The organism is Enterobacter sp. BNK-14 (assembly GCF_047456095.1).
In the GTDB taxonomy this organism is placed as follows: domain Bacteria; phylum Pseudomonadota; class Gammaproteobacteria; order Enterobacterales; family Enterobacteriaceae; genus Enterobacter; species Enterobacter kobei.
This window is the reverse complement of sequence record NZ_CP179897.1, coordinates 3839626-3896316: the sequence shown is the minus strand read 5'-3', so window position 1 is coordinate 3896316 and position 56691 is coordinate 3839626. Positions and strand designations below refer to the sequence as shown.

The 56691-nt window shown below is 54.9% G+C and carries 57 protein-coding genes and 1 other RNA gene (1 of these 58 only partly in view); 27 read left to right on the top strand and 31 right to left on the bottom strand.

Annotated elements, in window-relative coordinates:
• The first annotated feature begins 23 nt into the window (after positions 1-23).
• The 4 genes from tomB to ACMGGM_RS18445 all read left to right on the top strand — a co-directional run bounded on the left by tomB (position 24) and on the right by ACMGGM_RS18445 (position 1991).
• Positions 24-398, top strand: a complete 375-nt coding sequence (gene tomB / locus ACMGGM_RS18460) for an Hha toxicity modulator TomB (RefSeq protein ID WP_008499288.1) — start codon at positions 24-26, stop codon at positions 396-398.
• A 27-nt stretch (positions 399-425) separates the two neighbouring features.
• Entirely contained in the window at positions 426-644 is a 219-nt protein-coding gene (locus ACMGGM_RS18455) for an HHA domain-containing protein (RefSeq protein ID WP_014882802.1), read from the top strand.
• Positions 645-853: 209 nt separating this feature from the next.
• Complete coding sequence (maa, locus tag ACMGGM_RS18450) at positions 854-1405, top strand: maltose O-acetyltransferase (protein WP_014882801.1); 552 nt, start codon at positions 854-856, stop codon at positions 1403-1405.
• A gap of 118 nt (positions 1406-1523) precedes the next feature.
• Positions 1524-1991: a YlaC family protein gene (locus ACMGGM_RS18445; RefSeq protein WP_014882800.1), complete on the top strand. Its 468-nt coding sequence runs from the start codon at positions 1524-1526 to the stop codon at positions 1989-1991.
• On the opposite strand, the gene ACMGGM_RS18440 is transcribed toward ACMGGM_RS18445, so the two are convergent.
• On the bottom strand, positions 1963-3423 hold the full coding sequence (locus ACMGGM_RS18440; protein WP_059372407.1) for a PLP-dependent aminotransferase family protein: 1461 nt from the start codon (positions 3421-3423) through the stop codon (positions 1963-1965). The two genes, ACMGGM_RS18445 and ACMGGM_RS18440, sit on opposite strands and share 29 nt — an antisense overlap.
• Positions 3424-3524: 101 nt before the next feature.
• Between ACMGGM_RS18440 and ACMGGM_RS18435 the strand changes: the two genes are divergently transcribed.
• The gene (locus ACMGGM_RS18435; protein ID WP_032637309.1) at positions 3525-4235 is read left to right on the top strand and encodes a GNAT family N-acetyltransferase; all 711 of its coding nucleotides are present in this window, start codon (positions 3525-3527) and stop codon (positions 4233-4235) included.
• Here ACMGGM_RS18435 and ykgO read toward each other — a convergent pair.
• Positions 4232-4372 carry a type B 50S ribosomal protein L36 gene (gene ykgO, locus ACMGGM_RS18430; RefSeq protein ID WP_003859006.1) on the bottom strand — a complete coding sequence of 47 codons (141 nt, stop codon included), beginning with the start codon at positions 4370-4372 and terminating at the stop codon, positions 4232-4234. The two genes, ACMGGM_RS18435 and ykgO, sit on opposite strands and share 4 nt — an antisense overlap.
• A gap of 2 nt (positions 4373-4374) precedes the next feature.
• Positions 4375-4635, bottom strand: coding sequence for a type B 50S ribosomal protein L31 (locus ACMGGM_RS18425; protein ID WP_010428154.1), 261 nt, complete (start codon positions 4633-4635; stop codon positions 4375-4377).
• Between the two features lie 221 nt (positions 4636-4856).
• Here ACMGGM_RS18425 and ACMGGM_RS18420 point away from each other — a divergent pair, with 221 nt between their 5' ends.
• Positions 4857-6422, top strand: a complete 1566-nt coding sequence (locus tag ACMGGM_RS18420) for an EAL domain-containing protein (protein WP_045134725.1) — start codon at positions 4857-4859, stop codon at positions 6420-6422.
• On the opposite strand, the gene ACMGGM_RS18415 is transcribed toward ACMGGM_RS18420, so the two are convergent.
• Positions 6415-6687: a metal-sensing transcriptional repressor gene (locus ACMGGM_RS18415; protein WP_045134724.1), complete on the bottom strand. Its 273-nt coding sequence runs from the start codon at positions 6685-6687 to the stop codon at positions 6415-6417. The genes ACMGGM_RS18420 and ACMGGM_RS18415 overlap by 8 nt on opposite strands.
• 134 nt (positions 6688-6821) lie before the next feature.
• On the opposite strand from ACMGGM_RS18415, the gene ACMGGM_RS18410 reads away from it, so the two are divergent.
• The gene (locus ACMGGM_RS18410; protein ID WP_250127185.1) at positions 6822-7667 is read left to right on the top strand and encodes a nickel/cobalt efflux protein RcnA; all 846 of its coding nucleotides are present in this window, start codon (positions 6822-6824) and stop codon (positions 7665-7667) included.
• Between the two features lie 35 nt (positions 7668-7702).
• Here the strand turns inward: ACMGGM_RS18410 and ACMGGM_RS18405 are convergent, their stop codons facing one another.
• The 3 genes from ACMGGM_RS18405 to ACMGGM_RS18395 form a co-directional block, all read right to left on the bottom strand.
• On the bottom strand, positions 7703-10795 hold the full coding sequence (locus tag ACMGGM_RS18405; protein ID WP_045134722.1) for a beta-galactosidase: 3093 nt from the start codon (positions 10793-10795) through the stop codon (positions 7703-7705).
• 102 nt (positions 10796-10897) lie between these two features.
• A complete protein-coding gene (locus ACMGGM_RS18400; RefSeq protein ID WP_063943353.1) occupies positions 10898-11968 on the bottom strand; it encodes a LacI family DNA-binding transcriptional regulator in 1071 nt (356 codons plus the stop codon).
• 76 nt (positions 11969-12044) lie between these two features.
• On the bottom strand, positions 12045-12656 hold the full coding sequence (locus ACMGGM_RS18395; RefSeq protein ID WP_014882793.1) for a YczE/YyaS/YitT family protein: 612 nt from the start codon (positions 12654-12656) through the stop codon (positions 12045-12047).
• A gap of 87 nt (positions 12657-12743) precedes the next feature.
• Here ACMGGM_RS18395 and ACMGGM_RS18390 point away from each other — a divergent pair, with 87 nt between their 5' ends.
• Positions 12744-14165: a PLP-dependent aminotransferase family protein gene (locus ACMGGM_RS18390; RefSeq protein ID WP_045134721.1), complete on the top strand. Its 1422-nt coding sequence runs from the start codon at positions 12744-12746 to the stop codon at positions 14163-14165.
• Between the two features lie 81 nt (positions 14166-14246).
• Here the strand turns inward: ACMGGM_RS18390 and ACMGGM_RS18385 are convergent, their stop codons facing one another.
• From ACMGGM_RS18385 to ffs, 3 genes are all read right to left on the bottom strand, one after another.
• Complete coding sequence (locus tag ACMGGM_RS18385; RefSeq protein ID WP_023310588.1) at positions 14247-14462, bottom strand: hypothetical protein; 216 nt, start codon at positions 14460-14462, stop codon at positions 14247-14249.
• The gene (locus ACMGGM_RS18380; RefSeq protein ID WP_023310587.1) at positions 14459-14710 is read right to left on the bottom strand and encodes a hypothetical protein; all 252 of its coding nucleotides are present in this window, start codon (positions 14708-14710) and stop codon (positions 14459-14461) included. Before ACMGGM_RS18380 ends, ACMGGM_RS18385 begins: the two co-directional genes overlap by 4 nt.
• Before the next feature lie 261 nt (positions 14711-14971).
• An RNA gene (ffs, locus tag ACMGGM_RS18375) (signal recognition particle sRNA small type) lies at positions 14972-15068 on the bottom strand.
• A gap of 170 nt (positions 15069-15238) precedes the next feature.
• On the opposite strand from ffs, the gene ACMGGM_RS18370 reads away from it, so the two are divergent.
• On the top strand, positions 15239-15550 hold the full coding sequence (locus tag ACMGGM_RS18370) for an MGMT family protein (RefSeq protein WP_014882790.1): 312 nt from the start codon (positions 15239-15241) through the stop codon (positions 15548-15550).
• A gap of 33 nt (positions 15551-15583) precedes the next feature.
• On the opposite strand, the gene ACMGGM_RS18365 is transcribed toward ACMGGM_RS18370, so the two are convergent.
• The gene (locus tag ACMGGM_RS18365) at positions 15584-16111 is read right to left on the bottom strand and encodes a YbaY family lipoprotein (RefSeq protein ID WP_014882789.1); all 528 of its coding nucleotides are present in this window, start codon (positions 16109-16111) and stop codon (positions 15584-15586) included.
• 203 nt (positions 16112-16314) lie between these two features.
• On the opposite strand from ACMGGM_RS18365, the gene tesB reads away from it, so the two are divergent.
• Entirely contained in the window at positions 16315-17175 is an 861-nt protein-coding gene (tesB, locus tag ACMGGM_RS18360) for an acyl-CoA thioesterase II (protein ID WP_014882788.1), read from the top strand.
• Positions 17176-17271: 96 nt separating this feature from the next.
• On the opposite strand, the gene amtB is transcribed toward tesB, so the two are convergent.
• The 5 genes from amtB to ACMGGM_RS18335 form a co-directional block, all read right to left on the bottom strand.
• Positions 17272-18558, bottom strand: a complete 1287-nt coding sequence (gene amtB / locus ACMGGM_RS18355) for an ammonium transporter AmtB (RefSeq protein ID WP_014882787.1) — start codon at positions 18556-18558, stop codon at positions 17272-17274.
• Positions 18559-18593: 35 nt separating this feature from the next.
• Positions 18594-18932, bottom strand: a complete 339-nt coding sequence (gene glnK / locus ACMGGM_RS18350) for a P-II family nitrogen regulator (RefSeq protein WP_008503304.1) — start codon at positions 18930-18932, stop codon at positions 18594-18596.
• Positions 18933-19152: 220 nt separating this feature from the next.
• Positions 19153-20934: a SmdB family multidrug efflux ABC transporter permease/ATP-binding protein gene (locus tag ACMGGM_RS18345; protein ID WP_014882786.1), complete on the bottom strand. Its 1782-nt coding sequence runs from the start codon at positions 20932-20934 to the stop codon at positions 19153-19155.
• Entirely contained in the window at positions 20927-22699 is a 1773-nt protein-coding gene (locus ACMGGM_RS18340) for a SmdA family multidrug ABC transporter permease/ATP-binding protein (protein WP_045134720.1), read from the bottom strand. The genes ACMGGM_RS18345 and ACMGGM_RS18340 overlap by 8 nt, the downstream gene beginning before the upstream one ends.
• 30 nt (positions 22700-22729) lie before the next feature.
• Positions 22730-23188, bottom strand: coding sequence for an Lrp/AsnC family transcriptional regulator (locus tag ACMGGM_RS18335; RefSeq protein ID WP_008503307.1), 459 nt, complete (start codon positions 23186-23188; stop codon positions 22730-22732).
• Positions 23189-23303: 115 nt separating this feature from the next.
• On the opposite strand from ACMGGM_RS18335, the gene ACMGGM_RS18330 reads away from it, so the two are divergent.
• Positions 23304-24350 (top strand): PLP-dependent cysteine synthase family protein, encoded by a 1047-nt coding sequence (locus ACMGGM_RS18330; RefSeq protein WP_045134719.1) that lies wholly within the window; start codon positions 23304-23306, stop codon positions 24348-24350.
• A 41-nt stretch (positions 24351-24391) separates the two neighbouring features.
• Here ACMGGM_RS18330 and cof read toward each other — a convergent pair whose 3' ends face one another.
• On the bottom strand, positions 24392-25210 hold the full coding sequence (gene cof / locus ACMGGM_RS18325) for an HMP-PP phosphatase (RefSeq protein ID WP_014882783.1): 819 nt from the start codon (positions 25208-25210) through the stop codon (positions 24392-24394).
• A 100-nt stretch (positions 25211-25310) separates the two neighbouring features.
• Between cof and ACMGGM_RS18320 the strand changes: the two genes are divergently transcribed.
• Positions 25311-27011: an SgrR family transcriptional regulator gene (locus ACMGGM_RS18320; RefSeq protein WP_045134718.1), complete on the top strand. Its 1701-nt coding sequence runs from the start codon at positions 25311-25313 to the stop codon at positions 27009-27011.
• Between the two features lie 66 nt (positions 27012-27077).
• Positions 27078-27773: a 7-cyano-7-deazaguanine synthase QueC gene (queC, locus tag ACMGGM_RS18315; RefSeq protein WP_023332238.1), complete on the top strand. Its 696-nt coding sequence runs from the start codon at positions 27078-27080 to the stop codon at positions 27771-27773.
• A 2-nt stretch (positions 27774-27775) separates the two neighbouring features.
• On the opposite strand, the gene ACMGGM_RS18310 is transcribed toward queC, so the two are convergent.
• The 11 genes from ACMGGM_RS18310 to bolA all read right to left on the bottom strand — a co-directional run bounded on the left by ACMGGM_RS18310 (position 27776) and on the right by bolA (position 38854).
• A complete protein-coding gene (locus ACMGGM_RS18310; RefSeq protein ID WP_014882780.1) occupies positions 27776-28105 on the bottom strand; it encodes an addiction module antidote protein in 330 nt (109 codons plus the stop codon).
• Positions 28077-28442 (bottom strand): type II toxin-antitoxin system RelE/ParE family toxin, encoded by a 366-nt coding sequence (locus tag ACMGGM_RS18305; protein ID WP_023336820.1) that lies wholly within the window; start codon positions 28440-28442, stop codon positions 28077-28079. Before ACMGGM_RS18305 ends, ACMGGM_RS18310 begins: the two co-directional genes overlap by 29 nt.
• Positions 28443-28490: 48 nt before the next feature.
• Positions 28491-28889: a YbgC/FadM family acyl-CoA thioesterase gene (locus tag ACMGGM_RS18300; protein ID WP_023336819.1), complete on the bottom strand. Its 399-nt coding sequence runs from the start codon at positions 28887-28889 to the stop codon at positions 28491-28493.
• A gap of 99 nt (positions 28890-28988) precedes the next feature.
• Positions 28989-29369 carry a helix-hairpin-helix domain-containing protein gene (locus ACMGGM_RS18295; RefSeq protein ID WP_014882777.1) on the bottom strand — a complete coding sequence of 127 codons (381 nt, stop codon included), beginning with the start codon at positions 29367-29369 and terminating at the stop codon, positions 28989-28991.
• Between the two features lie 148 nt (positions 29370-29517).
• Positions 29518-31389: a peptidylprolyl isomerase gene (gene ppiD / locus ACMGGM_RS18290; RefSeq protein WP_023332234.1), complete on the bottom strand. Its 1872-nt coding sequence runs from the start codon at positions 31387-31389 to the stop codon at positions 29518-29520.
• A gap of 212 nt (positions 31390-31601) precedes the next feature.
• A complete protein-coding gene (hupB, locus tag ACMGGM_RS18285; protein WP_002444653.1) occupies positions 31602-31874 on the bottom strand; it encodes a nucleoid-associated protein HU-beta in 273 nt (90 codons plus the stop codon).
• A 210-nt stretch (positions 31875-32084) separates the two neighbouring features.
• On the bottom strand, positions 32085-34439 hold the full coding sequence (gene lon / locus ACMGGM_RS18280) for an endopeptidase La (protein WP_014882775.1): 2355 nt from the start codon (positions 34437-34439) through the stop codon (positions 32085-32087).
• 183 nt (positions 34440-34622) lie between these two features.
• On the bottom strand, positions 34623-35897 hold the full coding sequence (gene clpX, locus ACMGGM_RS18275; protein ID WP_014882774.1) for an ATP-dependent protease ATP-binding subunit ClpX: 1275 nt from the start codon (positions 35895-35897) through the stop codon (positions 34623-34625).
• Positions 35898-36023: 126 nt separating this feature from the next.
• Positions 36024-36647, bottom strand: a complete 624-nt coding sequence (gene clpP, locus ACMGGM_RS18270; protein ID WP_014069126.1) for an ATP-dependent Clp endopeptidase proteolytic subunit ClpP — start codon at positions 36645-36647, stop codon at positions 36024-36026.
• 260 nt (positions 36648-36907) lie between these two features.
• The gene (gene tig, locus ACMGGM_RS18265; RefSeq protein ID WP_014882773.1) at positions 36908-38206 is read right to left on the bottom strand and encodes a trigger factor; all 1299 of its coding nucleotides are present in this window, start codon (positions 38204-38206) and stop codon (positions 36908-36910) included.
• A gap of 330 nt (positions 38207-38536) precedes the next feature.
• Entirely contained in the window at positions 38537-38854 is a 318-nt protein-coding gene (gene bolA / locus ACMGGM_RS18260; RefSeq protein WP_013095855.1) for a transcriptional regulator BolA, read from the bottom strand.
• Positions 38855-39159: 305 nt separating this feature from the next.
• Between bolA and ACMGGM_RS18255 the strand changes: the two genes are divergently transcribed.
• The 8 genes from ACMGGM_RS18255 (at position 39160) to ACMGGM_RS18220 (ending at position 48033) form a co-directional block, all read left to right on the top strand.
• Complete coding sequence (locus ACMGGM_RS18255; protein WP_014882772.1) at positions 39160-39738, top strand: lipoprotein; 579 nt, start codon at positions 39160-39162, stop codon at positions 39736-39738.
• Between the two features lie 45 nt (positions 39739-39783).
• Positions 39784-41259, top strand: coding sequence for a muropeptide MFS transporter AmpG (gene ampG, locus ACMGGM_RS18250; protein ID WP_023332233.1), 1476 nt, complete (start codon positions 39784-39786; stop codon positions 41257-41259).
• Positions 41260-41737: 478 nt separating this feature from the next.
• Entirely contained in the window at positions 41738-42685 is a 948-nt protein-coding gene (cyoA, locus tag ACMGGM_RS18245; RefSeq protein ID WP_014882770.1) for a cytochrome o ubiquinol oxidase subunit II, read from the top strand.
• Positions 42686-42701: 16 nt separating this feature from the next.
• On the top strand, positions 42702-44693 hold the full coding sequence (gene cyoB, locus ACMGGM_RS18240) for a cytochrome o ubiquinol oxidase subunit I (RefSeq protein WP_014168864.1): 1992 nt from the start codon (positions 42702-42704) through the stop codon (positions 44691-44693).
• A complete protein-coding gene (locus tag ACMGGM_RS18235; RefSeq protein ID WP_008503324.1) occupies positions 44683-45297 on the top strand; it encodes a cytochrome o ubiquinol oxidase subunit III in 615 nt (204 codons plus the stop codon). The genes cyoB and ACMGGM_RS18235 overlap by 11 nt, the downstream gene beginning before the upstream one ends.
• Positions 45297-45623: a cytochrome o ubiquinol oxidase subunit IV gene (locus ACMGGM_RS18230; RefSeq protein WP_006176899.1), complete on the top strand. Its 327-nt coding sequence runs from the start codon at positions 45297-45299 to the stop codon at positions 45621-45623. Before ACMGGM_RS18235 ends, ACMGGM_RS18230 begins: the two co-directional genes overlap by 1 nt.
• Positions 45624-45634: 11 nt before the next feature.
• Positions 45635-46522 carry a heme o synthase gene (gene cyoE, locus ACMGGM_RS18225; RefSeq protein WP_014882769.1) on the top strand — a complete coding sequence of 296 codons (888 nt, stop codon included), beginning with the start codon at positions 45635-45637 and terminating at the stop codon, positions 46520-46522.
• Between the two features lie 149 nt (positions 46523-46671).
• Positions 46672-48033, top strand: coding sequence for an MFS transporter (locus ACMGGM_RS18220; RefSeq protein ID WP_023332232.1), 1362 nt, complete (start codon positions 46672-46674; stop codon positions 48031-48033).
• Positions 48034-48064: 31 nt separating this feature from the next.
• Here ACMGGM_RS18220 and ACMGGM_RS18215 read toward each other — a convergent pair whose 3' ends face one another.
• Positions 48065-48556 carry a YajQ family cyclic di-GMP-binding protein gene (locus ACMGGM_RS18215; RefSeq protein ID WP_023332231.1) on the bottom strand — a complete coding sequence of 164 codons (492 nt, stop codon included), beginning with the start codon at positions 48554-48556 and terminating at the stop codon, positions 48065-48067.
• Positions 48557-48677: 121 nt separating this feature from the next.
• Here ACMGGM_RS18215 and panE point away from each other — a divergent pair, with 121 nt between their 5' ends.
• Both panE and yajL read left to right on the top strand, forming a co-directional pair.
• Positions 48678-49589, top strand: coding sequence for a 2-dehydropantoate 2-reductase (gene panE, locus ACMGGM_RS18210; protein WP_023332230.1), 912 nt, complete (start codon positions 48678-48680; stop codon positions 49587-49589).
• Positions 49552-50145 (top strand): protein deglycase YajL, encoded by a 594-nt coding sequence (gene yajL / locus ACMGGM_RS18205; protein ID WP_014882765.1) that lies wholly within the window; start codon positions 49552-49554, stop codon positions 50143-50145. The genes panE and yajL overlap by 38 nt, the downstream gene beginning before the upstream one ends.
• 132 nt (positions 50146-50277) lie before the next feature.
• On the opposite strand, the gene thiI is transcribed toward yajL, so the two are convergent.
• On the bottom strand, positions 50278-51726 hold the full coding sequence (gene thiI / locus ACMGGM_RS18200; RefSeq protein ID WP_014882764.1) for a tRNA uracil 4-sulfurtransferase ThiI: 1449 nt from the start codon (positions 51724-51726) through the stop codon (positions 50278-50280).
• A gap of 191 nt (positions 51727-51917) precedes the next feature.
• Between thiI and xseB the strand changes: the two genes are divergently transcribed.
• The 4 genes from xseB (at position 51918) to ACMGGM_RS18180 (ending at position 55984) form a co-directional block, all read left to right on the top strand.
• Positions 51918-52160 carry an exodeoxyribonuclease VII small subunit gene (gene xseB / locus ACMGGM_RS18195; protein ID WP_008503331.1) on the top strand — a complete coding sequence of 81 codons (243 nt, stop codon included), beginning with the start codon at positions 51918-51920 and terminating at the stop codon, positions 52158-52160.
• Entirely contained in the window at positions 52161-53060 is a 900-nt protein-coding gene (gene ispA, locus ACMGGM_RS18190) for a (2E,6E)-farnesyl diphosphate synthase (protein WP_014882763.1), read from the top strand. It begins immediately after the preceding gene.
• 24 nt (positions 53061-53084) lie between these two features.
• Positions 53085-54947, top strand: coding sequence for a 1-deoxy-D-xylulose-5-phosphate synthase (gene dxs / locus ACMGGM_RS18185; protein ID WP_023332229.1), 1863 nt, complete (start codon positions 53085-53087; stop codon positions 54945-54947).
• A 62-nt stretch (positions 54948-55009) separates the two neighbouring features.
• Positions 55010-55984 carry an aldo/keto reductase gene (locus ACMGGM_RS18180; protein ID WP_014882761.1) on the top strand — a complete coding sequence of 325 codons (975 nt, stop codon included), beginning with the start codon at positions 55010-55012 and terminating at the stop codon, positions 55982-55984.
• Between the two features lie 441 nt (positions 55985-56425).
• Here the strand turns inward: ACMGGM_RS18180 and thiL are convergent, their stop codons facing one another.
• Positions 56426-56691 carry the 3' end of a thiamine-phosphate kinase gene (thiL, locus tag ACMGGM_RS18175; RefSeq protein ID WP_045134716.1) on the bottom strand. The gene runs 706 nt beyond the window's last position, so only the last 266 of its 972 coding nucleotides appear in the window; its start codon lies beyond the right edge, outside the window — the gene reads right to left on this strand; its stop codon occupies positions 56426-56428.

Here is a 56691-nt window from a genome sequence, read left to right as displayed (position 1 = left end):
AATCACTCAGAAGGGGATGCGCTATGGACGAGTACTCGCCAAAACGGCATGATATCGCGCAGTTGAAATTTCTCTGCGAATCCTTGTACCATGACTGCCTTGCCAATCTTGATGAAAGTAACCATGGCTGGGTAAACGATCCAACGTCTGCCATCAATTTACAGTTGAACGAGCTTATAGAGCATATCGCTACCTTCGCACTTAATTATAAAATTAAGTACAATGAAGATAATAAGCTCATTGAGCAAATTGATGAATACCTGGACGACACCTTTATGTTGTTCAGTAGTTACGGCATTAACGCGCAAGATTTGCAAAAATGGCGCAAATCGGGAAACCGACTATTCCGCTGTTTCGTCAACGTGAGCAGAGCTAACCCCGTTAGCCTTTCCTGTTAAAATTATTACAATTACTAAGGTGAATTTATGTCTGAAAAACCACTCACAAAGGTCGATTATTTGATGCGCTTACGCCGTTGTCAGTCAATTGACACCCTCGAACGCGTCATTGAAAAGAATAAATACGAGCTTTCTGATAATGAACTGGCGGTATTTTATTCAGCTGCTGACCATCGCCTCGCTGAGCTAACGATGAATAAGTTATATGACAAAATTCCCACATCCGTGTGGAAATTTGTACGTTGATCTTTGAAGTGTGTCTGTAGAGGTTCTACGCCACGTTCTAAGCTGTATTCACCTGTCCCGTTATGCTCCCTGTGCGAAAGCCAGGTCTCCGTGTTAAACGCGCTCATCAGCAACAATGTTGTGACTCTGCTCACATCGGCTTTTCGGGAACGTTCCCCTCCTGGCCAGTTGCGATTACCCTTCAGGAATCACATCCAGAGAGGTTTACGATGAGCATTGAAAAACAGAAGATGATTTCAGGTGAACATTACCGCCCGGGTGATGAGACACTACGCGCCGACAGACTGCGGGCACGCCATCTCATCCATCGCTATAACCACACTGCGCCTGATGAAAAAACAGAACGCCAGACCATTCTGGCGGAACTGCTGGGGCAAAGTGAAGGGGCTTATATTGAGCCGAGTTTCCGCTGTGACTATGGATATAACATTTATCTGGGCAAAAACTTTTACGCGAACTTCGATTGCGTGATGCTGGATGTGTGTCCTGTTCATATCGGCGATAACTGTATGCTCGCGCCGGGTGTTCATATTTATACAGCAACCCATCCCCTGGATGCGGAGGAACGTAATAGCGGCGTCGAGTTTGGTAAGCCCGTCACTATTGGCAATAATGTCTGGATTGGCGGACGGGCGGTCATTAACCCAGGCGTTACCCTGGGTGACAACGTGGTCGTCGCTTCCGGTGCCGTCGTGACGAAAGACGTCCCGTCTAATGTCGTCGTTGGGGGTAACCCGGCGAAGATCATCAAAACGCTGTAAGATCCCGGGGGAGTCAACTGTTATGGTCTTTTAGCGCCTGACTGTTACTTTTTTCAGCGGGATGGCTCCCCTAAAATTGGCAGACACCCTGTATTGTCTACACGCATAAAGGCAAAAAATGACCGAGATACAGCGCCTGCTTACCGCCACCATCGACGATCTTAACCTCCGCGAAAAGCGCGATAATCGCCCGCGCTTTAGCATCAGCTTTATCCGCAAACATCCCGGACTGTTTGTCGCAATGTATGCCGCCTGGCTGGCAACGCTTATTGTGATGCTGAAGTCCGAAACGCTGGTGGACTCCGTCTGGCTACTGGTTGTGTTATTTGTCGTCTTTAACGCTTTTTTCTTTTTCGACGTGAATCCCCGCTACCGTTACGAAGATATCGACGTGCTCGATTTCCGGGTCTGCTACAACGGTGAATGGTACAACACGCGTTTCGTGCCTGCGGAGCTTATCGAGAGCATCATGCACTCTCCGGCCGTTGAAACCGTGCAAAAAGAGAAGCTGCAAAAAATGGTTTCCACCAAAGGTCAGCTCTCTTTCTATGATGTCTTTACTCTTTCCCGCCCTGCTGCTGCGTAATTAACGCCTGCAGGCGTCGGATACCCGGCACAAACTGCGAAGCAGAGGTATTGCCATAGCCTAAAACCAGACCGGTTTGCCCCTGCTTCGCCTCCAGGTAGTACCCGCTCAGCGCAGCGGGTGCCAGCTGAAATGCCCTCGCCTTCTCCACCAGCCTCTGGTCATCAATACCGTTAATCGTCACCGTCAGGTGCATCCCGCCCTCTCCGGCAAGAATACGGTGAGGGGTGTGAAGCGCTGTGCTCAGCGCCTCGCGCAGCTGGCGGTAACGTTTACGATAAAGCCGCCGCATGGCAGCAAGATGACGGGCATAGTGACCTTCTTCAATGAACAGCGCGAGGGTGCGCTGCTCCGCACGATGCCCGCCGCGCAGCAGCGAGCCAATGGCAGCGCGCGACGCCTTCGCCAGTGCGGGCGGCAGCACCATAAACCCCATTCTGAGTGACGGAAACAACGTTTTGCTGAAGGTTCCGAGATACACAACAGGGGCGTTATTCACCATTCCCAGCATGGCCGGTACGGGCTCACCGGCATAACGGAACTCGCTGTCGTAATCATCTTCAATGATCCATGCGTTGTGCTGTCGGGCCAGCTCCAGCAACGCCAGCCTCCGCCGAGCGCTGAGCACGCTTCCGTAAGGGAACTGATGCGAGGGCGAAGTGAAAATCAGCGTGGGGGAAGGCGCATTCCGCCCTTCCCAGCACATTCCCTCATCATCCACCGGCATTCCCGTCATTGTCAGGCCGGTTTTGACAAAGGCACTTTTGGCTCCGGCATAGCCGGGGTTTTCTACCCAGGCAACATCGCCTGGTTCGCTCAACAGTATCGTGCACAGATTAACCCCTTCAAGCGCCCCTTCGGTTATCACTATCTGGCTGGCGTCGCAGTCAATGCCCCGGGAGAGCGCGAGGTGGCGAGCAATCGCCGCACGAAGCGACGGCTCTCCGGCCGGATCGCCATACCCAAGCAGAGCGTTCCCCTCCTCGCGCAAGACGCGATCGTACAATCGCCGCCACAGCGGCAACGGGAAATAGTTGATGGCGGGCGTTCCCGGCGTAAATGCCATGACCGGAGTATCACGCTGCACCGGCGCAGGCAGATGAGTGACCCGTTTTGCCAGCACAACCTCAGGCGCCGACAATGTCCGGACGCGTGCGCGATGCGCAAATTGAGCAACCTTTGTCCCCTGCCGGTTACGCAGCAAATAGCCTTCAAGCGTAAGCTGGTCCAGCGCCGCGTTAACGGTGTTCCGGGAAACCGCAAGCTGCTGCGCCAGCGTGCGCGAGCCGGATAGCTGGCTACCAGACTGAAGTTTCCCGCTGAGGATGGCCTCTCGCAAAGCCAGATAGAGTGCCCGCTGGAGTGTCTCATCCCCACGCTTTTTCAGTGCAGCATGGAGCAAGGTATAAAATTCATCACCCGGTATATTCATCCCATCTCCTTGTGGTACCAACAAAACATAGTCGAGTGGTGCTTTTTAAGGAACCAGCAATTCACTAGTCTGAAGCTCTTTTCAACGTCACGGAAATGAAGATGAAGACATTCAATGAGTTTGGACAACCCGTGGGCGACGCCCTTATCGACTGGCAGCCTCGACCACATCCGTCCCGGGTGGTGCTGCAGGGGCGTTTTTGTCGGCTTGAACCGCTGCGCGTGGTGCATGCCGAGGCGCTCTTCTCCGCCTATTCCCTGGCCGAAGACACCCGTAGCTGGACGTGGCTGCTGCGCGAACCTGATGCCACTGCCGCCGAGTATGCCGAATGGGTGGCGAGCGTGAGTGATTTATCTGACCCGATGCACTTTGCCGTCATTGATAATCAGACCCAGTCTCCGGTCGGAACGCTGGCCCTGATGCGGATCGATCCGAAAAACGGCGTCGTGGAGGTAGGTCACGTTCATTTCTCACCACTGTTGAGCCGCACGCCAATGTCGACAGAAGCGCAATACCTGCTGATGCGGTACGTATTTGATACCCTGGGCTATCGGCGATACGAATGGAAGTGCAACAGCCTGAACGCACCTTCACGCAAAGCCGCACTGCGCCTGGGTTTTCAGTTTGAAGGGCGGTTTCGCCAGGCGCTGGTCATAAAAGGCCGTAACCGGGATACCGACTGGTTTTCGATTCTCGACAAAGAGTGGCCGGCGCTGGCGAGCGCCTTTGAAGGCTGGCTTGCCACCGACAATTTTACCGCCGATGGCAAACAGAAAAGATCCCTGGAAAGCTGGCGAGAAATACGCGCCTAGCGTCTTTTCTTACGCCCCTGAACCGCCTTAAAGCGCGGATTGGATTTGCAAATCACGTATAAGCGTCCCTTGCGTTTGACTATCTGGCAATCCGGGTGACGCTGTTTCGCACTGCGCAATGAGTTAAGCACCTGCATCATTACCCCCGCTTCGCATTAAGAAAACCGCCAAAACGCTTACGGAAGCGCGCCGCGCTGCCATCCGTGGAGAACGTTTTTTGCTTACCGGTATAAAACGGGTGCGATTTCGAAGAAACCTCGATGGTGATGTATGGATACGTTTCACCGTCGAGTTCAATTTCGCGGTCAGTTTTAATGGTTGAGCCGACTTTAAAGTATTCATTGGCACTGGTGTCGTGGAATACCACAGTGCGATACGCTGGATGGATATCGGGTTTCATCATCAATCTCTCATGTTTTGTTATAACATAACAAAATAATATCCAGCCCTTGTTGAAAAAACAACCCCCCTTTTGCCACTGATATTTTACAGGTTTACCTGAGATAAAATAAAAACCAGGCCGCCCACGTGCTATAACTGTATCATTTCGCGGTAAAATCTTTCTCTTCAGGCAGGGAACTCAGCGTCCGGATTTCGACATATGAGAAAGGAAACGACAGCATGAATACCCGACATCTGGTCAGTCTGGTGACTGGCATACTTATCTTTTCTGTGCTGGTTCCCATTTGCCTGAGCATCTGGCTGGCGCATCGCCAGGCGGAAGAGAAATTTGTCGATGCGCTGGATAACTATGCTTCTCGTGTGCTGATACGAACCGACAGGGTCCTGGCTCAGGCAAAAGATGCGCTTAATCATCTGCAAACGTATGACGGCGTGCCGTGCAGCCCTTCGCATTTAAAAGAGATGAGCCGGGCCGCGTTTTCCTGGCGATATGTCCAGGAAGCGATCTATACCGACAACCTGAAACCACGCTGCTCCTCGCTGGAGCAATCCAGCCATGCCTCCCCCTTCCCCCCACCAACGCGCATTACCCGGGATGGTTACAGCGCATGGCTGACGGCGCAAAACGATCTGGGATTTCACCGCTACATGGTTGTACTGGGCAAAGGCCACTACCTTGTCATGATCGATCCTGCCTCGCTGGTAGATGTGATCCCTTTTGGGGAGATAGCCATCGATGCCGCCCTGGTCGGAACCGCAACACACCGCATTTTTGCCAGCAGTAATCCACTCGCGCCGCATATCCGCGAGATGATTCAGGAACGAGAGGGAGACCGCGTCCAGTACAACGGTTCAATGTACGTGATGAAGCCTGTCCCTGAGTTGGGCTTTACCGTCGTGACCTGGGCTCCGCTCAAACCTTTGGCTGATACCTGGCACAGGCAACTCCTTTTCTGGTTACCGTTTGGCATGTTGATAAGCTTGCTCGCCGCACTGTTTGTCTTGCGGATACTGCGTCGCATCCAGTCGCCCCGCAATCGCCTGCTTGACGCCATTAACAGCCGGGATTTTGTGGTTCACTATCAGCCCATCGTGGCGCTCTGTAGCGGGAAAGTGGTGGGGGCAGAGGCGCTGGCGCGCTGGCCTCAGCCAGATGGCAGCAGCCTCTCGCCGGATATTTTTGTTCCCCTTGCTGAACAAACCGGGCTCATCTCGCAGCTCACGCAGTTAGTCATTGAAAAAGTGTTTGAAGATATGGGCCACTGGTTGCAACACCACCCCGATCAGCATATCTCCATTAATCTCGCCCCTGCCGATTTGACCTCCGGCAAACTGCCACCGTTGCTGAGTCAGTTAATGAATAAATGGCAAATTCATCCCCGACAAATCGCTCTTGAGCTCACCGAACGCGGTTTTGCCGACCCTAAAATCAGCGCCCCGGCTATCGCCGCGCTACGCCATTCCGGTCACCCTGTCTATATTGATGACTTTGGCACGGGCTACTCCAGCCTGAGCTATCTGCAGGATCTCGACGTGGATACGCTCAAAATTGATAAATCGTTCGTGGATGCGCTGGAGTACAAAAACGTCACGCCGCACATTATTGAAATGGCGAAATCGCTGAAGCTGGCGATGGTAGCGGAGGGTGTCGAGACCGAAGGGCAGCTCGCGTGGCTGCACCGTCATGGGGTGCAGTATGGGCAAGGGTGGTTCTACAGTAAGGCGCTGCCAAAGACGGAATTTATTCTGTGGGCTGAAAATAACCTCGGCAGGCACGTTACTTGAGGTAGGATTTGATCACCTGCAACACCACGCCAAGATCGGCTTCACGCTGCGCCTCTTCAGGCTCTTTCACGACATGATCGGTGAGATGCCCTTCAATCACCTGCATCATCATGCCATTCACCGCCCCACGGATCGCCGCCAGCTGCTGTAGCACCTCGGCGCATTCGTGATCGCGGTTAAGCATTTTTTCGAGGGCAGTGTTCTGCCCCTGAATTTTCTTCAGGCGAGTCAATAACATTTTCTTGTCGCGAACGGTATGTGACATCTCTGTCTCCCTCAGTTTATGGCGTTTAAAGCATATCACGCTCTACTCCCCCTGAGTATTTTTCTACTGGGGGGTAGTATATTACTACTGGGGGGGAGTAGTATTTGCACACGCTTTCCACCCTGGAACATTCAATGACCGATTTTGCTTCACTTCTGCAGCAGGGTAATGCCTGGCTGTTTGTTCCCAGCGCTATCCTGCTCGGCGCGTTACATGGTCTGGAACCGGGCCATTCCAAAACCATGATGGCTGCCTTTATCGTGGCCATCCGCGGCACGCTGAAGCAGGCTGTACTGCTGGGTCTGGCGGCAACGCTATCCCATACGGCGGTGGTCTGGATCATTGCCATGGCAGGGTTATGGTTTGGTCGGGGCTGGGATGCTCATACGTCCGAGCCCTGGTTCCAGCTGTTCTCCGGGGTGTTGATCGTTTTGATCGCCCTGTGGATGGCATGGCGAACCTGGAAAGAGAGCCAGCCGCACGATCATCACCACCACCATCATGAACATGGACATGAACATGAACATGAACATGAACATGACCATGACCATGACCATGACCATCATCATGATCACCACCACCCGCTTGTTGAAGAGGAGTGGCAGGACGCCCACCAGCGCGCCCATGCGCAGGATATTAACCGGCGTTTTAATGGACAACATGTGACCACGGGACAGATCGTGATGTTTGGCCTGACAGGCGGGCTTATTCCCTGCCCGGCCTCCATCACGGTTCTGCTGATCTGCCTTCAGTTAAAGCATTTTGCGCTCGGCGCGACGCTGGTATTCAGCTTCAGTATCGGTCTGGCGTTGACGCTGGTCGCGTCCGGGGCGATTGCCGCCCTTAGCCTCAAACACGCGACCAAACGCTGGCCTGGCTTTAGCGAACTGTCCCGCAAAGCACCGTGGATTTCCGCTGCGCTGATTACCGTGGTAGGGATTTACATGAGCCTGCACGGCCTGAGCGGCATCCTGGCATAAGCCTGCGGCCACGGCAGGTGGCCGCATCTCAAGGGTCAACTGAGGTTCTGCTGCCAGCTGAAGCGATAACGAAGCTGGCGCGTCTGCAGGAGAAATTCCGGCGAGACGCTGGGGCTCCAGGAGTCATCGCCGCCCACGCCCATGTGAAACGCGTCGAGGTTGAGCCAACACCCCGGCTCTTCGCGCAACAGGTGATGATGGGTTGTCTCGCGCAACTGCTGCTGGCTGTAGCGGCTTATTGAGAAGTGGAACTGACCATTCAGCAGATGCGTTCCTGCCACAAGTTCGCGGGTATCGCAGCGCAAACCATTTTCCGTCGGGAAGATATACGGCGTGTGCATCGCCTCCAGGGGCAATGTCCAGCGCCCCTGCTGTGCCGCCAGCTTTCTGTCCGGGTAATTTTCGTGCGGCCCCAGCCCCAGCCAGTGAACGTTTTCCGGCGCTTCGGCGAGATGAACGCTCAGGCCAATCCGCGCGGGTTCCGGGATATCAGACGCCATATCGACCTGAATATCACCATGCAGAACGCCCTGCTCGTCCACCCGCCAGGTTTTACGGCTCAGGAACAGCGCTTTGCCGTGGTACTCCCAGACATGCAGGGTATTGACCACCACCTCGCGAGCATGCTGCTCTGCATCACAGGACAGTACGCGGGAGGTGAGATCGTACATACCCGCTGCTTTCCAGCGTTCAACCCACGCGTTCGGATCGATTTTCGTCGCTTCGCTCACGCCAATGTCATTATCCAACGGCGCGCGGCTAAAGCTATCCGTCACGGGTGAAATCAACAGTGCCACGCCATCTCGCCACCATTGGGTGAGGTTTCCGGAAGTGCAATCGAACTGCCAACGCTGCTGCTGATGCGTTATCTCCAGCATGAGGTCATGTTGCGTCAACACGGGAGGTTCGCCCGCAGACACTGTCGGCGCAATAAAGAGAGGAACCGGGAGCGGCCACTGCTCCCACGCGCAGCGATGGCCAGCCGGTGACCACGGCGTTGCCCGCGGCTGGCGAACCTCAACATTCAGCCAAACCTCTCCCGGCCCGGCCTTCAGCGCCGGCAGATCGAGCTCCAGACGCTGGGTGCCCTCGGGAGCCATCGCGAGCGTGACCTCGCTCGCGGCCAGCACCTCTCCATCACGTGCAATCGTCCAGCTCAGCACCTCGTTATCGGTGTGGCGGAACAGGTAGCCACTTTGCACCTCAATCACCAGCGGAGCAGTGCTCACCAGCGTAAAGGTAAAAAACTGCTGGGCGCGCTGCGCTTCGTACAGCGCCGGATGCGGGGTTCGGTCGGGGAATACCAGACCATTGAGGCAGAACTGCCGATCGTTCGGCTTATCGCCAAAGTCTCCGCCGTACGCCCAGAACGCGTTACCCTTTTCGTCTTGCTTCGTCAGGGCCTGATCGACCCAGTCCCAGACAAACCCGCCCTGCAGGCGAGGATGATTGCGAAACGCCTGCCAGTATTTCGCAAACCCACCAAAGCTGTTGCCCATCGCGTGGGCGTATTCGCAGAGGATCAGCGGACGCGTTTCATCCGGCATGCCGATCCATTTCTTGATTGACCATTTAGGTACTGCCGGGAAAGGCTGATCCTGATCGACCCGGGCGTACATCGGGCAGACAATATCGGTCGCTGCCGTATTCGCCCCGCCGCCTTCATACTGCACCGGGCGCGTCGGGTCGGTGGTTTTCAGCCAGCGGTACAGCGCATCGTGGTTCGCACCGTGGCCGGATTCATTGCCCAGCGACCAGATAATAATCGAAGGATGATTTCGGTCGCGCTGCACCATGCGGGTCACGCGCTCGCTCATGGCAGGTAGCCAGCGCGGATCGTCAGCGAGGCGGCTCATCGGCACCATACCGTGCGTTTCGATATTCGCTTCGTCAACGACGTACAGCCCATAACGATCGCAAAGCCGGTACCACAGCGGATGATTAGGATAGTGCGAGCAGCGCACGGCGTTGAAGTTGTGCTGCTTCATGATTTCGATATCGCGACGCATGGTTGCTTCATCCATCACCTGGCCGTTTTCAGGGTGGTGCTCATGTCGGTTAACGCCGCGGATCAGCAGCGGTTTACCGTTGAGCTTGAGCAGGCCATTGCTGACGTCAACGCGGCGGAAGCCAACGTCGCATGCCTCGACCTCGACCACCTCACCCTGCGAGTTGAGAAGCGCAATCGTCAGGCGATACAGTTCCGGCGTTTCAGCACTCCACAGCGCAGGGTGCTCGACGGGGATCGCCACCGTTAACCGCTCAGCCCAGCCGCCGCGCTCGTCCACAATGGCAGAGCCTGGCCGCTGGGTCGCGCTGGCACAGCGTTCACCGTTGCGCCACAGCGTTATCGTGACATCGCACTCCGCGTAGCAAGTGCCTGTCAGCGCGACCGCCACTTTCAGCACCGCGCGGTCAAGCTCAGCGTTCAGGTCCGTCAACACATGGTAATCGGCGATCTGCGTTTCGGGTTTATGCAGCAAAGTGACGTCGCGGAAAATGCCGCTCATCCGCCACATGTCCTGGTCTTCAAGATAACTGCCGTCGCACCAGCGCAGTACCATGACCGCCAGGCGGTTCTCCCCGGCGCGCAGCGCCGCCGAGAGATCGAATTCGGCGGGCAAGCGGCTGTCCTGGGAATAGCCTATCCACTGTCCGTTGCACCAAAGATGAAACGCCGAGTTCACGCCGTCAAAGATAATGCGGGTTTGCCCGCCGTGGAGCCAGGCGTCATCCACCTCAAATGTGAGCGAGTAACATCCGGTTGGGTTCTCTTGCGGAACAAAAGGCGGCGTGACGGGAATGGGATAGGTGACGTTGGTGTAGATGGGCGTGTCAAACCCCTGCATTTGCCAGTTAGACGGCACGGGCATCGCAACGGCGTCCGCGCAATCTTCCGTTACCCATGCCTCCGGGACTTGCTCGGGTGCAGGAAAATAATTAAACCGCCACGCCCCGTTAAGAGAACGTCTGCTGACTGACTCCTCGTCGTCCAGGGCCGAGGATTCATGGCGCCAGCTGTGTAACGGCGCATGAGCCGCCAGCCGGTTCCACTGGGTAACGCCGGGGTTTTCCCAGTCCCGTCGGGCCAGAATGGCACCGAGCGTCGGTGATAAAGTGTTGGGCATACTAACCTCTTTGCGAAGCGCTCACAATTTTGGTTAACATGCCCTGGCACTGAGCGAGGGTAAAGCATTCCATCGCAGAGCAGCGAGTCAGATCACAAAGTTTTATTTACGCGCAAGCTGCTCTGCCAGGAGAGCCAGGCGTCTGAGCTGCTCCGCCAGATCCTCTTGTTCGGCCTGCTGCGGATGGCGGCGCGCGGTGGAGTGACGGATCACCAGCGTAACCGGCAGCTGAACCTGCCAGCACGCATCGCCCTGGAGGGGGTCCAGCAGCCACGTCACGCTGCGTTCGCCCGCCTGGCGAAACGCCTGGCGAACGGTCGTCAGCGGCGGCGAAAACCAGGCACTGTCGGCCGTATCGTCAAACCCGACTACCGATAGCTGGCCAGGGATCGCTACCCCTTTTTCCGCGCAGGCGCGCATCACCCCAAGCGCCATTTGATCGTTCGCCACCAGAATCGCCTCCGGTAATACCGTACCCGACAGCAGCATATGCCCTTTCTCATAACCGCTGGCCGCGCTCCAGTCACCGTATTCCACGGCAACCGCGTCAAGGCCGGACTGTGCCAGCGTCGCTTGCCATCCGGCCAGACGCGCACGCGCAGAGACCGAGCTTTCCGGTCCGCTCAACAAAGCAATATGCTGATGCCCCAGCGAAAGCAGATGCTCAACGCCCAGACGCGCCCCCTCCTCTGCGTTAAACACGAGGCTGTTTACCTGCGCTGAGGGCGATACATCCAGAAACAGCACCGGAACAGGCGATGCCAGCGCCCTGAGCTGTTCAGCGTGAGGATCGTCAAGCGGCACATTGACCAGCAGTGCTTCCACCCGCTGCGCCAGCAACGCCTGAAGCGCGGCCTGACACTGGTGCGGTTGCTCTACCATGGAAATGAGGACACTCGCCCCCTGTTCCGCTGCCCGGGATTTTACCGCCGAGACGATTTGTGAAGGCGCGTGCAGCGCCAGATCGGTCGTAATAAGACCCAGCGTACGGGTGCGTTTACCCGCCAGCTGTTGTGCCCGCAGGTTAGGCACATAGTGCAGTTCCGCCATTGCCTGCTGCACCTTTTCCCGCGTGCGCGCAGAGACATGCTCCGCGTCGTTAATCACGCGGGAAACGGTCTGATAAGAAACCCCCGCAAGGGAGGCGACATCATAGAGAGTGATTGCTTTCATGCATTCTGGCATCGCGATAGTCGAAGCGACTATTCTGCCACAGCGATGCCGTTAAAACATGTGAGCGCTTCGCAAATTAAACAACCCGTTCCGGCTGAGGAACGTTCTCATTGCGCGACTTCTGGCGGAACCAGGGCATACAGAGCTGAATAAGCGGACCAATGGTCAGGGCATACAGTACGGTTCCTACGCCAAACGTACCGCCAAGCACGCACCCAATCAGCAGGACGGACACTTCGATTGTGGTTCGCACGCTGCGAATGGACCAGCCCAGCCGGGCGTGAATGCCTGTCATCAGACCGTCGCGCGGGCCGGGCCCGAAACCGGCACCAATGTACATACTGGTGGCAATCGCGTTCATCACAATGCCCGATACCAGGAAAGCGATTCGCACAGGTAACGAACTCAGCTCGGGGATGAGCGCCATGCTGGCGTCTGCCGCCAGACCGATACAAATCACGTTACTGATCGTGCCGAGTCCGGGCATCTGGCGCAGGGGGATCCACAGCAGCAGCACCGCAGCGCCGGTCAAAATGATCACCGTCCCGATACTCATCCCCAGCTGCAGCCCGACGCCAAGGTGAAATACATCCCACGGATCAACCCCCAGATCCGAGCGAATAAACATCGTGGTAGAGAGGCCATACAGACCCAAACCGACATAAAGTTGTAGCAGACGACGTACCATTTTTTATCTTCTCCCGATAACCAGGCTTTCATCCTGACCTAAAATGGCACTATGATTAATGTCCAGTTTTCAAATAGTGGACTGCATATGTCATCACGCCGCTTTGGAAGTCAGTCTCTGGTACGCCTTTTAGGCCACTGGCAGCAAGCTTCATCCCGCACCCCGCTCTGGCGCCAGCTGGCTGACGCGTTGCGTCTGTTAATCCTTGATGGCCGACTGGCATTAAATACGCGACTGCCGGGTGAGCGTGAGCTGGCTACGACGCTGGACGTGAGCCGGACCACCGTCAGCAGCGCCCTCGCCCATCTGCGCGAGGAGGGATATCTTGAAAGCCGCCACGGCAGCGGGTCGCGCGTGATCCTCCCGGATACTCGCGCCGTTCCTACCCTTTCAGCGGCGAGTGCCGCACTGGATCTCTCCACTGCCGCCCTCAATGCCGGGCCAGAGATCCACCAGGCTTATACCCACGCGCTGACGGCTATTACCCAGCACCTCTCGCTGACGGGCTACGACCAGCTTGGGCTGCCTGCGCTTCGGGAAGCTATAGCGGCACGCTATACCGAACGGGGTCTTCCCACCCGCGCAGACGAAGTCATGGTGGTCAACGGTGCCGTCAGCGGTTTTGCGCTGATATTGCGGATGTTAACCGGGCCGGGAGATCGCGTCGTGGTCGATCACCCCACCTATCCGCTGGCGATTGCCGCCATTCAGGGGGCGCAGTGCCGGCCCGTTGGGGTGTCGCTGCCGGATACAGGCTGGGACACGGATGGTTTTGCCGCCACGCTTGCCCAGACTGCACCGCGCCTGGCTTACCTGATGCCTGATTTTCACAACCCAACCGGGCGTTGTATGGATATCGCCACCCGTCAGGCGATCGCCGATATTGCCGCGCAAACCCGCACGACGCTGGTTGTAGATGAAACGATGGTCGATCTCTGGTTTGACTCGCCCCCACCGCCACCGCTGGCATCGTTTAACCGGGAGGCAACCGTCATGACATTAGGCTCCGCCGGAAAAAGCTTCTGGGGCGGACTGCGTCTCGGCTGGATCCGCGCCTCTTCACGTACCATCGCCACCCTCGCCCAGACGCGGGATACGCTTGATCTGGGCTCGCCGCTGCTGGAGCAACTGGCGACGCTGTGGCTTATCAACAATAGCGAACGTTTTCTGCCCGCTCGCCGCAAGATGCTTGCGGAACGGCGCGATCGATGCAGTGAACTGCTGCGTGAACATTTTCCCGAGTGGCGATTCCATGAGGCGGAAGGCGGACTGTCTTACTGGATCGAACTTCCCGGCATGCTGGCGACACAGCTTGCCGCGCGGGCAGAAATCATCGGGATTAACCTGGGAACGGGCACACGGTTTGGCTTATCGGGGGCGTTTGACCGCTTTTTGCGCATGCCCTTCTCGCTGGAGCCAGCGGAAATGGAAGCGGCGTTACTGCGGATTAAACCCTTATGGCGTGCATTACATTCAAATGAGCCGGCCATCAAACGCAGTCTGGTTTAAGAATAAAAAGTTTGAAGGGGATCATAAAATAAAAACTGCTGACTGTAATATATGCAGTCAGCAGTTTTCACTGGACAACAATTAATGTTGCGGAGGAATAGGGAAACCTTTCAGCGAAATAACGAAGTTATCACCGTCTTTCTTTATTTTTGCACCGGTATCACACCAGTCAGACGCAATACGAAAGAACTCATCGCTTCCAACATTCCAGCCAAGACGTACATGCTTCACATAGCCTGAGCGCAAGAGATCGCAGGCCTCGTTGTAGTCACTGGCAGTTGACAGTTGTTGTTTCATTTTCTCTTCTTCAGAAGTTTACGTAGTGCTTTGATTTCTTTAGGAGTAAAAGGAGAAACACTCTCTTCTTCCGTATGCTGATTATCAATATCTTCTTCCGATACTCCCGCCTCTTCTACTGCTTCAAACGCCAGCAGCAGCAGTTTCTCTGTGGTCACGCTTAAATTTTCGTTATTCACTTCCGCATAGTGGCGAAGCCTTTCTTTTAGCGCGTCGTCAATTTTAACATTTAAAACCGCAGTAGCCATGTTTGTCACTTCCCTTCGGAATAAGTACTTTATGTAATACACGAAGTTAACACTGTTATCCAGATTTATATTTTTTTGAATTTTGGTGTTAAATAGACGTCCAATTATAAAATGCCAGTCTATTATTACAGGTTTATGACAATAATATTTCATCGCGATGAAATATATATTACAGCGTATAGGCGTTATAGTATTGTGGAATAATGACTACAGAGAGAGGTAACGCAGGAAGGTTTGTACGAGGCCGTAAATGGGTGGGGGCCCTGCCAGCTACATCCCGGCACCCACGTCGTCTGCCCTGGCTGCTTCCTTCCGGACCTGACCTGGTGAACAGAGTAGCGTTGCGGGAGAACCAACAGAGCCCCCATTGAGAGCGTTGATAACCAACGCGCTGGCGCATTATCCCTGTGCGAAGACCCAATTGCAAGCGACCCGGAACCGGATGCTGGTTTATTGCGCAAACAGACGCAGCAATCAGGGCAATCTTCGTTTACCATGGCTGTCCAGATGATCCCCGCAGGTGCAGGTATGGACGAACACGACTCCTTTCCCCAGCGCGTATGGCAAATTGTGGCCTCAATCCCGGAAGGCTACGTCACAACCTATGGTGATGTCGCACAGCTGGCCGGTTCACCGCGCGCGGCGCGACAGGTAGGTGGCGTTCTTAAACGGCTGCCGGAAGGAAGCACGCTGCCCTGGCATCGCGTGGTGAATCGTCATGGTGCCATCTCGCTGACCGGACCGGATCTCCAGCGTCAGCGCCAGGCATTACTGTCAGAGGGTGTGCAGGTATCGGGATCGGGACAGATTGATTTGCAAAAGTACCGCTGGGTGTACTAACCCCTCCCCCGAAGGAGAGGGTGATAGCAACAATTACATCTGGGTCGGTGGGGTTGGCAGGGACGGCTGATTGGTCTGTGGAGCAACCGGCACTTCGGTTTGCTGTACGGGAACCAGATTCAGGTCGACTTTAGTCCCACCGTGGTTAATGGCTTCCTGAACCGTATCGGTAATAAAGACCAGCTTATCGTTGATCGTTACCGCGGCACTCAGCAGGATACGGGCATTCGGCTGCACGTCTGACGGGTTATATGGCAGCACGAAGCTAAATGGCGCCTGCTTACCTTCAGTACGAACCGCACGCTGAGCCAGGACTTTCGACGGCGCGTCGGCCAGAGAAGCATCAGACAGCGTAACCGTTAATACCGCATCCGGCGGCAAAGCGACTCTCTGTTTGATCCAGATGGTACCGGAAACATTAGGCTGCTGAATGGATTGCTGTGAAAGGGTATTAATCCCGTTCGGATCGGCTGCAGGTACCGGCACCTGGGCGCTCTTACCAGCACAGGCGGACAACGCCACCGCAATAGCTACACCACTTAGCATGGGCACGAGTTTCATTGAAGTCTCCTTATCATCAATGCACCAGCGGGATCGATCCCATCCGATGTCGTTTCAATCACATAACGTATTCAAGTGTGGCACAGATCACCGATTAATGCCTGAAAACGTGCCGATATTAAGATTATTCTACCCATCGGACCACTTACATTTCTGCGTTATACTCTGCCTATCTTTCGCTACGGCGTTTATTGAGGACAACTATGAGTCAGGCACTGAACAATCTGCTGACATTACTGAATCTGGAAAAAATTGAGGAAGGACTCTTTCGCGGACAGAGTGAAGATTTAGGCTTGCGCCAGGTCTTCGGTGGGCAAGTCGTTGGACAAGCGCTGTACGCGGCAAAGGAGACCGTCCCGGCAGACCGTCTGGTGCATTCGTTCCACAGCTATTTCTTACGCCCTGGCGATAGCGCAAAACCGATTGTGTATGATGTTGAAGTTCTGCGTGACGGTAATAGTTTCAGTGCCCGCCGCGTGGCGGCCATTCAGAACGGTAAGCCCATCTTCTATATGACCGCCTCGTTCCAGGCACCGGAACCGGGATACGAGCATCAGAAAACGATGCCGCCGGCACCGTCGCCAGACACGCTCAAATCAGAGACCGATATCGCCCGTGCGCTGGCGCATCTGCTTCCGCCACAGGTCAAAGAGAAATTTCTGTGCGATAAACCGCTGGAGATCCGCCCCGTCGAGTTCCATAACCCGATGAAGGGTCACACCGCCGAGCCGAAACGTCAGGTCTGGATCCGCGCCAACGGTACCGTGCCGGAAGATTTCCGCGTGCATCAGTATCTGCTCGGGTATGCGTCAGATTTTAACTTTCTGCCTGTGGCGCTGCAGCCGCACGGCGTCGGGTTCCTCGAAAAAGGGATGCAGGTCGCGACCATCGACCACTCCATGTGGTTCCACCGTCCCTTCAACATGAATGAGTGGCTGCTTTACAGCGTGGAGAGTACGTCGGCATCGAGCGCTCGCGGGTTTGTGCGTGGAGAGTTTTATACGCAGGACGGCGTGCTGGTCGCTTCAACGGTGCAGGAAGGGGTAATGCGTAATCGCGGTTGACGTAAAAAAGCCTGGTGGCGGCTTCGCCTTACCCGGCCTACAAAAGCACAATCCGTAGGCCCGGTAAGCGCAGCGCCACCGGGCAATGGACTCTACTCAAGCATTATACGCATTCTCGCCGTGGCTGTTCACATCCAGACCTTCGCGCTCCTGCTCTTCCGGTACGCGCAGACCCACAGTCATGTCCGCCAGCTTGTAGCCAATAAAAGCGACAACGGCAGACCACACCACGGTGATAGCAATACTTTCCAGCTGCACCAGTACCTGATGAACCATAGTGACACCTTCTGCATAGCCCACGCCACCCAGCGATTTCGCGGCGAAGATACCGGTCATGATACAGCCGACGATGCCGCACACACCGTGCACCCCAAATACATCGCAAGGGTCATCAACGCGCAGCACGCGTTTCAGTGCCGTAACGCCCCACAGACCTGCAAGACCTGCAACCAAACCTACCAGCAGCGCACCACCGACACCCACATAACCACAGGCAGGCGTGATACCGACCAGGCCCGCGATTGCGCCAGAACAGGCACCCAGCAGGGAAGGTTTACCGCGCACCGCCCACTCACCGAAGACCCAGGAGAGGATCGCACCGGCTGTGGCCACGACGGTGTTCACGAAGGCCAGCGCGGCGATTTCGTTTGCTGCGCTTGCAGACCCGGCGTTGAAGCCAAACCAGCCAAAGTAGAGGATCGCGGTACCGGTAAAGACCATCGGCAGGTTGTGCGGTTTGAACGCTTCTTTACCGAAGCCCACGCGTTTGCCAATCAGGTATGCGCCAACCAGACCCGCTACCGCGGCGTTGATATGTACGACGGTACCGCCCGCGAAGTCCAGCGCGCCGTGCGTTGCCAGCAGACCGCCGCCCCAGACCATGTGCGCAATCGGCACATAGGAGAGCGTCAGCCAGACCACCACAAAGATCAGAACGGCAGAGAAACGAATACGCTCGGCCAGCGCGCCTACAATCAGCCCGACGGTGATGCAGGCGAACGAGCCCTGGAACGCAACGTGAATATACTGGTAGAAGCTGCCCATCAGCGCGGTCAGCTCAATATTTTTCAGCATCACCCAGTCAAAGTTACCGAAGAAGGCGTTGCCGGTGCCAAAGGCCAGCGAGTAACCGTAAACCACCCACAGCACGCAGACCAGTGCGAAGGTCACGGCTACCTGGGTCAGCATGGAGAGAACGTTTTTGCCACGGATCAGACCGCCGTAGAACAGGGCAATCCCCGGAATTGACATGAACAGCACCAGCGCGGTGCTGATCATCATAAAGGCGTTATCGGCTTTATCTGCCACCGCAGGGGCAGCCAGCGCGAGGCCCGGCAGCAGTGCCAGCGAACCCAGACCCGTTTTAAGTGTTGCTATCTTCATTTTCTCGATCCCTATCACTGTGTGCCAGGAGTTACTTACAGTGCCGCTTCGTCAGATTCGCCGGTACGAATGCGAATGACGCGCTGCAGTTCGGCAACGAAAATTTTGCCGTCGCCAATTTTGCCTGTGTAGGCCGCTTTGCTAATGACATCAATGACTTCATCAAGCTGATCGTCAGCAATCGCGACATCAATTTTTACTTTTGGCAGAAAGTTAACGCTGTATTCCGCCCCGCGGTAAAGCTCGGCATGACCCTTCTGACGACCAAAGCCTTTCACTTCGGTGACAGTCAGTCCCTGAATACCCATGGAAGACAACGCTTCACGCACGTCTTCGAGTTTGAATGGTTTGATTACAACCGTAACCAGCTTCATAGATCCCCTCCAGTCAGAATTCGGTAATGGCCGCAGCTTACGCAGAAGGTATTGCAAGGGGTGTGCCAGAAATGAAAACCAGAAGGAACTGCGGTGCAAAGAGCGCTACACGGCCTTGATAAACGAACCGGTGAAAAAAAACGCACCATGCCGGTGCAGGGTGCGTTTCCGTTTTGCACCAACAGGAATGACTGTTAGCGCGTCGCCTCATTTTGGTGCATCAGGCGCTCAGCGATTCTTCCTCACGCACGCTGGCCGCCAGCTCTTCGCCTGCCAGCTGAAGCTGATACATCTGCCAGTAACGTCCCTTGGCTTCCAGCAGTTCACGGTGCGTACCCCGTTCAACGGCCTGGCCGCGATGTAGCACCAGAATGGTATCGGCATCAACGATGGTGGAAAGACGGTGGGCAATCACCACCAGCGTCGTATGGTCACGCACGGCCGACAGCGCCTGCTGGATGGCCTGCTCGGTACCGGAGTCAATACTGGCTGTCGCTTCATCCAGAATCAGAACCTGCGGCGTTTCAATCAGCACCCGCGCCAGGGCGAGGAGCTGTTTTTGCCCGACGGAGAGATTGTTCCCCTGCTCGCCCAGCTTAGTATTGATCCCCTCACTAAACCCGCGCGCCAGATCCGCCAGCTGCACTTTTTCCAGTACCTCCCAGACCTGCTCCTGCGTGTAGTCCCGCCCCAGGGTCACGTTCGCATAGAAGGTATCGGCCAGGACGACCGGATCCTGCTGCACCATCGCGACGCCTTTACGCAACACGTTGTGGCTAAGAGACGCGAGCGGACGTCCGTCGATCCGGATTTCACCGTGCGTAACCGGGTAGTAACCCATTAACAGGCTGGCGAGGGTGCTCTTACCGCTTCCCGTATGGCCCACCAGCGCCACGAAACCACGCGACGGAACATCAAGTGAGATATCCTGCAACACCAGCCGGTCTTCGCGATAGGCAAACGAGACATTATCAAAATCAATGGCACCGCTTTGCAAAGGCCGCTCATCGTTGCCGTAGGCCTGTCGCGGCCGGTCCATCAGCTCGAACACACGCTCACCGGCGACCACAGCCTGTTGCAGCATAGACTGCTGGGTGGTGAGCTCGATCAGCGGTTCGTTAAGGCGCCCCAGATAGCTAATAAAGGCGTACAGCACCCCCACTTCAATCGTACCGTTAGCGCTCAGCCCAAACAGCATCAGGAGACCGCAAAGCACCAGCGCAGAGAAAAGGCTCAGCAGCGGACGCAGCAGAAAACCGTCAAGCCGCAGCGTCTGCATGCGTGCCATATAGTGCGAGCGGCTGGCTTCGCCCATCCGTTCACCAAAGCGCGCCTGCTGGCGGAACTGCTGGATAACGCTCATGCCGTTGATGACTTCGTTGAAGCCATCGTTGATGTCGGCCAGATAGGCTCGTACACGACGCACGATTGGCGTGCTGTAGCGCTGGTAGATGACCATGACGATCAGCACCGCCGGGAAGATCGTGATCGCCACCAGCGCCATGCGCCAGTCGAGACTGAACATTGCCACCAGCATCGCACCAATCAGCGCCGCGCTGCGGAGCACCGTCGCCACCACGGTGACGTACAGATCGCGGATCACCTCGGTATCGTTGGTTACCCGGGAGATAACCTGCCCGACCGGCTGAATATCAAACTCGCTGAGCGGCTGGCGAAGCGCGGCGTCCATTACATCCGTACGCAACTGCTGAACGACACCAACGGCTGCGCGGTTAAACAGCAGCGACTGCGCATAGTGCAGCCCTGCTGCCGTCAGCTGTAACCCAACGTAAGCGACGCCTAAACCCGCCACCAGCCCCAGGGGCAGGTAGCTTTTGGCGACCATATTGTCGATAAAGTAACTGATGAGCAGCGGCCCGCTCACTTCTGCAATCGCCGCTATCCAGAGTAAAAGCACGGCCACGGACAGCGGTTTACGCCACGGCGAGCCGTAGGCCAGCAGACGTTTGAGCGTCGGCCACATCGTTCCGAGCTTACGCATTAGCGGCCTCCTCATTCTGTTCGGGGGCATCGTCCAGCGCCGCTTCAAGCTGTTGATAGCGATACATATCGCGATACCAGCCCGGTTGCTCAACAAGATTTTCATGCTGCCCGCGCTGGGCAATGTGCCCGTGCTGCAATACCAGAATTTCGCTGGCTTCGGTCAGCGCCGACAAACGGTGAGCGCTGATAATCACCGTGCGACCGTCACCCCACTGACGCAGGTTATGCAGGATCTGGTGCTCGGTACGGCCATCCACAGCGGAGAGCGCATCATCCAGGATCAAGATTTCGGCATTCAGCAGCAGCGCACGGGCAATCGAAATACGCTGTTTCTGCCCGCCGGACAGCATGACGCCACGCTCCCCGACTTCCGTTTCGTACCCCTGCGGCAGACGCAAAATATCATCATGCACGCTGGCTAAACGCGCCACATGCTCGATCTCCTCCTGCGTCGCCGCAGGGCATCCGAGGGCAATGTTATTCGCCACGGTGTCCGAAAATAAAAACGGCGTCTGGCTGACCACCGCCAGGCGGCCACGCCACTCATCCAGCAGCAGGTTCTTCAGGGGGATATCATGGAAACGAATATCCCCTTCGGTGACGTCAAAGTGGCGCTGGAGCAGAGAGAGGACGGTACTTTTTCCGGCCCCCGTCGGACCACAAATACCCAACATCTGGCCGGGCTGAAGCGTAAAGCTGACGTTCTCCAGTACCGGATGCGCCGTCTGCGGATAGACAAATTGACGGACGTCGACCTTCATTACGCCACGCCCTTCCGGGACCGCTTCGCTGCCGTCAGTCACCACCGGCGCTTCGGCCAGCATGGCGCGAATGCGGCTGTAGGCGGCGCTGCCCCGCTCCACAATGTTGAACATCCAGGCTAAAGCCAGCATCGGCCAGATCATCAGCCCGAGATACATCGCAAAACTGGTCAATTGTCCCAGGGTTAACGTCCCCTGTACCACCATCCAGCTACCGCCTCCGATAGCCAGCAGGTTGGCCATGCCAATCGCAACATAGATTGTCGGGTCAAAACGGGCGTCAATGCGCGCGACGCGCATGTTCTTCGCCCCCGTGTCTGCCGCATCGGCGGCAAACAGCGCGGACTGCCGGTCCTCCAGACCAAAGGCTTTGATCATGCGAATGCTGGTCATGCTCTCCTGGGTGCGATCGTTCAGAGACGAAAATGCCGCCTGCGCCAGTTTGAAGCGCTCGTGCAGCTGTTCGCCGTAGCGATTGATCGCCAATGCCATCAGCGGCATCGGCAGCAGCGCCAGAAGGGTCAACTGCCAGCTGATCTGCGTGGACATGACAATCAATACCGCACAGCCCATCACCAGCGAATCCACCAGCGTTAATACCCCTTCTCCGGCGGCGAAGACCACGCGATCAACATCGTTCGTGGCACGGGCGATGAGGTCCCCGGTGCGATGGCGCAGATAAAATTCGGGATGCTGTCGGCTCAGCTGGCGGTAAAAATCTTCACGCAGCTCAACGGCCAACTGATAGGACGCACCAAACAGCAGCACGCGCCAGACGTAGCGCAGGAGATAAACAATGACGGCCGTCAGCACCAGCGTGCCGACCCACATCAACACCCGTGCGGTGGTGTAATGCTGTTCGGTGACGCCATCCACGACGTACCCAACCACTTTCGGCGGGATCAGCTGCAGAATGGCAATGATAATAAGCAGGGCCACTGCACCGAGGTAGCGTTGCCACTCCCGACGAAAGTACCAGCTTAATTGGGCAAATAATCGCACGCGGTTTGTTCCTGAAGGTTTTTTACGAAGTTATTCAATGGGTAAGGCTGTAGTGTACTTAATCTGTTCCATGGCGAAGCTTGAGGTGACGTCTGATAAGCCCGGGACGCTGTTCACCAGCCGCTTGTAGAAGTCATCATAGCGCTTCATGTCTGCCACCTGGACGCGCATCAGGTAATCGTACTCGCCGGCCATTCGCCAGAAACCGAGCACCTCGGGCATCTCAGAGACCTGAGTAACAAAGCGGCAATACCACTCGCTGCTGTGGTGCTGGGTTTTAATCAGCACAAATGCCGTCAACCCAAGCCCCAGTTTTTCGGGATCGAGCAGCGCGACGCGCCCCAGCAAAATGCCATCATCTTCGAGCTTCTTAAGGCGCTTCCAGCACGGTGTGGTGGTCAGATTAACGGCATCTGCCAGCGCCTGCAAAGAGAGGGTACAGTCACTTTGCAGCAAGGAAAGGAGCTTACGGTCAATTTTATCTAGCATACCCACCTCACAGAGAAAATTTTTCTCCCTTCATTCTATTTTAAAGGCCAGATAGCAACAATTTTTTCTGTGCTTTTCGCTATGCTGGGCACAAAATGACAAACGGATAATTACGATGAATAGCACCTGGGTTAAACATGCCATCAGCGAAATCAATGCCGACTACCAGCGTTCGGCGGATACCCACCTGATCCGCCTTTCCCTGCCGGGATTTGACGGTATTCAGCTCTATCTTAAGGATGAAAGCACCCATCCGACCGGCAGCCTGAAGCATCGCCTGGCGCGCTCACTGTTTTTATACGGTTTATGTAACGGCTGGATCAAAGAAGGCACTCCCATTATTGAATCCTCGTCCGGTTCAACCGCCGTGTCCGAAGCCTATTTTGCCCGCCTGCTGGGCCTGCCGTTTATCGCGGTGATGCCCTCCTGCACTGCAAAACGCAAAATCGAGCAGATCGAATTTTACGGCGGTCGCTGCCACTTCGTTGAGAGTGCCTGCGAAATCTACGCCGCCTCTGAAATGCTGGCCCGTGAGCTCAACGGTCACTATATGGACCAGTTTACCTTCGCCGAACGCGCAACGGACTGGCGCGGCAATAACAACATCGCTGACAGTATTTTCCGCCAGATGACCCACGAGCCGCACCCCGTGCCGTCGTACATTGTGATGAGCGCCGGTACCGGTGGCACCTCAGCCACCATAGGACGCTACATTCGCTGTCAGGGCTACGATACCCAACTGATGGTGGTTGACCCGCAAAACTCGGTGTTCCTCGACTACTGGCAGAGCCGCGATGCCGATCTTCGCAGCCCGTCAGGCAGTAAAATTGAAGGAATTGGCCGCCCGCGCGTGGAACCGTCATTCATCCCAGATGTAGTGGATGAAATGCTGCGCGTGCCGGATGCCGCCAGCGTGGCAACCGCACACTGGCTGGAAACCCAGCTTGGCCGCAAAGTCGGGGCATCGACAGGCACCAATATGTGGGGCGCACTGCAGCTGGCGGCACGCATGCGTGAGGAAGGGCGTACCGGCTCCATCGTCACGCTGCTGTGCGACAGCGGCGAGCGCTACCTTGAGACCTACTACAATGCAGAATGGGTACAGGCTAACATCGGCGACATCACGCCGTGGAAAGTGCAGATTGCACAGCTGCTGAAATAAAAAAAAGCCAGACCGACGTCTGGCTTGCTGGAAGGCGCTCGCTATTCGGGGGAATAAGGGAGGTTGTTGTTGTCCAGCCAATGAGTCAAAAAATGGGACACCGCTTCGTTACCGCAGTGTCCGATAACGGGCAGATGAGGAAGCTCGGCAATCAGCTGCGGCATCGCATTCCCCATAATCAAGCCGCGCCCCACGCTGCCCAGCATCTCTCGGTCATTCATGGCGTCGCCAAATGCCATACAATCCTGCAGCGTTAAGCCCAGATGGTCGCTCAGTACCGCCAGGGCGGAACCTTTGTTACAGCCCACGGGTAATACTTCCAGACAATCTACCGCCGAGAAGGTCAGATGCGCCCGGTTGCCGAGCGCCTCATTTAACTGGATGCGCAGGCGTCGCAGATCGTCGTGATCGCCACAGAAGCAGATCTTGGTCACCGCGTGGGCGGGGATCCGGCGCAGATCGATAAGCTGATATTTAAAACCGCTATAGACATGCGCATGCAGTAACTCGGGGATTTCGCTTCCGGTAAACCAGCCTTGATCGTTAAAAACGTGGACACTGGCCTGTGTGTCCCAGGTGCTGTGCAGGACGATATCCGCCACTTCCGGGTTAAGATCCTGACGGTGCAGTACCTCCCCTTCGACGGTGTGAATGCGCGTTCCGTTTCCGGTGATCAGAAAAGCATCAAGAGAAAACGCGCCCAGTAAATGGCGCATCTCCAGAACATGTCGGCCGGTGGCAAATGTCAGAGTGACATCTCGCTCGCGCAGGCGCTTCAGGGCACTCAGCGTTTTCTCTCCCAGACGGTGATCCGGCATTAACAGCGTGCCGTCCATATCAAATGCAGCGAGGCGGGCCATGATGACTCCTGAAATGTGATGCGATTAGCTTGTGCATCAGTATCAGGTGAGATATACGGAAGTAATAGTGAATAGATGATAATTATTGTTCCGGGTTTCTATGCGTCAGCTTAACCGTCTTAACCAGTATCACCGTTTATGGCAGCCGTCCGAAGGTGCGACGCAGCAGGTCACTATCAGCGAGCTGGCAGCCCGCTGTTTTTGTAGCGAGCGGCATGTCCGAACGCTGCTGCGTCAGGCTCAGGAGGCGGGCTGGCTGAGCTGGCGCGCGCAGTCTGGTCGCGGCAAGCGCGGCGAACTGACGTTCCATGCCACCCCTGAGTCGCTGCGCAATATGATGATGGAAGAAGCACTGAAGAGCGGACAGCAGCATAACGCGCTGGAACTGGCCCAGCTTGCGCCTGACGAGCTGCGTTCGTTACTGCATCCGTTTTTGGGTGGGCAATGGCAAAACGACACGCCGACGCTGCGCATCCCCTACTATCGCTCGCTGGAACCCCTTCAGCCGGGTTTTTTACCGGGCCGGGCCGAGCAACATCTGGCAGGACAGGTGTTCTCAGGCTTGACGCGATTTAACGGTAACAGCAGTGAACCCACCGGCGATCTGGCGCATCACTGGGAGGTCTCTGCTGACGGGCTGCGCTGGCATTTCTATATTCGCTCCACGCTGCACTGGCATGACGGCGATAAAATAGAAACGGCGCAACTCCAGCGAAGCCTGACGGCGTTGTTAGCGCAGCCCATCATGCGAACGCTTTTTCAGAGCGTCTTGTCTGTCGAAACCACACATTCGCAATGTCTGACGTTTGTTTTACATCAACCGGACTACTGGCTGGCGCACAGGCTGGCAACCTACTGTAGCCGTCTGGCGCATCCCGATCGCCCGGTCGTCGGCAGTGGTCCCTTCCGGCTGACCCTCTTTGAGCCCGACCTGGTACGCCTGGAAAGCCATGAGCAATACCACCTGAGTCATCCGCTGCTTAAGGCCATCGAGTACTGGATCACTCCCCAGCTTTTTGATTACAGGCTGGGTACCAGCTGTCGCCACCCGGTGCAAATCGCCATTGGCGAGGCCGATGAGCTCGAAAGCCTGCGGCTGGTGAGCAGCAGCACCAGCCTGGGCTTCTGTTATCTCACGCTGAAACAGAGCGCGCGGCTGAGTGAGATCCAGGCAAAGCGGCTGATTAATATCATTCATCTCTCCAGGCTTCTGCACACGCTTCCGCTCAACGAAGGGCTCATCACGCCAACTCATGAACTGCTTCCCGGCTGGACAATCCCGGAATGGCCTGATTTGACGGACATTGCCCTCCCTGAGGCGTTGACGCTGGTTTATCATCTGCCCGTAGAGCTTCACACCATGGCCAGCCAGTTGAAGGAGTACCTCGCCCTGCAGGGTTGTGAATTGACCGTCATCTTTCACGACGCGAAGACGTGGGATGGATGCCAGCAGCTTGCCGATGCAGACATCATGATGGGAGATAAGCTGATTGGTGAAGCGCCAGCGTATACGCTTGAGCAGTGGCTCCGCTGTGATGCGCTGTGGCCGCATGTGTTAAGCGCACCGGCTTACGCCCATTTGCAAGCCACGCTGGATGCGGTGCAGGCGCAAGCCGAGTCCCGGGACCGACACGCGGGGCTGCAAGCCATTTTCAGCCGCTTAATGGAGGATGCGGTGTTGACGCCGCTCTTTAATTATCAGTATCAAATCAGCGCGCCGCCAGGCGTAAACGGGATACGCCTTAACACCCGCGGCTGGTTTGATTTTACCGAAGCCTGGCTGCCTGCCCCCAAATCGTGAAGAAGCTGGTCGCCGCCGTAGCCAGGCGGTAACATAACGTTTTTACCGTAACTGTTGAGATGATTTATGAAACGTGCCGTCGTCGTGTTCAGCGGAGGACAAGACTCTACTACTTGCCTGGTTCAGGCCCTTCATCAGTATGATGAAGTTCACTGTGTGACCTTTGATTATGGTCAGCGCCACCGAGCTGAAATCGACGTTGCCCGTGAACTGGCCCTCAAACTGGGGGCACGCGCGCACAAGGTGCTGGACGTTACGCTGTTAAATGAACTGGCTGTCAGTAGCCTCACCCGCGACAGCATTCCTGTACCGGATTATGAACCCGATGCCAGCGGCATTCCGAATACCTTCGTACCGGGCCGCAATATTCTGTTTCTGACCCTGACGGCGATCTACGCCTACCAGGTGAAAGCCGAAGCGGTAATCACTGGCGTATGCGAAACAGACTTCTCCGGCTACCCGGACTGCCGTGACGAATTCGTGAAAGCATTAAACCACGCCGTCAATCTGGGCATGGCGAAAGAGACGCGCTTTGAGACGCCGTTGATGTGGCTGGATAAAGCCGAAACCTGGGCCCTGGCGGACTACTGGGGCAAGCTGGATCTGGTTCGCAGTGAAACCCTCACCTGCTATAACGGCATCAAAGGCGACGGTTGCGGCCAGTGCGCGGCCTGTAATCTTCGCGCTAACGGGCTGAACCACTATCTGGCCGATAAAGTTGGCGTGATGGCCGCAATGAAGCAAAAGACCGGGCTTAAATAACGCTACTTAACCGTGCTGTCGAACAGTTTTACGCCGGCAGCACGAGTCACTTTCATTAGCGTCGTCAGCGTTGGGTTACCGTTGTCAGATAAGGTTCGGTATAACTGTTGGCGGGACAGACCGGATTTGGCAGCAATTTCACCTATGCCACCGCGGGATTCGATAACACGTCTTAGCGCGATTAAGTATGCAGGGATTCCCTGGTCTTCATAAATCTCATCCAACGCAACCTGCAGATATAGCTGAGCGTAGGAAGGGTTTTCGCGAAGCATTTTTACGACGGCTTCATCGTGACTGACGGAGCTAGAGAATTTTCGTTCGCTTTTGCTCATCGGATTTCTCCTTTTGATGGTCATTCCAGTAATCAATTGCCAGTTTCACATCGGTCCTTTGACTCTTTTTGTCACCCCCAATCAGCAACAATAGGATCTCCCGATGTTGTACTGCAAAATAGATTCGATATCCGGGACCACAATCAATTTTCAATTCCCAGATACCATCTCTGAGATACCGGTAATCGCCGAAGTTCCCTTTCTCTGCACGGTCAATTCGCAAAAGAATCCGAAACACTAATTCCGGATCCTTTCGCTTCATCTTCGCTACCCACTCCTCAAATGGCACTTTTCCGTCACGGGTACGGTAGCGTTCAACAACGTAGTCCCTGTCCATGATTCTATCCCTGGAAAAACGTTTTGTCTTTTATAAAAGACAAAATTTCTAAACGATCATCAGCTCCAGCTTCTCCCGCAATGCCCCTTCCAGCGGCAGAGCCTTCTGGGTTTTCAGATCGATACAGACAAAGGTGATCAGTGCATCAGCCACCACCTGCCCTTCAGGATCGAGCGTCACCACCTGGCTTAATACACCACTCTTGCCGTTGAGCTGTTGCACCTGACTGGTCACCGTGAGTACATCACCCAGCACGGCCGGGCGGCGGTAGTTGATGTTGATATTGACGACCACGAACGCGATGTTATGCGCGCTCAACCACTGAAAGCTTTCGCTGTTTTCCAGCCCGTCCCAGCGCGCTTCTTCAAGGAACTCAAGATAGCGGGCATTGTTAACGTGCTGGTAAACATCAAGGTGGTAACCGCGTACTTTGATTTTTGTCTGCATAGCGCAATAGCCTTTACTGTTGTTATAGGATCAGAGGTCATAACTGGTATGACCTCTTTATCCTGGCAAATTATCGCCGCAGTGCAAGTAATTGTGAGATTACAACGTCAGGTGTGAGAGGTTACGCTCCACCAGCGCGCTGCCCATGCCCGGCACCTGTTTGAGGTCGTCGACAGTTTTGAAAGGACCATACTCTTCGCGGTAGCTGACGATGGCCTGTGCTTTTTTCAGGCCGACACCGTTCATTGCGCGGGCGAGATCTTCCGCAGAGGCCGAATTGATACTGACCCGCGTACCGTCATCATCCGCCGTTTTACCGGCATCAGCCGCTTTGGATTGCCCTTGCACTGACGCTGAGGCGTCAGATTTGCTCTGTACCGTCTGTGCTTTGGCTGCGGGCGTCGCGGCCAGCGCACTCGTGGTCATCCCGGTGGTGGCAATAGCCAGCGCAATTAACAGTGCTTTGATTCCACATTTCATGCTGTTTTCTCCTTGTTTGTTGACAGCCACGTCACGATAGCCGCCCGGAAAAACAGCTACAAACAGCAGATTGCAGAAATGGAAAAGGCCGCGAAAGCGGCCTTTAGTTTTTGCAGAGCGTTACGAAAATCTGCGAGCAGATACGTAATTATTGCTGCTGAGTCATCACATCGCCCAGCTTGATTTTGGCATCTTTACGCAGGTTGCTCATCATGGCTTCGAAAGCAATCTGAGCATTGTTCTGGGTAATGCCCTGAACCATCGCCTTCTTCTGCGCTTCTGGCAGGGTACCGGCTTTTACTTCGTCCAGCGCCAGCAGAACAACGTTACCCTGCATATCGGTGGTGGTGCCGAAGCTTGGTTTGTCCTTCGCAGGCAGAGTCAGGCCAAACGCAGCCTGGCTGATGGGGTCCTGACCGGTACGGCTCAGCGTTTTCGCTTCACCGAAGCTCAGGCCTGCCGCTTTCAGCGCATCGTCTTTGCCCGCTTTCAGATCAGCCAGAATCTTCTCAGCATCCAGTTTCGCCTGCTGTTCCGCTTTGTTGTGCTTAACCTGAGCGGCAACCTGATCCTTCACTTCTGCCAGCGGTTTGACCGCTTCCGGCTTGTGCTCGCTGACGCGCAGCACGAACGCACGGTCACCGTCGACGGTAATGATGTCAGAGTTGCTGCCTGGCGTACCGTTCTCGCCCACCAGACCACCGTTAAAGATGGCGTCTGAAACCGGTTTAAAGTTCAGCTCTTCCGGCAGGTTATCACGACCAAACCAGCCCGTCTCAACCGCTTTCACCCCAGCAGCCTGCTCTGCACCCGCCAGCGATTCGTTGTCGTTGCTGGCGGCATCGCTCACCTTCTGTTGAAGTGCGTAGTAGGCATCCAGCGCTTTTTCCTGTTTCACTTTCGCCGCGATATCATCACGAACGTCAGCCAGCGGCTTGGTTTTCGCCGCGGTGATGTCGTCCAGACGCGCGACCAGGAAACCAACGGAAGACTTAATGACACCAGAAAGCTGGCCTTTCTCTTTCAGACCCGCATTTTTCAGTTCGTCCGGCGTGGTTGCGTCTTCCAGCCAACCCATATCACCGCCGTTTTTGGCAGAGATAATATCGGTGGATTTTGCTTTCGCGAGGGTGGCGAAATCAGCCCCTTTATTCAGCTCATCCAGTACCGCTTTGGCGTCAGCCTCGGTTTTAGTCTGAATCACGCTGTAGCGGTTACGCTGCGGCTGAGTGAACTGATCCTGATGCTGATCGTAGTAAGACTGAATTTCTGTATCAGACGCCGTTTCCTGCAGCCCGGCAGCATCCAGCTTGATGTAGCTCACGCGGAACTGCTCTGGAGAAACGAAGGTATTTTTGTTCTGCTCGTACCAGGCGTTCAGTTCCGCGTCGCTGACCTGCTGTTTGGCCGCCAGGGCGTTAACATCTATGGTCGCTTCACGGACAACGCGCTGCTGCGCCACCAGCGCGGCCAGCTCTTCCGTCTCACCTTTGAGCATGAAATCGGTGCCCACAACGGCATTGATAAGCTGCTGAGTGGTCAGTTGGTTACGCAACGCCTGAGCGTATTGGTCAGCCGTCATGCCCATCTGGTTGACGATGCTATTGTAACGGGCGTTGTCGAATTTACCGTTTGACTGGAATGCCTGAGTGGCGAAGATCGCTTTTTTCACCTGCTCATCGCTGATGCCAAGACCCAGCTTTTTGGCATACTGATCCAGTAACGCTTCGTCGATAAGACGGTTCAGCGTCTGTTGGCGCAGGGTCTTCATATACCCTTCATTCGCCGCCAGTTCAGAGAATTGGTCGCCCAGCTGTTGCTGCATACGGTTACGTTCACCGGCAAAAGCATTCTCGAACTGACCACGGCTGATCTCCTGGCCATTCACTTTTGCGGCATAGTTCGCGCCACCGCCAATAAGGTAACTGCTCACGCCGGTCAATATGAACGACACGATAATGATACCGAAAATAATCTTGAGCACGAGACTGTTAGCAGCCGTGCGTAAGCTGTCCATCATGGTGTAACAACACTCCGCTGTAGGTGACTGGTTACCTGACGCTGACGGAAAATCCTGCCCGTCGCGCGTAAAGGCGTATTGTGACAAGAAAACGGGGCGATTGTCAGCCCACAACTCGCATAAACTCGCACAAATCAGGTCTGGACAAACAAAAAAGGCACATCAAATGATGCGCCCTTGTACTTTCCGGCTTCCCTGAAACGGGAAAGCAATCAATTTACTGCGTCTTTCAGCGCTTTACCTGCACGGAAACCCGGCACTTTAGCAGCAGCAATGGTGATCTCTTTACCGGTCTGAGGGTTGCGGCCAGTACGGGCAGCACGCTCTTTAACAGCAAAAGTACCGAAGCCTACCAGTGCAACGTCGTCTCCAGCCTGCAGAGATTCAGTAACAGAAGCAATTAATGCATCTAACGCACGTCCAGCTGCAGCTTTAGAAATATCAGCACCAGCAGCAATTTTGTCAATCAGTTGAGATTTATTCACTGTTCTCTTCCTCTCTTTATAATTTATATCGCGCCTGAGTCCTTCACAACGCGACCGCGCAGCAGTTATATCAGGCCTGCCATGACCTTACAACACCCGTTGTTGATGGCTGACCTAATCAGCAATCTAAATTAGCTATACAAAAAAAGGCTGGCAAGTGCGAAATGCCTTACCAGCCTTGTTTTTATTGACGCTCTTTGCGCGAGGTCACTATTTTGCGGTTACAACCTGCATTCCGGACGGCTCATTCTGCAATGCGAGAGTAAGAACTTCCTCAATTCGCTTAACAGGATGAATCTGCAGATCGGCAATTACGTTGTCCGGAATCTCTTCCAGATCGCGTTTATTCTCGTAAGGAATCAATACGGTTTTGATCCCACCACGGTGTGCCGCCAGCAGTTTTTCTTTTAACCCGCCGATAGGCAGAACCTGACCACGCAGGGTGATTTCACCGGTCATTGCCACATCAGCGCGTACCGGGTTGCCTGTCAGACAGGAGACCAGCGCCGTACACATGGCAATACCCGCGCTTGGACCATCTTTCGGCGTCGCCCCTTCCGGGACGTGAACGTGGATGTCGCGTTTTTCGTAGAAATCCGGGTTAATACCCAGTTTTTCCGCGCGCGCGCGCACCACGGTCAGCGCCGCCTGAATGGACTCCTGCATCACTTCACCCAGCGAGCCGGTGTAGGTCAGCTTGCCTTTACCCGGTACACAGGCGGTTTCGATGGTCAGCAGATCGCCGCCCACTTCCGTCCATGCCAGACCGGTCACCTGGCCTACGCGGTTTTCATTATCCGCACGACCGTAGTCGAAGCGCTGAACGCCCAGGTAGGCATGCAGATTGTCGCCGTTGATCACAATGTGTTTCAGGCTCTTATCCAGCAGCAGCTGTTTCACCGCCTTGCGGCACAGTTTAGAGATTTCACGCTCAAGGCTACGCACGCCCGCTTCACGGGTGTAATAGCGAATGATGCCGATAATCGCGCTGTCCTCGACGGTCAGCTCGTTGGCTTTCAGTGCGTTACGCTCAATCTGTTTCGGCAGCAGGTGCTGTTTCGCGATATTCAGCTTCTCATCTTCGGTGTAACCGGAGAGGCGGATCACTTCCATACGGTCCAGCAGCGGGGCCGGTATGTTCATGGAGTTGGAGGTTGCCACGAACATCACATCGCTCAGGTCGTAGTCCACTTCCAGGTAGTGATCGCTGAACGCCACGTTCTGTTCTGGATCAAGCACTTCCAGCAGTGCAGAGGCCGGATCGCCACGCATGTCCGAAGACATTTTGTCGATCTCATCAAGCAGGAACAGCGGGTTTTTAACGCCCACTTTCGCCATCTTCTGGATCAGTTTACCCGGCATAGAACCGATGTAGGTACGACGGTGACCGCGGATTTCCGCTTCATCGCGTACGCCACCCAGCGCCATACGGATATACTTACGTCCGGTCGCTTTGGCGATGGACTGTCCCAGAGAGGTTTTACCCACCCCCGGCGGTCCTACCAGACACAGAATTGGGCCTTTGATTTTGTTTACACGGCTTTGTACCGCGAGGTACTCAAGAATGCGGTCTTTCACGCGTTCCAGGCCGTAGTGGTCGGTATCCAGGATCTCCTGCGCCTGACGCAGGTCTTTTTTGACCTTGCTGCGGGCGTTCCACGGAACCTGCACCATCCACTCAATGTAGCCGCGTACGACGGTTGCTTCAGCCGACATTGGAGACATCATTTTCAGCTTCTGCAATTCTGCTTCGGCTTTCTCTTTCGCCTCTTTCGGCATCTTCGCCGCGTCGATTTTACGCTTCAGCGCTTCGTTTTCGTCCGGCGCGTCGTCCATCTCGCCGAGCTCTTTCTGAATCGCTTTCATTTGCTCATTCAGATAGTACTCACGCTGAGATTTCTCCATCTGCTTTTTGACGCGGTTGCGAATACGTTTCTCAACCTGCAGCAGATCGATTTCAGACTCCATCATCGCCATCAGGTATTCCAGACGTTCGTTAACGTCGGACATTTCCAGCACGGACTGTTTGTCAGCCAGCTTCAGCGGCATGTGTGCTGCGATGGTGTCCGCCAGACGCGCAGGATCGTCGATGCTGTTCAGCGACGTCAGCACTTCTGGTGGGATTTTTTTATTCAGCTTGATATAGCCTTCAAACTGGCTAATTGCGGTGCGCACCAGCACTTCCTGCTCGCGCTCATCAAGCTCAGGCGAATCAAGGTACTCTGCCTTGGCAGAGAAGTGTTCGCCGTCATCTGACAGAGTGGTAATACGCGCACGCTGCAGCCCTTCGACCAGCACCTTCACGGTGCCGTCAGGCAGCTTCAGCATCTGCAAAATAGAGGCCACGGTCCCGACGGTGAAAAGATCGTTTACACCCGGCTCATCCGTCGATGCTTCTTTCTGTGCCACCAGCATGATTTTTTTATCATGATCCATGGCGGCTTCGAGGCAACGGATAGATTTTTCCCGCCCTACAAACAAGGGTATGACCATGTGCGGATAAACCACCACATCGCGCAACGGCAATACGGGGATTTCAATGCGTTCAGAACGCTCAGGATTCATAGAGCTCTCTCTTAGTTTAGTGTCCGCCAGGTAAGCTGGTCATGTCACTGTACTTCACATAACCATTAACATGTATCCAGTATATGGGGATGTTTCCCACACATTCAACGCTATGAATACGGAAAAAGTAAAGGGGAGATAAAATCCCCCCTTTTTAATTAACTGCTTGTATGATTTGGTGAATTATTCGCCAGATGCCTGCTGGGCTTCCGGTTTACCGTAAATCAGCAGCGGCTTGGTTTGGCCGCTGATTACGGACTCGTCGATAACCACTTTCTCAACATCTTCCATCGACGGCAGATCGTACATGGTATCGAGCAGCGCCGCTTCAACGATTGAACGCAGACCACGCGCACCGGTTTTACGGATCATCGCTTTCTTAGCAATCGCATCAAGCGCTTCGTCACGGAATTCAAGGTCAACCCCTTCCAGATTGAACAGCGCCTGGTACTGCTTGGTCAGCGCATTTTTCGGCTCTTTCAGGATCTGAATCAGCGCCTCTTCACTCAGCTCATTCAGCGTTGCCACAACGGGCAGACGGCCAATGAACTCAGGAATCAGACCGAATTTGATCAGATCTTCAGGTTCAACCTGCGAAAGCAGTTCGCCTTCGTTCGGTTTTTCGGACGAGGCTTTTACCGTTGCGCCAAAACCAATGCCGGAGCCGGTTTCAACACGGTGGGAAATGACTTTATCCAGACCGGCAAACGCACCGCCACAGATGAACAGGATCTTGGAGGTATCAACCTGCAGGAACTCCTGCTGAGGATGCTTACGCCCCCCCTGCGGTGGAACGGCGGCAACCGTACCTTCGATCAGCTTCAGCAGCGCCTGCTGCACGCCTTCACCCGACACGTCGCGGGTGATGGACGGGTTGTCTGATTTACGGGAGATCTTATCGATCTCATCAATATAAACAATGCCGCGCTGTGCTTTCTGTACGTCGTAATCGCACTTCTGCAGCAGTTTCTGAATGATGTTCTCAACGTCTTCACCCACATAACCGGCTTCGGTCAGGGTGGTGGCATCGGCCATGGTAAACGGAACATCCAGCAGGCGCGCCAGGGTTTCCGCCAGCAACGTTTTACCGGAACCCGTCGGTCCGATCAGCAGGATGTTACTTTTACCCAGTTCTACGCCATTACTGGTGTCGCCGTTACGCAGACGTTTGTAGTGGTTATATACCGCTACCGCCAGCACTTTCTTCGCCTGCTCTTGTCCGATGACATAGTCGTCAAGGTGATGACGAATTTCATGCGGCGTTGGCAATGCGCTACGCTCACGGTGCGGCGCAACTTCTTTAATCTCTTCGCGAATGATGTCGTTACATAAATCAACACATTCGTCGCAGATATACACGGACGGCCCGGCAATCAGTTTACGCACTTCATGCTGGCTTTTGCCGCAAAAAGAGCAGTACAGCAGTTTGCCCGAACCATCTTTGCGTTTATCTGTCATGAGTCCAAACCTCTTTTTAAGTTCTTTGTGCCGCACATGACGACGCAAATGCCATTCTAAGACGCGTACTGCTTAAAGCAGCGTGCCGCCCTACCTTAGTATAGCGGCACACTCGCGTCGCGGGCATCAATTACGATGGGTCAATACGGAGTCGACTAAGCCGTACTCAACTGCCTCTGGAGCAGAGAGGAAGCGATCGCGCTCGGTATCGCGCTCGATCTGCTCGAGAGATTGACCTGTATGCTGCGCCATAAGTTCATTCATGCGCGCTTTTACTTTCAGAATTTCGCGGGCGTGGATTTCGATATCCGTCGCCTGCCCCTGGTAACCACCCAGCGGCTGGTGAATCATCACACGGGAGTTAGGCAGGCAGAAACGCTTACCTTTCGCCCCTGCGGTTAACAGGAAGGCACCCATGGATGCAGCCTGACCCATACAGATCGTGCTGACATCTGGCTTGATGAATTGCATGGTGTCATAAATGGACATACCCGCCGTAATCACACCGCCTGGCGAGTTGATGTACAGGTAAATGTCTTTTTCCGGGTTTTCCGCTTCCAGGAACAGCATCTGCGCTACGATCAGGTTAGCCATATGGTCTTCTACCTGGCCGGTCAGAAAGATAACGCGTTCCTTGAGCAGACGGGAATAGATATCGAAAGAACGCTCACCACGTGAGGTCTGTTCAATAACCATTGGCACCAGCGCCATATGGGGTGCAAAGTTATCTCGTTCGCCACTGTATGACATTTCCGTCTCCTGGTTCAAAATTGAAAACACCTGCTGTACTGATTGTAACCTTATGGACGGATTATCAGCCAGTCTCAATCATCGTGATTACATACTTATGGGGTTCGCCACGCCCTATTTCAAGCATAACAACCTTTTGTTGTAACGCTAACACTGAAAGGGCGTTTTAGCACCCTTCCAGGACTAAAGCTGCGATAAAAAAAACCCGTCGCCGGAGGGCAACGGGTTTTTTGGTCAAACTTTAAACCGTTAGGGCGTTATTACGCCTGCTGGTTCATCAGTTCGTTGAAAGAGGTCGCTTTTTCGGTCACTTTCGCTTTCGCCAGAACCGCTTCAACAGCCTGCTCTTCCAGTGCGACGTTGCGCATGTTGTCCATCAGCTCTTTGTTCTTACCGTAGAACTCGATCACTTCTGATGGATCTTCGTATGCGGAAGCCATCTCTTCGATCAGGCCTTTCACGCGCTCTTCGTCAGCTTTCAGCTCGTGGGTACGAATCACTTCGCCCAGCAGCAGGCCAACAACAACGCGACGTTTCGCTTGCTCTTCAAACAGCTCGCGTGGCAGTTCCATCGCTTGCTGCTGGTTGCCACCGAAACGCTGTGCAGCCTGACGGCGCAGCACATCGATTTCGCTGTCGATCAGGGCTGCAGGAACGTCGATGTCGTTCGCTTTCACCAGACCTTCAATCGCCTGAGATTTCACACGGTTACGCACAGCACCGTTCAGCTCGCGCTCCATGTTTTTACGCACTTCGGTACGCAGGCCAGCAACTGAACCATCTTCCACGCCGAAACGCTTGATGAATTCTTCAGTCAGTTCTGGCAGTTCGCGCTCTTCCACTTTCTTCAGGTTGATCACGAACTTCGCTGCTTTACCTTTCAGGTTTTCAGCGTGGTATTCTTCAGGGAAGGTCACGTCGATAGTGAACTCTTCGCCAGCCTTGTGGCCTTTGATACCGTCTTCGAAGCCTGGGATCATACGACCCTGACCCATTGCCAGTACGAAGTCAGACGCTTTGCCGCCTTCGAACTCTTCGCCGTCTACAGAACCGGTGAAGTCGATGGTCACACGGTCTTCCGCGTCAACAGCGCCTTCTTTCTCTTTCCAGTTCGCCTGCTGCTTGCGCAGGGTGTCCAGCATGCCGTCAACATCTTCGTCAGTCACGGAGACAATCGGTTTTTCAACTTCGATAGATTCCAGACCTTTCAGCTCAACTTCCGGGTACACTTCGAACTCGACGGAGTAAGTGAAGTCTTCGCCCAGTTTGTATTCGCCTGGAACGTAGTTTGGCGCGCCGGCCGGATTGATTTTTTCTTTGATGATCGCATCAATAAAGTTGCGGCTCATCAGTTCACCCAGCACATCCTGACGCACAGAGGCGCCATAACGCTGAGCAACAACATTCATTGGAACTTTGCCCTTACGGAAGCCGTCAATACGTACTTTTTTTGCTACGTTGACCAGCTCGCTTTTCACAGCAGTTTCGATGCTGTCAGCAGCGATAGTAATCGTTACACGGCGGCCAAGGCCTTGAGTGGTTTCAACTGAAACTTGCATCTTGTTACCTCAAAAAAATCACAGTGCTCGGTCAACTCTGAATCTGTCTGTTATACCGGGATGCTCTCTTAGTGCAGATTCACATTCCCTGTCGCCAGAATCATCCCGAAGACATTCAATAAGACGCGGCATTATAGCGGCATCACTTAGGTGAGTCGAGAACGGTTGGGGCATGTTGCTGCGGCTTTTTTCACACTTTAAGGCTATTTTTAGCCTTAAAATCGCTCCATCCGCTCAAAACTCAGACAAAACAAAACGGCCCGGAGGCCGTTTTGAGGAAATCTGTAAGCAACATACTGGAAAAGCTCCAGCCGTTGCAAATCCGATTTATCAGGCGATGGTGCCTGCACCGCGACACGGCGGTGATGCGAAAACCGTATCCTGCAAGCCTTCCCATTCCTTAATGGTGTAGGTATGCAGTGCCAGCGCATGCACGGTGGTGGAGAGTTCTTCCGTCAAGGTGCTGTAGATCAAGCGGTGTCGGTTCAGGAAACGTTCTCCCGTGAAGCGATCGCTAACCAGAACCACTTTAAAGTGGCTTTCAGAACCTGCCGGCACGTTATGACGATAGCTCTCGTCGACGACTTCGAGGAACACAGGGTTGAACGCTGCCCTTAATTTATCTTCTATCTGCTCACGTATCATCATGAAATTACTCCTCCGACAACGCCAGGATGTCACCCATCCCTTTAAATGTTAGCCGCTTTTACCGTTTCCATTACACCTTGACAACAAATATTTAGCTTTCGTCTGATTTTCTCATTCAAACGAATGAAGTTCACTGCGAGACTCATACCTTTCATCATTCGCGAGAGGGGAAATTGGGTAAGCTGGTCAGTTTTCGGACAAGGCGATGAATTTACATGCGTTGACCACTTCCCCTCGCCGTTGGCGATGTTATGATGACGGCAATTTTTCTCTTTATATGCTTACGATTCGTTGAGAACCCGAAAATGTTAAAAAAACTCTTCTTTCCGTTGGTAGCCCTTTTTATGCTGGCAGGCTGTGCAACCCCGCCTACCACCATTGATGTCTCACCCAAAATTACGCTGCCTCAACAGGATCCAAGCCTGATGGGCGTCACCGTGAGCATTAACGGTGCCGATCAGCGTCAGGACCAGGCTCTGGCAAAAGTGACCCGCGATAACCAGCAGGTGACTCTGACCGCGTCCCGCGACCTGCGCTTCCTGCTGCAGGAAGTGCTTGAGAAGCAAATGACCGCTCGCGGCTATATGATTGGCCCAAGCGGTGCGGTTGATCTGCAGATCATCGTTAACAACCTGTACGCAGACGTGTCTCAGGGCAACGTGCGTTACAACATCGCGACCAAAGCGGATATCGCCATCATTGCTACCGCGAAAAACGGTAATAAGATGACCAAAAACTACCGTGCGAGCTACTCTGTCGAAGGCGCGTTCCAGGCATCGAATAAAAATATTGCTGATGCGGTTAACAGCGTGCTGACGGATACCATTTCCGACATGGCGCAGGACACCAGCATCCACGACTTCATCAAGCAGAACGCACGTTAATCCTGCCGACTGACCCGGTGCTTCACCGGGTCAGTTCATAAGAACATGTCCAGCCATTACTTACGCATTTTCCAGCAACCGAAATCAGCGATTCTGCTGATCCTCGGCTTTGCCTCGGGTTTACCTCTCGCGCTCACCTCCGGCACGCTTCAGGCGTGGATGACGGTCGAAAATATCGATCTCAAAACCATCGGTTTCTTCTCGCTTGTCGGTCAGGCCTATGTCTTTAAGTTCCTGTGGTCTCCGGTCATGGATCGCTACACGCCACCTTTCCTGGGACGTCGTCGCGGCTGGTTAGTGATGACGCAAGTCTTGCTGCTGCTGGCCATTGCGGCGATGGGTTTTCTTGAGCCGACCACACAGCTTCGCTGGATGGCCGCACTTGCGGTCGTGATTGCCTTCTGTTCCGCCTCCCAGGATATTGTCTTTGACGCCTGGAAGACGGACGTTTTGCCTGCGGAAGAGCGCGGCGCCGGTGCCGCGATCAGCGTGCTGGGCTATCGCCTCGGGATGCTGGTCTCCGGGGGACTGGCACTGTGGCTGGCTGACCGTTACCTCGGCTGGCAGGGTATGTACTGGCTGATGGCCGCCCTGCTTATCCCGTGCATTATCGCGACGATCTTTGCTCCCGAACCGAGCGATGTCATTCCGGTCCCCCGCTCGCTGGAGCAGGCCGTGGCCGAACCGCTGCGCGACTTTTTTGGTCGCAACAATGCCTGGCTGATCCTGCTGCTCATCGTCCTTTATAAGCTGGGGGATGCGTTCGCCATGAGCCTGACCACCACCTTCCTGATACGCGGTGTCGGTTTTGATGCCGGTGAAGTGGGTGTGGTAAACAAAACGCTGGGACTGTTTGCGACGATTGTGGGCGCGCTGTATGGCGGCGTGCTGATGCAGCGCCTGACCCTGTTTCGCGCACTGCTGATTTTCGGCATCCTTCAGGGAGCCTCTAACGCGGGCTACTGGCTGCTGTCGATTACCGATAAACATATGATCAGCATGGCCGCGGCGGTATTCTTCGAGAACCTCTGCGGCGGCATGGGCACCGCGGCATTTGTTGCCCTGTTGATGACGCTTTGCAATAAATCATTTTCCGCTACGCAGTTTGCGTTGCTCTCGGCGCTCTCTGCCGTGGGTCGCGTGTACGTTGGACCGATTGCGGGCTGGTTCGTGGAAGCCCACGGCTGGCCAACGTTTTATCTCTTCTCTGTCGTGGCTGCCGTGCCGGGAATTTTATTGCTGCTGGTCTGCCGTCAGACGCTGGAATATACGCAGCGGACCGAACACTTTATGCCGCGCACCGAATATCATACCGCCTACCGTTTTGCGTTACGTCTGTTAATGGTGGGCTGCGTTGCTCTGGCACTCTGGCTTGTGGTGCTGATTATTAACGCCAGCACGTCACTGGCACTCCCGTTCGAAGCGCTTCTTCTGGACGCGGGCGCCCTGCTGGCTATTGCCGGGATCCTGACCGGGGGTCTGCTCGATTTCATGGCGTTGCGTAAAACGCAGATGACCTGAAGAAAAATGCGAAAGGTTATTTCCCGTTGTAATCACTAACCGAAATTATAACGGCGAAATAGCCAGCGCCCCCCCAAAAAAATATTTGTTGTTTTGTGCGGGATAGGATTTGGAAATTATTGGCTCCAGTTCCAAAACGCTATTTTTCATTAAACGATTCAGCATCCGATAGTTTGATTTTTCGTTTTTTAGATGTCTTTTTATTGATAATTAATTGTTAATTTTTTGTTTATTTTTAACAATGGTTATACCAATTGTCCCTTTTAGGGTATGCTTGGGGGTCCTTTCGTTATAAAGCCCACGCCATGCGGCTTCTGTCATAAAAACCGACATAATTTGCAACACTTGTGACACGTGCGGCAGAACCCGGTAACACCTTCCTGACACAGGCCTAATGATGTTTACAGTAATGTAACCTTCCCGTAAAATGCCCCCACACTTTAAACGCCACCAGACTCCGTGGAATTGAGGTCGTTAAATGAGACTCGGGAAATACAATAAAAGTTTGGGATGGTTGTCATTATTCGCGGGCACTGTATTACTCAGTGGCTGCGATTCTGCACTACTAGACCCCAAAGGACAGATTGGACTGGAACAACGTTCACTGATACTGACGGCTTTTGGCCTGATGTTGATTGTGGTTATTCCTGCCATTTTGATGGCTGTTGGTTTCGCCTGGAAGTATCGTGCGAGCAATAAAGATGCGAAGTATAGCCCTAACTGGTCACACTCCAATAAAGTGGAAGCTGTGGTCTGGACGGTACCTATTCTGATCATCCTGTTCCTTGCCGTACTGACCTGGAAAACCACTCACGCACTTGAGCCAAGCAAACCACTGGTTCACGATGAGAAACCTATTACCATTGAAGTGGTCTCCATGGACTGGAAATGGTTCTTCATCTATCCAGAGCAGGGTATTGCTACCGTGAATGAAATCGCCTTCCCGGCGAACACTCCGGTTCAGTTCAAAGTGACCTCCAACTCCGTAATGAACTCCTTCTTCATCCCACGTCTGGGTAGCCAGATCTACGCGATGGCCGGTATGCAGACTAACCTGCATCTGATCGCGAATGAAGCAGGCACCTATGATGGTATCTCCGCCAGCTATAGCGGCCCGGGCTTCTCAGGTATGAAGTTCAAAGCTATTGCAACGCCAGACCGTGCCGCTTTCGACCAGTGGGTTGAAAAAGCGAAGCAGTCTCCAAACACCATGTCTGACATGGCGGCGTTCGAAAAAGTGGCTGCACCTAGCGAATACAACAAGGTGGAGTACTTCTCTAATGTGAAACCTGATTTGTTCAAAGATGTCATTGGCAAATTTATGGATCACGGCAAGAGCATGGACATGACCCAGCCTGAAGGCGAGCACAGCGCGCATGAAGGTATGGAAGGCATGGACATGAGCCACGCGGAAACCGCTCACTAAGGGGCCGAGGAAGAAAATGTTCGGAAAATTGACACTGGATGCAGTGCCCTACCATGAACCGATTATCGTGGTTACGGTGGCTGCAATTATCATTGGTGGCGCGGCCTTACTGGCCCTGATCACTTACTTCGGTAAGTGGAGCTACCTGTGGAACGAGTGGCTGACTTCGGTTGACCACAAAAAACTCGGTATCATGTACTGCATCGTCGGTATCGTCATGTTAATTCGTGGCTTTGCGGATGCGATCATGATGCGTAGCCAGCAAGCACTCGCTTCTGCGGGTGAAGCCGGCTTCCTGCCGCCGCACCACTACGATCAGATCTTTACCGCTCACGGCGTTATCATGATCTTCTTCGTAGCGATGCCGCTGGTTATCGGTCTGATGAACGTGGTCGTTCCGCTGCAAATCGGCGCGCGCGACGTGGCGTTCCCGTTCCTGAACAACCTGAGCTTCTGGTTCACGGTTGTCGGCGTTATCCTGGTTAACCTGTCACTGGGTGTGGGCGAATTCGCGCAGACCGGCTGGCTGGCATACCCGCCGCTATCAGGAATTGAGTACAGTCCGGGCGTTGGCGTTGACTACTGGATCTGGGCGCTTCAGCTCTCCGGTGTCGGTACCACCCTGACCGGTATCAACTTCTTCGTGACCATTATCAAGATGCGTGCCCCTGGCATGACCATGTTCAAGATGCCGGTATTTACCTGGGCATCTCTGTGCGCCAACATCCTGATTATTGCCTCTTTCCCAATTCTGACCGTCACCATCGCGCTGCTGACCCTGGACCGCTACCTGGGCACCCATTTCTTCACGAATGATATGGGTGGCAACATGATGATGTACATCAACCTGATTTGGGCCTGGGGTCACCCGGAAGTGTACATCCTGGTTCTGCCTGTCTTCGGTGTGTTCTCCGAAATCGCGGCAACCTTCTCGCGTAAACGTCTGTTTGGTTACACCTCTCTGGTGTGGGCAACCGTGTGTATTACCGTTCTGTCGTTCATCGTTTGGCTGCACCACTTCTTCACCATGGGTGCGGGCGCGAACGTAAACGCCTTCTTCGGTATCACTACTATGATTATCGCCATCCCGACCGGGGTGAAGATCTTCAACTGGCTGTTCACCATGTACCAGGGCCGTATCGTGTTCCACTCAGCGATGCTGTGGACCATCGGCTTCATCGTGACCTTCTCCGTAGGTGGGATGACCGGTGTACTGCTGGCGGTACCAGGTGCTGACTTCGTTCTGCACAACAGTCTGTTCCTGATTGCGCACTTCCATAACGTTATCATCGGTGGCGTGGTCTTCGGCTGCTTCGCGGGCGTAACCTACTGGTGGCCAAAAGCGTTCGGCTTCACGCTGAACGAGAAATGGGGTAAACGCGCGTTCTGGTTCTGGATCATCGGCTTCTTCGTGGCATTTATGCCGCTGTACGTGCTGGGCTTCATGGGTATGACCCGTCGTCTGAGCCAGCAGATCGATCCGCAGTTCCACCCAATGCTGATGGTTGCAGCGGGCGGTGCGGTGCTGATTGCCTGCGGTATCGCGTCTCAGCTGATTCAGTTCTACGTGTCTATTCGCGACCGCGATCAGAACCGTGACCTGACCGGTGACCCATGGGGTGGCCGTACGCTGGAGTGGGCGACCTCTTCTCCACCGCCTTTCTATAACTTTGCCATCGTGCCGCAGGTTCATGAACGCGACGCATTCTGGGAAATGAAAGAAAAAGGTGAAGCGTACAAGCAACCTGCTCATTACGAAGAGATCCATATGCCGAAAAACAGCGGTGCGGGCATTGTCATTGCCGCCTTCGCTACGGTATTTGGTTTCGCAATGATCTGGCACATCTGGTGGATGGCGATTGTTGGCTTCGCTGGCATCGTAATCAGCTGGATTGTGAAGAGCTTTGACGAGGACGTGGACTACTACGTACCAGTCCGTGAAGTTGAAAAGCTGGAAAATCAGCATTTCGACGAGATTTCTAAAGCGGGGCTGAAAAATGGCAACTGATACTCTGGCGCACTCAACTGCCCACGCGCATGAACATGCGCACCACGATACAGGACCGACCAAAGTCTTCGGTTTCTGGATCTACCTGATGAGCGACTGCATTCTGTTCTGCTGTCTGTTCGCGACCTATGCCGTTCTGGTGAACGGCACAGCGGGCGGCCCGACCGGCAAGGACATCTTTGAACTGCCGTTCGTTCTGGTTGAAACCGCACTGCTGTTATTCAGCTCTATCACCTACGGCATGGCGGCTATCGCCATGTACAAAAACAACAAGAGCCAGGTTGTCTCCTGGCTGGCGTTGACCTGGCTGTTTGGTGCTGGATTTATCGGGATGGAAATCTATGAATTCCATCACCTGATTATGGAAGGCTTTGGTCCGGATCGCAGTGGCTTCCTGTCCGCGTTCTTCGCGCTGGTCGGTACCCACGGTCTGCACGTGACCTCGGGTCTGATCTGGATGGCAGTACTGATGTTCCAGATCTCCCGTCGCGGCCTGACCAGCACTAACCGTACCCGTATCCTGTGCCTGAGCCTGTTCTGGCACTTCCTGGACGTGGTGTGGATCTGTGTGTTCTCTGTTGTCTATCTGATGGGGGCGATGTAATGAGTCATTCTAACGATCATGGCGCTTCCCATGGCAGCGTAAAAACCTACATGACAGGTTTCATCCTGTCGATCATCCTGACGGTGATCCCGTTCTGGATGGTGATGAGCGGTTCTGCGTCTAAACCGGTTATCCTGGGAGCAATCCTGGTGACCGCGGTGATTCAGATTCTGGTGCATCTGGTTTGCTTCCTGCACATGAACACCAAGTCCGATGAAGGCTGGAACATGACGGCCTTTATCTTTACCGTGATTATCATCGCTATCCTGGTAGTCGGTTCCATCTGGATTATGTGGAACCTCAACTACAACATGATGGTTCACTAAGAGCGGCGAGTATGTTTAAGCAATACCTGCAAGTAACGAAACCAGGCATCATCTTTGGCAACCTGATCTCCGTGATCGGAGGGTTCCTGCTGGCCTCTAAAGGCAGCATTGATTACGCCCTCTTTATTTACACGCTGGTCGGTGTGTCACTGGTTGTTGCGTCCGGTTGTGTATTTAACAACTACATCGACATGGATATCGACAAGAAGATGGAAAGGACCAAAAATCGGGTGCTGGTGAAAGGCCTGATCGCCCCTTCCGTCTCGCTGGTGTACGCCACCTTGCTGGGTATTGCTGGCTTTATGCTGCTGTGGTTTGGTGCTAACCCACTGGCCTGCTGGCTGGGGGTGATGGGGTTCGTGGTCTATGTGGGCGTCTACAGCCTGTATATGAAACGTCACTCCGTCTACGGCACGCTGATTGGTTCTCTCTCCGGCGCTGCGCCGCCGGTGATTGGCTACTGCGCCGTCACGAACGAGTTCGACAGCGGTGCGCTGATCCTGCTGGCTATCTTTAGCCTGTGGCAGATGCCGCACTCCTATGCCATCGCGATTTTCCGCTTTAAGGATTATCAGGCAGCGAACATCCCGGTTCTGCCGGTCGTGAAGGGCATTTCGGTTGCCAAGAACCACATCACGCTTTACATCATCGCCTTTGCCGTGGCAACGCTGATGCTCTCTCTGGGTGGTTACGCCGGGTATAAATATCTGGCGGTAGCGGCTGCGGTGAGCGTCTGGTGGCTTGGCATGGCGCTGCGCGGATACAAAGTGGAAGATGACAAAGTCTGGGCACGTAAGCTGTTTGTGTTCTCCATTGTCGCCATCACTTCTCTGTCCGTGATGATGTCCGTGGATTTCATGGTGCCAGATTCGCACAACCTGCTGACTTACGTCTGGTAAGCGACAACAGGTCAATAAAAGGGTGCTTCGGCACCCTTTTTTATTCACAAAATCAATTAATAACGCATGTAATATTTGTTAAATAAGCCCTTATTTACCCCGCCCCTTCCCCGCACTACACTATGGCCTGCTTTTGAACTGAGGTGGTAATGAACGATTATAAAATGACGCCAGGCGAGCTACGCGCGACCTGGGGCTTAGGGACTGTCTTCTCGCTACGGATGCTCGGCATGTTTATGGTCCTGCCTGTTCTGACCACCTACGGCATGGCGCTGCAGGGGGCGAGCGAGGCATTGATTGGCCTGGCCATTGGCATTTACGGTCTGGCCCAGGCGGTCTTCCAGATCCCGTTTGGCCTGCTCTCTGACCGGGTTGGCCGCAAGCCACTGATTGTCGGTGGCCTGCTTATTTTTGTTCTGGGCAGTGTGATTGCCGCCCTCTCCCACTCCATCTGGGGGATTATTCTTGGCCGCGCCCTTCAGGGCTCCGGCGCGATTGCTGCCGCCGTGATGGCGCTGTTGTCCGATCTCACCCGCGAACAGAACCGGACTAAAGCGATGGCGTTCATCGGCGTTAGCTTTGGCGTCACCTTCGCCATTGCGATGGTACTGGGCCCGATAATCACCCATGCGCTTGGCCTGCACGCGCTGTTCTGGATGATTGCCGTGCTGGCAACCCTCGGTATTGCCTTAACCCTGTGGGTCGTCCCGGACAGCAAAAACCACGTCCTCAACCGTGAATCGGGAATGGTAAAGGGCTGCTTCAGCAAAGTGCTGGTTGAGCCACGCCTGCTGAAGCTTAACTTCGGCATTATGTGTCTGCACATCCTGCTGATGTCGACCTTTGTCGCCCTTCCCGGCCAGCTGGCCGCTGCGGGCTTCCCGGCAGCCGAGCACTGGAAAATCTATCTGGTCACGATGCTGATTTCCTTTGTCTCCGTCGTGCCATTCATCATCTACGCTGAAGTGAAGCGCAAGATGAAGCGCGTCTTTATTGGCTGCGTAGCACTGTTGCTGATAGCTGAGATTGTGCTCTGGGGTGCCGGCCCGCACTTTTGGGAGCTGATTGCCGGCGTGCAGCTGTTCTTCCTGGCGTTTAACCTGATGGAAGCCCTGCTGCCGTCGCTGATCAGCAAAGAGTCCCCTGCCGGTTACAAAGGCACGGCGATGGGCATCTACTCCACCAGCCAGTTCCTCGGCGTGGCCATTGGCGGCTCGCTTGGCGGCTGGGTGGACGGTCTGTTTGACTCTCAAACCGTGTTTCTCGCGGGCGCACTGCTGGCGACAGTCTGGCTGCTGGTCGCCAGTACCATGAAAGAGCCGCGCTACGTGAGCAGCCTGCGGGTAGAAATCCCGGATGATGTTCAGATTAGCGACGCGCTGAAACAGCGTCTGGAAGCAAAAGAGGGTGTGACGGAGGTCCTGATTGTCCCGGAAGAGCGCAGCGCTTACGTCAAGATAGACAGCAAAATGACCAACCGCTTCGAAGTGGAGCAGGCCCTGAAAGCATGAAAAAAGCCCGGTTGAACCGGGCTTTTTGGTATTAATCGCGGAAGTTTTTAAACTGGAACGGTTGTCCCAGATCGCTGCCACGCACCAGCGCCATCACGGACTGCAGGTCATCGCGGGACTTGCCGGTGACGCGAATCTCTTCACCCTGGATCTGCGCCTGCACCTTCAGCTTGCTGTCTTTAATGAGCTTCACGATCTTCTTCTGCACCGCGCTTTCAATGCCCTGCTTCAGTTTAGCTTCAACGAACCAGGTTTTACCGCTGTGCACAAACTCTTCCGGCACATCCAGAGAGGCCCCTTCAATGCCGCGTTTTAACAGCTTGGCGCGCAAAATGTCGAGCAGCTGATTCACCTGGAAATCAGACTCGCTCAGCACCTTAATGGTCTTATTTGCGTCGTTCAGCTCAAACGACGCCTCAACGCCACGAAAATCGAAACGTGACTCAACTTCGCGGGTTGCGTTCTCAACGCCGTTGCGAACTTCCTGGATATCAACTTCGGAAACAATATCGAAAGATGGCATCTTTTCTTCTCCCTTCACTTTTGTTGCGTTGCATAATACCCGCTACGAGGCATAACTCAACAGAAGCTTAGCTGTATAATTAAGCTGTAACACCTGGCGCAGTTGCAGGTGAGGAGGAACAATGAAAATTACAGTGCTCGGATGCGGAGCGCTTGGTCAGCTATGGCTGACCGCGCTGTGCAAGCACGGACATGAGGTTCAGGGCTGGCTGCGCGTGCCCCAGCCCTATTGCAGTGTAAACCTGATTGGTGAAGACGGAAGCATCTTTAACGAATCCCTCACCGCGAACGATCCCGATTTCCTGGCGCAAAGTGACCTGTTACTGGTGACGCTTAAAGCGTGGCAGGTCTCAGACGCGGTGAAGACGCTGGCTGCGCAACTCCCCTCCACTTCCCCTATACTGCTGCTGCATAACGGCATGGGGACCATTGATGAGCTGAAAAGCGTCCCGCAGCCCCTGCTGATGGCGACAACCACGCAAGCAGCCCGTCGCGACGGCAACATCATCGTGCACGTCGCCAGCGGCGTGACCCATATGGGACCGGCCAGAACACAGGATGGCGACTACAGTTATCTTGCCGATGTGCTGCAGAAGGTGTTGCCGGACGTCGCCTGGCATAACACTATTCGCCCTCAACTCTGGCGCAAGCTTGCCGTGAACTGCGTGATCAATCCGCTGACGGCACTGTGGAACTGCCCGAATGGGGAGCTGAAAAACCATCCGCAGGAGGTTGCATCACTGTGTGCTGAAGTCGCGTCGGTCATTGAGCGGGAAGGTCTGCATACCTCGGCAGAGGATTTGCGCGGTTATGTCGAGCAGGTTATTGAGAGTACGGCAGAAAATATCTCCTCAATGTTGCAGGATGTCCGGGCATTACGCCACACAGAAATCGACTACATTACCGGCTATCTGCTAAAACGTGCCCGAGCACATGGCATCGCCGTGCCGGAAAACGCCCGTTTGTATGACCTGGTTAAACGTAAGGAGAGTGAATATGAGCGCGTCGGCACTGATCTGCCTCGCCCCTGGTAGCGAAGAGACAGAAGCGGTCACCACCATTGATTTGATGGTGCGCGGCGGTATTGAGGTGACGGTCGCCAGCGTTGCCAGCGATGGCAGTCTGGCGGTGACCTGCTCGCGCGGCGTGAAACTGCTTGCGGATGCGCCGCTTGTGCAGGTGGCCGACGGGGATTACGACATCATCGTCCTGCCCGGTGGCCTGAAGGGTGCGGAATATTTTCGCGACAGCCCGCTGCTGGTCGAGACCGTGCGTCAGTTCCACTTATCGGGTCGTATCGTCGCCGCCATCTGTGCCGCCGCCGGAACAGTGCTGGTTCCGCACGATATTTTCCCTATCGGCAATATGACCGGCTACCCCGGTCTGAAGCAGACCATCCCGGAAGACCAGTGGGTGGACAAACGCGTCGTGTGGGATCCACGCGTCAACCTGCTGACCAGCCAGGGCCCCGGCACCGCGATTGATTTTGGTTTGAAGATTATTGACCTGCTGGTCGGGCGCGAAAAAGCGTACGAGGTGGCATCATCGCTGGTGATGCCGGCGGGAATTTATAACTACTATGAAGAGTAGTGCGTAAAAAAGCCGGGTGGCGCCAGGTTAAAGCAAAACGGCAACCAAAGGTTGCCGTTTTTTATGTTTTCTCCCTCTCCCCGCGGGAGAGGGCCGGGGTGAGGGCATCAGGCCGCATTCCCGGGCAAAAAACTACGGGCGATACACCTTCACATTCGCAAAGCCCTGCTCGCGCAGATACAGTGCCTGCAGGCGGCTCATCACCCCACGCTCACACCACAGCAGATACGTTTTGCTCTGGTCGAGATCGCCAAATTTGGTGCTCAGCTTGTAGAACGGCAGCGACACCACTTCAACGCCTTCCACCTGCAGCGGCTTGTCGTCCTGCTCATCAATAGAGCGGATATCCAGAATCGCATCGTTAGCGCCGAAACCGCTTACGGTTTCCACTTCGACGACGTCCTGCTCGGTCTGCTGGGCGATTTCGCGGATATCAATATTGGACGCTTCCGCCACCACTTTATCCAGGATGCTGAAATCGAAGTGCTCTTCTTCGGCTTCGATCTTCGCCTTCACCGCTTTGACGGTCGGGCTTTTTGAGATCACACCGCAGTATTCCGGCATGGTACGGGCAAAATCTTCGGTGCCGATTTCACGTGCCAGATCGATGATGTGCTCTTTATCGTGGGAGATCAGCGGACGCAGGATCAGCGTATCAGAGACGTTGTCGATCAGACGCAGGTTGGTCAGCGTCTGGCTGGAGACCTGCCCCAGCGCTTCGCCGGTGACCAGCGCCTGCACGCCGTAGCGCTCAGCCACTTTGGATGCCGCACGTACCATCATGCGCTTCAGGATAACGCCCATCTGGCCGTCGTCCACTTTCTCAAGAATTTCGCCCACTACCGGCTCGAAGTTGATCGCCACAAAACGCACGCGGTGGGAGCTGCCGAAGCGGTTCCACAGGTAATGCGCGACCTGGCGAACGCCGATTTCATGCGCCGCACCGCCCAGGTTAAAGAAGCAGTAATGGACGCGACAGCCGCGGCGCATCAGCATATAGCTGGAAACGCCGGAGTCGAAGCCGCCGGAGATCAGAGACAAGACATCTTCCTGGGTGCCGATCGGGAAACCGCCGATACCTTCATAACGACCTTTCACCAGCAGCAGGCGATCGTTTTCGATCTCCAGGTTAACCGTCACGTCCGGGTGCGTCAGACGCACGCGCGCAGACTCGACGTGCTGGTTCAAACCGCCGCCAACGTAACGTTCCACTTCAATGGAGCTGAATTCGTGCTTGCCGCGACGTTTCACGCGTACGCAGAAGGTTTTGCCTTCGATCTGATCGCGGTACTGAACCAGCGCTTTCTCGAAGATATCGTGCATATCGCTGAACGGGACGTCTTCCACTTCCAGAATATGGTGGATCCCCGGAATACGGGTCAGCGCGTCGCGAATATCCTGACGTTTGTTTTCGTCTTTCGCACGGACTTCAACGTGGTCCCAGTGGCGCACCACGGCGAGCGTTTCGTCGTAGTGCTTTAATACGTTACGAATGTTCCCGGTGAGAATTTTAATAAAGCGCAAACGCACAGATTGGCTTTTGATGGTGATTTCAGGGAACAATTTAATGATAAACTTCATGGCGGCAATGTTTCTTAGGCAAGCGTATTAAGGCTTGTAATGGAAAAGAGTACAGCAGCCCACACCCGTGGCTGCATCCAGGCGCGCAAGTATACCACCATCGCGCCGCTCCTGTGCACATTGCGCGTTATTTGCTTATCCGCCCGAGTCCGTTACCATGTCGGGGCGAAGAATATAAGAGTCAATTCACTATGCCGAAGAAGAACGACGCACCGGCCAGTTTCGAAACTGCGCTGAGTGAACTGGAGCAAATCGTTACCCGTCTTGAGAGCGGCGATCTCCCGCTGGAAGAGGCGCTCAACGAATTCGAACGTGGCGTGCAGCTGGCGCGACAGGGGCAGGTCAAACTGCAGCAGGCCGAGCAGCGCGTGCAGATCCTGCTTTCCGACAGCGAAGACGCGAAAACTACGCCTTTCACACCGGACGCCGAGTAAATGGATTTTGCCAACGAGCTTCAGGCGCGTGTAGTTCGCGCCAACGACGCCCTGCGCCGTTTTATTGCACCACAGCCTTTTCAGAACACTCCTCTGGTTGAGGCCATGCACTATGGCGCACTCTTGGGTGGAAAGCGCCTGCGCCCGTTCCTGGTGTACGCCACAGGCAATATGTTTGGTATCAGCGATAACACGCTGGACGCCCCGGCTGCCGCCGTTGAGTGCATCCATGCCTATTCGCTGATCCACGATGATTTACCGGCGATGGACGACGACGACCTGCGTCGCGGTCAACCTACCTGCCATATCAAGTTTGGCGAAGCGAATGCCATTCTGGCGGGCGATGCCCTGCAAACGCTGGCGTTCTCTATTTTGAGCGATGCGCCGATGGCGGAAGTGGCTGACCGTGACCGCCTGGCAATGATTTCCGAACTGGCGATGGCCAGCGGCGTGGCCGGCATGTGCGGCGGACAAGCGCTGGATCTTGAAGCGGAAGGACGTCAGGTTAATCTGGAACAGCTGGAGCGTATTCATCGCCACAAAACCGGGGCATTGATTCGTTCTGCCGTTCGCCTGGGCGCGCTGAGCGCGGGTGAACAAGGGCGCAAAGCCTTGCCGACGCTGGACAGATACGCAGAAAGTATCGGTCTGGCATTCCAGGTTCAGGATGACATTCTGGATGTGGTGGGCGATACTGCAACATTGGGTAAACGTCAGGGTGCGGACCAGCAGCTTGGCAAAAGTACCTACCCCGCCCTGCTGGGTCTTGAGCAAGCCCAACGTAAAGCCCGGGATCTGATTGACGATGCCCGCCAGTCGCTAAATGTACTGGCCGCACAATCGCTGGATACCTCGGCACTGGAAGCGCTAGCGGACTATATAATCCAGCGTGATAAATAAACTATATATCTCGATGAGCCTTTGATGAGTTTTGATATTGCCAAATACCCGACACTGGCGTTAGTTGACTCCACCCAGGAGTTGCGTCTGTTGCCGAAAGAGAGCCTGCCGAAGCTGTGCGACGAGCTGCGTCGCTACCTGCTCGACAGCGTAAGCCGCTCAAGCGGCCATTTCGCCTCCGGGCTTGGCACGGTAGAACTGACCGTGGCGCTGCACTATGTCTATAACACGCCGTTCGATCAGCTTATCTGGGACGTGGGCCACCAGGCCTATCCGCACAAAATTCTGACCGGACGTCGCGATAAAATTGGCACCATTCGTCAGAAAGGTGGCCTGCATCCGTTCCCGTGGCGCGGTGAGAGCGAGTATGACGTGCTGAGCGTCGGCCACTCCTCCACCTCCATTTCTGCGGGCATCGGTATTGCCGTTGCCGCCGAAAAAGAGAATAAACAGCGCCGCACCGTCTGCGTGATTGGTGACGGTGCTATCACCGCCGGGATGGCCTTTGAGGCCATGAACCATGCGGGTGATATCAAACCGGACATGCTGGTTATCCTCAACGATAACGAAATGTCGATTTCCGAGAACGTCGGTGCGCTGAACAACCATCTGGCGCAGCTGCTTTCCGGTAAGCTTTACTCCTCGCTGCGTGAAGGCGGTAAAAAAGTCTTTTCCGGCGTACCGCCGATTAAAGAGCTGCTCAAGCGCACCGAAGAACACATCAAAGGCATGGTCGTGCCGGGTACGCTGTTTGAAGAGCTGGGCTTTAACTATATTGGCCCGGTTGACGGCCATGACGTGCTGGGCCTGGTCACCACCCTCAAGAACATGCGCGACCTGAAAGGCCCGCAGTTCCTGCATATCATGACCAAAAAAGGGCGTGGCTACGAACCGGCGGAAAAAGATCCGATCACCTTCCACGCGGTACCAAAATTCGACCCGTCCAGCGGCTGTCTGCCAAAAAGCAGCGGCGGTATGCCGAGCTATTCCAAAATCTTCGGCGACTGGCTGTGTGAAACCGCCGCGAAAGACAACAAGCTGATGGCGATCACCCCGGCCATGCGTGAAGGCTCCGGCATGGTGGAGTTCTCCAGAAAATACCCTGACCAGTATTTTGACGTGGCGATTGCCGAGCAGCATGCGGTGACGTTCGCAGCGGGCCTGGCCATTGGCGGTTACAAGCCGGTGGTCGCTATCTATTCTACCTTCCTGCAGCGCGCCTACGATCAGGTGATTCATGACGTGGCCATCCAGAAGCTGCCGGTGCTGTTTGCGATCGACCGTGCGGGCATCGTCGGCGCTGACGGTCAGACGCACCAGGGCGCATTCGATCTGTCGTTCCTGCGCTGTATTCCGGATATGGTCATCATGACGCCAAGCGACGAAAACGAATGTCGTCAGATGCTGTTTACCGGCTATCACTATCAGGATGGCCCTAGTGCGGTGCGCTACCCACGCGGCAATGCGTTGGGCGTTGAGCTGAAACCCCTGGAAAAACTGACGATCGGTAAAGGTCTGGTGAAACGTCGCGGTGAGAAAGTGGCGATCCTGAACTTCGGTACGCTGATGCCAGAAGCTGCGAAGGTCGCTGAAACGCTAAACGCTACCCTGGTGGATATGCGCTTCGTGAAGCCGCTCGACGAATCTCTGATTTTGAATTTGGCCGAGACGCATGACGTGCTGGTCACCCTGGAAGAAAACGCCATCATGGGCGGTGCGGGAAGCGGCGTGAACGAGGTGCTGATGGCAAACCGCAACGTCGTGCCGGTGTTGAACCTCGGCCTGCCGGATCATTTCATTCCTCAGGGTACCCAGGATGAAGCCCGTGCGGCTATTGGCCTGGACGCCGCCGGTATTGAAGCCAAAATCCGCGCCTGGCTGGACTAATCCCTCCCCTTTTTCGCTCCTGCTATGCTTAAACGTATTGTTTAAACAGCAGGAGCGGAACCATGCAATACACCACATTAGGAAAAACCGACCTTAAGGTTTCCCGGCTTTGCCTGGGCTGTATGACTTTTGGCGAGCCCGAACGAGGGAACCACGCCTGGACGTTGCCGGAAGAGAGTAGCCGTCCGATTATTAAACGCGCTATCGAGGGCGGCATTAACTTCTTCGACACCGCCAACAGCTACTCCGACGGCAGCAGCGAGGAGATTGTCGGTCGTGCCCTGCGTGACTTTGCGCGTCGGGATGACATTGTGGTCGCCACCAAGGTGTACTACCCGTCAGGTGACCTGACTCAGGGCCTTTCTCGCGCGCAGATCCTGCGCTCTATTGATGACAGCCTTAGACGCCTGAACATGGATTACGTCGACCTGCTGCAAATTCACCGCTGGGATTACAACACGCCGATCGAGGAGACGCTTGAAGCGCTCAACGAGGTGGTGAAAGCCGGTAAAGCTCGCTATATCGGCGCGTCGTCTATGCATGCGTCGCAGTTTGCACAGGCGCTGGATCTCCAGGCGCAGCACGGCTGGGCGCGTTTTGTCACCATGCAGGATCACTACAACCTGATCTATCGTGAAGAAGAACGTGAGATGCTGCCACTGTGCTATCAGGAGGGCGTGGCGGTGATCCCGTGGAGCCCGCTGGCGCGCGGACGTTTAACCCGTCCATGGGGAGAAACCACGGCTCGTCTGGTCTCAGATGAAGTCGGAAAAAATCTCTACGACGGTACAGAAGCCAGCGATGCGTTAATTGCCGAACGCTTAGCCGGGATTGCCGACGATACGGGAGCCACCCGCGCACAGGTGGCGCTGGCGTGGCTGCTGAGTAAGCGCGGGGTCGCGGCACCGATTATCGGGACGTCCAGGGAAGAACAGCTGGATGAACTGCTGAGTGCAGTGGATTTATCCCTGACGCCGGAGCAGATTGCCGAGCTCGAAACGCCGTATCAGCAGCATCCGGTGGTGGGGTTTAAATAAGCCCTCATTCTAACCCTGTCCCAAAGGGCTGGGGTGAGGGGGAACATACGGCTGTGGTGGTCATTCCGTTCACTTTATGTTCCTTGCTACTCTGTAACGACATGACCAGTGAACGTGCCAGGGTGGCTCAATCGCCACCACCCTGGCAACCCGGGCTCCCGGCGGTAAATCGCCGCTTCGCGGTGCCTTCGGCTTATTCCTTCCGGCTTATCGGGTACGGGCGGAGGTAACGTCCCTGTAAAGCCCGCCCTCTCGGCGCATCCATGCGCCTCGCCCCGGCCTTACGGAAACGCCTCAGCGATTTACAGCCGGACCAGAGCATCGCTGAAAGCCTTACATCGTTCTTAAATAACCTTATTGCTGCTTAAAAATGGGAGAGGGAACGAAATCCGTAGGCCGGGTAAGGCGGAGCCGCCACCCGGCAATACAGAGCGCACAAAATTAACTGAAGTGATCGTACCCTTTCCAGTCGAGCGTGACCGGGGCACCGTCCTGCACAAACTTCAGCCCTTCGCTCTCCGGCATGATCTGCCCGATGCAGGTAAATTTCGCGCCGAGATGCGCTAACGCCACATCCAGCGTGCCACGGTTCAGCTCAGGTACCGTGAAGCACAGTTCGTAATCCTCACCACCGGAAAGCGCCCAGCGCAGGGCCTGCTCAGGCTCCACGTGGCGAAGCAGTTGCTCTGATAGCGGGAACAGATCCA

Bases quoted from the DNA above. Each gene is read 5' to 3' on its own strand.
- dxs (WP_023332229.1), top strand. From the start codon at position 53,085: ATGAGTTTTGATATTGCCAAATACCCGACACTGGCGTTAGTTGACTCC.
- ACMGGM_RS18215 (WP_023332231.1), bottom strand. From the start codon at position 48,556: ATGCCATCTTTCGATATTGTTTCCGAAGTTGATATCCAGGAAGTTCGC.
- ACMGGM_RS18425 (WP_010428154.1), bottom strand. From the start codon at position 4,635: ATGAAACCCGATATCCATCCAGCGTATCGCACTGTGGTATTCCACGAC.
- ACMGGM_RS18445 (WP_014882800.1), top strand. From the start codon at position 1,524: ATGACCGAGATACAGCGCCTGCTTACCGCCACCATCGACGATCTTAAC.
- ACMGGM_RS18300 (WP_023336819.1), bottom strand. From the start codon at position 28,889: ATGCAGACAAAAATCAAAGTACGCGGTTACCACCTTGATGTTTACCAG.
- ACMGGM_RS18310 (WP_014882780.1), bottom strand. From the start codon at position 28,105: ATGAGCAAAAGCGAACGAAAATTCTCTAGCTCCGTCAGTCACGATGAA.
- ACMGGM_RS18405 (WP_045134722.1), bottom strand. From the start codon at position 10,795: ATGCCCAACACTTTATCACCGACGCTCGGTGCCATTCTGGCCCGACGG.
- ampG (WP_023332233.1), top strand. From the start codon at position 39,784: ATGTCCAGCCATTACTTACGCATTTTCCAGCAACCGAAATCAGCGATT.
- ACMGGM_RS18345 (WP_014882786.1), bottom strand. From the start codon at position 20,934: ATGCGTAAGCTCGGAACGATGTGGCCGACGCTCAAACGTCTGCTGGCC.
- queC (WP_023332238.1), top strand. From the start codon at position 27,078: ATGAAACGTGCCGTCGTCGTGTTCAGCGGAGGACAAGACTCTACTACT.
- cof (WP_014882783.1), bottom strand. From the start codon at position 25,210: ATGGCCCGCCTCGCTGCATTTGATATGGACGGCACGCTGTTAATGCCG.
- ACMGGM_RS18335 (WP_008503307.1), bottom strand. From the start codon at position 23,188: ATGCTAGATAAAATTGACCGTAAGCTCCTTTCCTTGCTGCAAAGTGAC.
- amtB (WP_014882787.1), bottom strand. From the start codon at position 18,558: ATGAAGATAGCAACACTTAAAACGGGTCTGGGTTCGCTGGCACTGCTG.
- ACMGGM_RS18180 (WP_014882761.1), top strand. From the start codon at position 55,010: ATGCAATACACCACATTAGGAAAAACCGACCTTAAGGTTTCCCGGCTT.
- ACMGGM_RS18320 (WP_045134718.1), top strand. From the start codon at position 25,311: ATGCGTCAGCTTAACCGTCTTAACCAGTATCACCGTTTATGGCAGCCG.
- ACMGGM_RS18255 (WP_014882772.1), top strand. From the start codon at position 39,160: ATGTTAAAAAAACTCTTCTTTCCGTTGGTAGCCCTTTTTATGCTGGCA.
- glnK (WP_008503304.1), bottom strand. From the start codon at position 18,932: ATGAAGCTGGTTACGGTTGTAATCAAACCATTCAAACTCGAAGACGTG.
- panE (WP_023332230.1), top strand. From the start codon at position 48,678: ATGAAAATTACAGTGCTCGGATGCGGAGCGCTTGGTCAGCTATGGCTG.
- ispA (WP_014882763.1), top strand. From the start codon at position 52,161: ATGGATTTTGCCAACGAGCTTCAGGCGCGTGTAGTTCGCGCCAACGAC.
- ACMGGM_RS18370 (WP_014882790.1), top strand. From the start codon at position 15,239: ATGGACGAACACGACTCCTTTCCCCAGCGCGTATGGCAAATTGTGGCC.
- cyoB (WP_014168864.1), top strand. From the start codon at position 42,702: ATGTTCGGAAAATTGACACTGGATGCAGTGCCCTACCATGAACCGATT.
- ACMGGM_RS18435 (WP_032637309.1), top strand. From the start codon at position 3,525: ATGAAGACATTCAATGAGTTTGGACAACCCGTGGGCGACGCCCTTATC.
- tesB (WP_014882788.1), top strand. From the start codon at position 16,315: ATGAGTCAGGCACTGAACAATCTGCTGACATTACTGAATCTGGAAAAA.
- ACMGGM_RS18365 (WP_014882789.1), bottom strand. From the start codon at position 16,111: ATGAAACTCGTGCCCATGCTAAGTGGTGTAGCTATTGCGGTGGCGTTG.
- ACMGGM_RS18330 (WP_045134719.1), top strand. From the start codon at position 23,304: ATGAATAGCACCTGGGTTAAACATGCCATCAGCGAAATCAATGCCGAC.
- clpX (WP_014882774.1), bottom strand. From the start codon at position 35,897: ATGACAGATAAACGCAAAGATGGTTCGGGCAAACTGCTGTACTGCTCT.
- ykgO (WP_003859006.1), bottom strand. From the start codon at position 4,372: ATGCAGGTGCTTAACTCATTGCGCAGTGCGAAACAGCGTCACCCGGAT.
- yajL (WP_014882765.1), top strand. From the start codon at position 49,552: ATGAGCGCGTCGGCACTGATCTGCCTCGCCCCTGGTAGCGAAGAGACA.
- thiI (WP_014882764.1), bottom strand. From the start codon at position 51,726: ATGAAGTTTATCATTAAATTGTTCCCTGAAATCACCATCAAAAGCCAA.
- ACMGGM_RS18415 (WP_045134724.1), bottom strand. From the start codon at position 6,687: ATGTCACATACCGTTCGCGACAAGAAAATGTTATTGACTCGCCTGAAG.
- ACMGGM_RS18395 (WP_014882793.1), bottom strand. From the start codon at position 12,656: ATGGTACGTCGTCTGCTACAACTTTATGTCGGTTTGGGTCTGTATGGC.
- ppiD (WP_023332234.1), bottom strand. From the start codon at position 31,389: ATGATGGACAGCTTACGCACGGCTGCTAACAGTCTCGTGCTCAAGATT.
- cyoE (WP_014882769.1), top strand. From the start codon at position 45,635: ATGTTTAAGCAATACCTGCAAGTAACGAAACCAGGCATCATCTTTGGC.
- xseB (WP_008503331.1), top strand. From the start codon at position 51,918: ATGCCGAAGAAGAACGACGCACCGGCCAGTTTCGAAACTGCGCTGAGT.
- ACMGGM_RS18380 (WP_023310587.1), bottom strand. From the start codon at position 14,710: ATGGCTACTGCGGTTTTAAATGTTAAAATTGACGACGCGCTAAAAGAA.
- ACMGGM_RS18305 (WP_023336820.1), bottom strand. From the start codon at position 28,442: ATGGACAGGGACTACGTTGTTGAACGCTACCGTACCCGTGACGGAAAA.
- clpP (WP_014069126.1), bottom strand. From the start codon at position 36,647: ATGTCATACAGTGGCGAACGAGATAACTTTGCACCCCATATGGCGCTG.
- tomB (WP_008499288.1), top strand. From the start codon at position 24: ATGGACGAGTACTCGCCAAAACGGCATGATATCGCGCAGTTGAAATTT.
- ACMGGM_RS18455 (WP_014882802.1), top strand. From the start codon at position 426: ATGTCTGAAAAACCACTCACAAAGGTCGATTATTTGATGCGCTTACGC.
- ACMGGM_RS18230 (WP_006176899.1), top strand. From the start codon at position 45,297: ATGAGTCATTCTAACGATCATGGCGCTTCCCATGGCAGCGTAAAAACC.
- tig (WP_014882773.1), bottom strand. From the start codon at position 38,206: ATGCAAGTTTCAGTTGAAACCACTCAAGGCCTTGGCCGCCGTGTAACG.
- ACMGGM_RS18220 (WP_023332232.1), top strand. From the start codon at position 46,672: ATGAACGATTATAAAATGACGCCAGGCGAGCTACGCGCGACCTGGGGC.
- lon (WP_014882775.1), bottom strand. From the start codon at position 34,439: ATGAATCCTGAGCGTTCTGAACGCATTGAAATCCCCGTATTGCCGTTG.
- ACMGGM_RS18295 (WP_014882777.1), bottom strand. From the start codon at position 29,369: ATGAAATGTGGAATCAAAGCACTGTTAATTGCGCTGGCTATTGCCACC.
- ACMGGM_RS18420 (WP_045134725.1), top strand. From the start codon at position 4,857: ATGAATACCCGACATCTGGTCAGTCTGGTGACTGGCATACTTATCTTT.
- ACMGGM_RS18385 (WP_023310588.1), bottom strand. From the start codon at position 14,462: ATGAAACAACAACTGTCAACTGCCAGTGACTACAACGAGGCCTGCGAT.
- bolA (WP_013095855.1), bottom strand. From the start codon at position 38,854: ATGATGATACGTGAGCAGATAGAAGATAAATTAAGGGCAGCGTTCAAC.
- ACMGGM_RS18400 (WP_063943353.1), bottom strand. From the start codon at position 11,968: ATGAAAGCAATCACTCTCTATGATGTCGCCTCCCTTGCGGGGGTTTCT.
- ACMGGM_RS18390 (WP_045134721.1), top strand. From the start codon at position 12,744: ATGTCATCACGCCGCTTTGGAAGTCAGTCTCTGGTACGCCTTTTAGGC.
- ACMGGM_RS18235 (WP_008503324.1), top strand. From the start codon at position 44,683: ATGGCAACTGATACTCTGGCGCACTCAACTGCCCACGCGCATGAACAT.
- ACMGGM_RS18410 (WP_250127185.1), top strand. From the start codon at position 6,822: ATGACCGATTTTGCTTCACTTCTGCAGCAGGGTAATGCCTGGCTGTTT.
- ACMGGM_RS18440 (WP_059372407.1), bottom strand. From the start codon at position 3,423: ATGAATATACCGGGTGATGAATTTTATACCTTGCTCCATGCTGCACTG.
- maa (WP_014882801.1), top strand. From the start codon at position 854: ATGAGCATTGAAAAACAGAAGATGATTTCAGGTGAACATTACCGCCCG.
- cyoA (WP_014882770.1), top strand. From the start codon at position 41,738: ATGAGACTCGGGAAATACAATAAAAGTTTGGGATGGTTGTCATTATTC.